This window comes from Kitasatospora sp. NPDC058492, from assembly GCF_042720685.1.
Classification (GTDB): Bacteria; Actinomycetota; Actinomycetes; order Streptomycetales; family Streptomycetaceae; genus Kitasatospora.
This window is the reverse complement of the sequence record NZ_JBHXMU010000002.1, coordinates 1-56,013: the sequence shown is the minus strand read 5'-3', so window position 1 is coordinate 56,013 and position 56,013 is coordinate 1. Positions and strand designations below refer to the sequence as shown.

At 74.6% G+C, this 56,013-nt stretch carries 51 protein-coding genes (1 of these 51 only partly in view); 23 read left to right on the top strand and 28 right to left on the bottom strand.

Features of this window, described 5'->3' with window-relative positions; genetic code table 11:
• Both ACFWPI_RS01830 and ACFWPI_RS01825 read left to right on the top strand, forming a co-directional pair.
• A protein-coding gene (locus ACFWPI_RS01830) for an NAD(P)/FAD-dependent oxidoreductase (protein WP_063350494.1) crosses the window boundary here: on the top strand, positions 1-1,093 show its 3' portion. Its footprint begins 275 nt before the window's first position; the window shows 1,093 of its 1,368 coding nt (coding positions 276-1,368); its start codon lies beyond the left edge, outside the window; the stop codon is at positions 1,091-1,093.
• Between the two features lie 123 nt (positions 1,094-1,216).
• Positions 1,217-2,434, top strand: coding sequence for a cytochrome P450 (locus tag ACFWPI_RS01825; protein ID WP_380375350.1), 1,218 nt, complete (start codon positions 1,217-1,219; stop codon positions 2,432-2,434).
• 69 nt (positions 2,435-2,503) lie between these two features.
• Here ACFWPI_RS01825 and ACFWPI_RS01820 read toward each other — a convergent pair whose 3' ends face one another.
• The 4 genes from ACFWPI_RS01820 to ACFWPI_RS01805 form a co-directional block, all read right to left on the bottom strand.
• Complete coding sequence (locus tag ACFWPI_RS01820; protein WP_380341972.1) at positions 2,504-4,387, bottom strand: CocE/NonD family hydrolase; 1,884 nt, start codon at positions 4,385-4,387, stop codon at positions 2,504-2,506.
• Positions 4,384-4,809, bottom strand: a complete 426-nt coding sequence (locus ACFWPI_RS01815) for a cupin domain-containing protein (RefSeq protein WP_380375348.1) — start codon at positions 4,807-4,809, stop codon at positions 4,384-4,386. Before ACFWPI_RS01815 ends, ACFWPI_RS01820 begins: the two co-directional genes overlap by 4 nt.
• A gap of 128 nt (positions 4,810-4,937) precedes the next feature.
• Positions 4,938-5,672: a Mut7-C RNAse domain-containing protein gene (locus tag ACFWPI_RS01810; protein WP_380375347.1), complete on the bottom strand. Its 735-nt coding sequence runs from the start codon at positions 5,670-5,672 to the stop codon at positions 4,938-4,940.
• Between the two features lie 46 nt (positions 5,673-5,718).
• Positions 5,719-7,107 (bottom strand): MFS transporter, encoded by a 1,389-nt coding sequence (locus ACFWPI_RS01805; RefSeq protein ID WP_380375345.1) that lies wholly within the window; start codon positions 7,105-7,107, stop codon positions 5,719-5,721.
• A gap of 328 nt (positions 7,108-7,435) precedes the next feature.
• Between ACFWPI_RS01805 and ACFWPI_RS01800 the strand changes: the two genes are divergently transcribed.
• Together ACFWPI_RS01800 and ACFWPI_RS01795 are read left to right on the top strand one after the other, a co-directional pair.
• Positions 7,436-9,799: a molybdopterin cofactor-binding domain-containing protein gene (locus ACFWPI_RS01800; RefSeq protein WP_380375343.1), complete on the top strand. Its 2,364-nt coding sequence runs from the start codon at positions 7,436-7,438 to the stop codon at positions 9,797-9,799.
• A gap of 29 nt (positions 9,800-9,828) precedes the next feature.
• The gene (locus tag ACFWPI_RS01795) at positions 9,829-10,293 is read left to right on the top strand and encodes a (2Fe-2S)-binding protein (protein WP_063350491.1); all 465 of its coding nucleotides are present in this window, start codon (positions 9,829-9,831) and stop codon (positions 10,291-10,293) included.
• A 53-nt stretch (positions 10,294-10,346) separates the two neighbouring features.
• Here the strand turns inward: ACFWPI_RS01795 and ACFWPI_RS01790 are convergent, their stop codons facing one another.
• The gene (locus tag ACFWPI_RS01790; RefSeq protein ID WP_380375341.1) at positions 10,347-10,739 is read right to left on the bottom strand and encodes a hypothetical protein; all 393 of its coding nucleotides are present in this window, start codon (positions 10,737-10,739) and stop codon (positions 10,347-10,349) included.
• Between the two features lie 264 nt (positions 10,740-11,003).
• Here ACFWPI_RS01790 and ACFWPI_RS01785 point away from each other — a divergent pair, with 264 nt between their 5' ends.
• The gene (locus tag ACFWPI_RS01785; RefSeq protein WP_380375339.1) at positions 11,004-12,290 is read left to right on the top strand and encodes a helix-turn-helix domain-containing protein; all 1,287 of its coding nucleotides are present in this window, start codon (positions 11,004-11,006) and stop codon (positions 12,288-12,290) included.
• A gap of 91 nt (positions 12,291-12,381) precedes the next feature.
• Entirely contained in the window at positions 12,382-13,530 is a 1,149-nt protein-coding gene (locus ACFWPI_RS01780) for an alpha/beta hydrolase (RefSeq protein ID WP_380375337.1), read from the top strand.
• Positions 13,531-13,558: 28 nt separating this feature from the next.
• Here the strand turns inward: ACFWPI_RS01780 and ACFWPI_RS01775 are convergent, their stop codons facing one another.
• The 10 genes from ACFWPI_RS01775 to ACFWPI_RS01730 all read right to left on the bottom strand — a co-directional run bounded on the left by ACFWPI_RS01775 (position 13,559) and on the right by ACFWPI_RS01730 (position 25,935).
• Positions 13,559-14,605 (bottom strand): hypothetical protein, encoded by a 1,047-nt coding sequence (locus ACFWPI_RS01775; protein WP_380375336.1) that lies wholly within the window; start codon positions 14,603-14,605, stop codon positions 13,559-13,561.
• Positions 14,602-15,540 carry an ABC transporter ATP-binding protein gene (locus ACFWPI_RS01770; RefSeq protein WP_380375334.1) on the bottom strand — a complete coding sequence of 313 codons (939 nt, stop codon included), beginning with the start codon at positions 15,538-15,540 and terminating at the stop codon, positions 14,602-14,604. Before ACFWPI_RS01770 ends, ACFWPI_RS01775 begins: the two co-directional genes overlap by 4 nt.
• Positions 15,541-15,571: 31 nt before the next feature.
• A complete protein-coding gene (locus tag ACFWPI_RS01765) occupies positions 15,572-15,979 on the bottom strand; it encodes a GntR family transcriptional regulator (protein ID WP_063350485.1) in 408 nt (135 codons plus the stop codon).
• Positions 15,980-16,075: 96 nt separating this feature from the next.
• Positions 16,076-17,458, bottom strand: a complete 1,383-nt coding sequence (locus ACFWPI_RS01760; protein ID WP_380375333.1) for a DUF2079 domain-containing protein — start codon at positions 17,456-17,458, stop codon at positions 16,076-16,078.
• A gap of 179 nt (positions 17,459-17,637) precedes the next feature.
• A complete protein-coding gene (locus tag ACFWPI_RS01755; protein ID WP_380375331.1) occupies positions 17,638-18,240 on the bottom strand; it encodes a TIGR03086 family metal-binding protein in 603 nt (200 codons plus the stop codon).
• 196 nt (positions 18,241-18,436) lie between these two features.
• Positions 18,437-19,192: an SDR family NAD(P)-dependent oxidoreductase gene (locus tag ACFWPI_RS01750; RefSeq protein ID WP_380375330.1), complete on the bottom strand. Its 756-nt coding sequence runs from the start codon at positions 19,190-19,192 to the stop codon at positions 18,437-18,439.
• A gap of 294 nt (positions 19,193-19,486) precedes the next feature.
• On the bottom strand, positions 19,487-20,257 hold the full coding sequence (locus ACFWPI_RS01745; RefSeq protein WP_380375328.1) for a transglycosylase family protein: 771 nt from the start codon (positions 20,255-20,257) through the stop codon (positions 19,487-19,489).
• A gap of 552 nt (positions 20,258-20,809) precedes the next feature.
• The gene (locus tag ACFWPI_RS01740; protein ID WP_380375327.1) at positions 20,810-21,478 is read right to left on the bottom strand and encodes a response regulator; all 669 of its coding nucleotides are present in this window, start codon (positions 21,476-21,478) and stop codon (positions 20,810-20,812) included.
• Between the two features lie 149 nt (positions 21,479-21,627).
• On the bottom strand, positions 21,628-23,277 hold the full coding sequence (locus tag ACFWPI_RS01735; protein WP_380375356.1) for a sensor histidine kinase: 1,650 nt from the start codon (positions 23,275-23,277) through the stop codon (positions 21,628-21,630).
• Positions 23,278-23,361: 84 nt separating this feature from the next.
• Positions 23,362-25,935, bottom strand: coding sequence for a SpoIIE family protein phosphatase (locus tag ACFWPI_RS01730; protein WP_380375325.1), 2,574 nt, complete (start codon positions 25,933-25,935; stop codon positions 23,362-23,364).
• Positions 25,936-26,028: 93 nt separating this feature from the next.
• Here ACFWPI_RS01730 and ACFWPI_RS01725 point away from each other — a divergent pair, with 93 nt between their 5' ends.
• Positions 26,029-26,358 carry a DUF4326 domain-containing protein gene (locus tag ACFWPI_RS01725; protein ID WP_380375323.1) on the top strand — a complete coding sequence of 110 codons (330 nt, stop codon included), beginning with the start codon at positions 26,029-26,031 and terminating at the stop codon, positions 26,356-26,358.
• Between the two features lie 12 nt (positions 26,359-26,370).
• Here the strand turns inward: ACFWPI_RS01725 and ACFWPI_RS01720 are convergent, their stop codons facing one another.
• A complete protein-coding gene (locus tag ACFWPI_RS01720; protein WP_363374503.1) occupies positions 26,371-26,937 on the bottom strand; it encodes a Uma2 family endonuclease in 567 nt (188 codons plus the stop codon).
• A gap of 150 nt (positions 26,938-27,087) precedes the next feature.
• Between ACFWPI_RS01720 and ACFWPI_RS01715 the strand changes: the two genes are divergently transcribed.
• Positions 27,088-28,386, top strand: coding sequence for a PQQ-binding-like beta-propeller repeat protein (locus ACFWPI_RS01715; RefSeq protein ID WP_380375321.1), 1,299 nt, complete (start codon positions 27,088-27,090; stop codon positions 28,384-28,386).
• A gap of 42 nt (positions 28,387-28,428) precedes the next feature.
• Positions 28,429-29,064 (top strand): uridine kinase, encoded by a 636-nt coding sequence (locus tag ACFWPI_RS01710; RefSeq protein WP_380375319.1) that lies wholly within the window; start codon positions 28,429-28,431, stop codon positions 29,062-29,064.
• On the opposite strand, the gene ACFWPI_RS01705 is transcribed toward ACFWPI_RS01710, so the two are convergent.
• The 5 genes from ACFWPI_RS01705 to ACFWPI_RS01685 form a co-directional block, all read right to left on the bottom strand.
• The gene (locus ACFWPI_RS01705) at positions 29,012-29,869 is read right to left on the bottom strand and encodes a DNA-formamidopyrimidine glycosylase family protein (RefSeq protein WP_380375318.1); all 858 of its coding nucleotides are present in this window, start codon (positions 29,867-29,869) and stop codon (positions 29,012-29,014) included. The two genes, ACFWPI_RS01710 and ACFWPI_RS01705, sit on opposite strands and share 53 nt — an antisense overlap.
• Before the next feature lie 42 nt (positions 29,870-29,911).
• Positions 29,912-30,367 carry a universal stress protein gene (locus ACFWPI_RS01700; protein ID WP_380375316.1) on the bottom strand — a complete coding sequence of 152 codons (456 nt, stop codon included), beginning with the start codon at positions 30,365-30,367 and terminating at the stop codon, positions 29,912-29,914.
• A gap of 221 nt (positions 30,368-30,588) precedes the next feature.
• Positions 30,589-31,605, bottom strand: coding sequence for a zinc metalloprotease (locus ACFWPI_RS01695; protein WP_380375315.1), 1,017 nt, complete (start codon positions 31,603-31,605; stop codon positions 30,589-30,591).
• A gap of 77 nt (positions 31,606-31,682) precedes the next feature.
• Positions 31,683-32,393, bottom strand: coding sequence for an AAA family ATPase (locus ACFWPI_RS01690; protein ID WP_063350472.1), 711 nt, complete (start codon positions 32,391-32,393; stop codon positions 31,683-31,685).
• A 77-nt stretch (positions 32,394-32,470) separates the two neighbouring features.
• Positions 32,471-33,397: an LLM class F420-dependent oxidoreductase gene (locus ACFWPI_RS01685; protein WP_063350471.1), complete on the bottom strand. Its 927-nt coding sequence runs from the start codon at positions 33,395-33,397 to the stop codon at positions 32,471-32,473.
• A 142-nt stretch (positions 33,398-33,539) separates the two neighbouring features.
• Between ACFWPI_RS01685 and ACFWPI_RS01680 the strand changes: the two genes are divergently transcribed.
• Positions 33,540-33,893 (top strand): DUF6401 family natural product biosynthesis protein, encoded by a 354-nt coding sequence (locus ACFWPI_RS01680; protein ID WP_063350470.1) that lies wholly within the window; start codon positions 33,540-33,542, stop codon positions 33,891-33,893.
• Positions 33,894-33,931: 38 nt separating this feature from the next.
• Here the strand turns inward: ACFWPI_RS01680 and ACFWPI_RS01675 are convergent, their stop codons facing one another.
• A complete protein-coding gene (locus tag ACFWPI_RS01675; protein WP_380375314.1) occupies positions 33,932-34,753 on the bottom strand; it encodes a hypothetical protein in 822 nt (273 codons plus the stop codon).
• Between the two features lie 200 nt (positions 34,754-34,953).
• On the opposite strand from ACFWPI_RS01675, the gene ACFWPI_RS01670 reads away from it, so the two are divergent.
• A complete protein-coding gene (locus ACFWPI_RS01670; protein WP_380375313.1) occupies positions 34,954-35,724 on the top strand; it encodes an alpha/beta hydrolase in 771 nt (256 codons plus the stop codon).
• 45 nt (positions 35,725-35,769) lie between these two features.
• On the opposite strand, the gene ACFWPI_RS01665 is transcribed toward ACFWPI_RS01670, so the two are convergent.
• Genes ACFWPI_RS01665 through ACFWPI_RS01655 form a run of 3 tightly spaced genes read right to left on the bottom strand, consistent with a single transcriptional unit; the run spans position 35,770 to position 38,016 of the window.
• A complete protein-coding gene (locus ACFWPI_RS01665) occupies positions 35,770-36,666 on the bottom strand; it encodes an ABC transporter permease (RefSeq protein WP_380375311.1) in 897 nt (298 codons plus the stop codon).
• A complete protein-coding gene (locus ACFWPI_RS01660; RefSeq protein ID WP_380375310.1) occupies positions 36,626-37,495 on the bottom strand; it encodes an ABC transporter ATP-binding protein in 870 nt (289 codons plus the stop codon). Before ACFWPI_RS01660 ends, ACFWPI_RS01665 begins: the two co-directional genes overlap by 41 nt.
• A complete protein-coding gene (locus ACFWPI_RS01655; protein WP_380375309.1) occupies positions 37,492-38,016 on the bottom strand; it encodes a MarR family winged helix-turn-helix transcriptional regulator in 525 nt (174 codons plus the stop codon). Before ACFWPI_RS01655 ends, ACFWPI_RS01660 begins: the two co-directional genes overlap by 4 nt.
• A gap of 145 nt (positions 38,017-38,161) precedes the next feature.
• Here ACFWPI_RS01655 and ACFWPI_RS01650 point away from each other — a divergent pair, with 145 nt between their 5' ends.
• Entirely contained in the window at positions 38,162-40,120 is a 1,959-nt protein-coding gene (locus ACFWPI_RS01650; RefSeq protein ID WP_380375308.1) for a glycoside hydrolase family 5 protein, read from the top strand.
• Positions 40,121-40,171: 51 nt separating this feature from the next.
• Here ACFWPI_RS01650 and ACFWPI_RS01645 read toward each other — a convergent pair whose 3' ends face one another.
• The gene (locus ACFWPI_RS01645; RefSeq protein WP_380375306.1) at positions 40,172-40,762 is read right to left on the bottom strand and encodes an isochorismatase family protein; all 591 of its coding nucleotides are present in this window, start codon (positions 40,760-40,762) and stop codon (positions 40,172-40,174) included.
• A 166-nt stretch (positions 40,763-40,928) separates the two neighbouring features.
• Between ACFWPI_RS01645 and ACFWPI_RS01640 the strand changes: the two genes are divergently transcribed.
• The gene (locus tag ACFWPI_RS01640) at positions 40,929-41,951 is read left to right on the top strand and encodes a GlxA family transcriptional regulator (protein WP_380375305.1); all 1,023 of its coding nucleotides are present in this window, start codon (positions 40,929-40,931) and stop codon (positions 41,949-41,951) included.
• Here the strand turns inward: ACFWPI_RS01640 and ACFWPI_RS01635 are convergent.
• Both ACFWPI_RS01635 and ACFWPI_RS01630 read right to left on the bottom strand, forming a co-directional pair.
• On the bottom strand, positions 41,929-43,431 hold the full coding sequence (locus ACFWPI_RS01635; protein ID WP_380375304.1) for a sensor histidine kinase: 1,503 nt from the start codon (positions 43,429-43,431) through the stop codon (positions 41,929-41,931). The two genes, ACFWPI_RS01640 and ACFWPI_RS01635, sit on opposite strands and share 23 nt — an antisense overlap.
• Positions 43,428-44,156, bottom strand: a complete 729-nt coding sequence (locus ACFWPI_RS01630) for a response regulator transcription factor (RefSeq protein WP_380375303.1) — start codon at positions 44,154-44,156, stop codon at positions 43,428-43,430. The genes ACFWPI_RS01635 and ACFWPI_RS01630 overlap by 4 nt, the downstream gene beginning before the upstream one ends.
• A 230-nt stretch (positions 44,157-44,386) precedes the next feature.
• Here ACFWPI_RS01630 and ACFWPI_RS01625 point away from each other — a divergent pair, with 230 nt between their 5' ends.
• The 10 genes from ACFWPI_RS01625 to ACFWPI_RS01580 all read left to right on the top strand — a co-directional run bounded on the left by ACFWPI_RS01625 (position 44,387) and on the right by ACFWPI_RS01580 (position 55,971).
• Positions 44,387-45,742, top strand: a complete 1,356-nt coding sequence (locus ACFWPI_RS01625; RefSeq protein ID WP_380375301.1) for a ferric reductase-like transmembrane domain-containing protein — start codon at positions 44,387-44,389, stop codon at positions 45,740-45,742.
• Positions 45,743-45,821: 79 nt separating this feature from the next.
• Positions 45,822-46,343 carry an FMN-binding protein gene (locus ACFWPI_RS01620; RefSeq protein ID WP_380375299.1) on the top strand — a complete coding sequence of 174 codons (522 nt, stop codon included), beginning with the start codon at positions 45,822-45,824 and terminating at the stop codon, positions 46,341-46,343.
• A gap of 30 nt (positions 46,344-46,373) precedes the next feature.
• The gene (locus ACFWPI_RS01615; protein ID WP_380375354.1) at positions 46,374-47,132 is read left to right on the top strand and encodes an FAD:protein FMN transferase; all 759 of its coding nucleotides are present in this window, start codon (positions 46,374-46,376) and stop codon (positions 47,130-47,132) included.
• Positions 47,133-47,327: 195 nt separating this feature from the next.
• On the top strand, positions 47,328-47,861 hold the full coding sequence (locus tag ACFWPI_RS01610) for an EF-hand domain-containing protein (protein ID WP_380375298.1): 534 nt from the start codon (positions 47,328-47,330) through the stop codon (positions 47,859-47,861).
• Between the two features lie 205 nt (positions 47,862-48,066).
• Complete coding sequence (locus ACFWPI_RS01605) at positions 48,067-48,954, top strand: SAM-dependent methyltransferase (RefSeq protein ID WP_380375297.1); 888 nt, start codon at positions 48,067-48,069, stop codon at positions 48,952-48,954.
• A 103-nt stretch (positions 48,955-49,057) separates the two neighbouring features.
• The gene (locus tag ACFWPI_RS01600) at positions 49,058-49,816 is read left to right on the top strand and encodes a DeoR/GlpR family DNA-binding transcription regulator (RefSeq protein WP_363374465.1); all 759 of its coding nucleotides are present in this window, start codon (positions 49,058-49,060) and stop codon (positions 49,814-49,816) included.
• 217 nt (positions 49,817-50,033) lie between these two features.
• Entirely contained in the window at positions 50,034-51,302 is a 1,269-nt protein-coding gene (locus ACFWPI_RS01595; protein WP_380375295.1) for an extracellular solute-binding protein, read from the top strand.
• Positions 51,303-51,341: 39 nt separating this feature from the next.
• Positions 51,342-52,271 carry a sugar ABC transporter permease gene (locus ACFWPI_RS01590; protein WP_363374460.1) on the top strand — a complete coding sequence of 310 codons (930 nt, stop codon included), beginning with the start codon at positions 51,342-51,344 and terminating at the stop codon, positions 52,269-52,271.
• 44 nt (positions 52,272-52,315) lie between these two features.
• Positions 52,316-53,164 carry a carbohydrate ABC transporter permease gene (locus ACFWPI_RS01585; RefSeq protein ID WP_380375353.1) on the top strand — a complete coding sequence of 283 codons (849 nt, stop codon included), beginning with the start codon at positions 52,316-52,318 and terminating at the stop codon, positions 53,162-53,164.
• Between the two features lie 146 nt (positions 53,165-53,310).
• Positions 53,311-55,971 (top strand): TIM-barrel domain-containing protein, encoded by a 2,661-nt coding sequence (locus ACFWPI_RS01580; protein WP_380375292.1) that lies wholly within the window; start codon positions 53,311-53,313, stop codon positions 55,969-55,971.
• The last annotated feature ends 42 nt before the right edge of the window (positions 55,972-56,013 follow it).

The window sequence follows — 56,013 nt, the reverse complement described above, 5'->3', positions numbered from 1 at the left end:
GGTCCTGCTCGCGAACGGCGAGCAGCTGCCCTTCGACCGGCTGCTGATCGCCACCGGCACCCGGGCCAGGCCCTGGCCGAAGGCCGAGCAGGCCGCACTCGACGGGGTGTTCACCCTGCGCACCGCCGAGGACGCGGCCGGCCTGGCCGAGCGGCTGGACGCCGGCCCGAAGCGGGTGCTGGTGATCGGCGCCGGGTTCACCGGCTCCGAGATCGCCTCCGCCTGCCGGGAGCGCGGCCTGGCGGTGACCGTCGCCGAGCGCGGCCCCGCCCCGCTGGTCGGGGCCCTCGGCGGGGCCTTCGGTGCCCTCGCGGCCAAGGTCCAGCTCGCCCACGGGGTCGACCTGCGCTGCGGGGTGACCGTCTCCGCGCTGACCGGCCGCGCCGGCCGGCTCACCGGCGCCGAGCTCTCCGACGGCAGCCGGATCGAGGCGGACGTCGCCGTGGTCGCCCTGGGCGCCGTCCGCAACACCGAATGGCTGGCCGAGTCGGGTCTCGCCGCCGGTCCGCGCGGGGTGGCCTGCGACGCGGGCTGCCGCGCCTTCAACATGTACGGGATCGTCACCGACGACGTCTTCGTCGCGGGCGACGTCGCCCGCTTCCCGCACCCCCTCTTCGAGTACCAGCTGCTCTCCCTCGAACACTGGGGCAACGCGGTCGCGCAGGCCGAGGTGGCGGCGCACAACATGGTCAGCCCGGGGCCGCAACGGCGGCCGCACCTGAGCGTGCCGTCCTTCTGGTCCAGCCAGTTCGGGCTCAACATCAAGTCCGTCGGCGTGCCCACCTTCTCCGACCACGTGGTCCTCGCCCAGGGCTCGGTCGAGGAGCGCCGGCTCGTCGCGGTCTACGGGTACCGGGGCCGGATCACGGCCGCCGTCAGCGTGAACCGGGCCAAGTGGCTGGAGCACTACCAGCGACTGATCGAGGCCGCCGCGCCGTTCCCGCCCGACTGGGACGGCGTCGAGCCGCCCGCCTCCCGCATCCCGGTCCCCTCCGACGTGCCCGACCCGAAGGTGCTCTCGCACGGCCCGACCGTCGCCCTCACCGGCCACCTGCCCGACCGGCGGCTGACCCTGCGGCGCTGGGGCGGCTGAGCCCACCCGCCACCGCTCGACGGGCGCACGCCCACCGGGCCCCGCCGCCCGTCGAGGACCACCACCACCGCCGCCGCCCGTCGAGGACCACCACCGCCGCCACCCCCCGAGGAGCCACCGCGCATGGCCGCCGCCGACACCCTGTTCCGCCGGATCACCGACTACGCCAACCGCGCCGACCCCTACCCCCTGTACGCCGAGCTCCGCGACCACGGCGTGGCCCGCCAGGACGACGGCAGCTACCTGGTCGGCACCTACCACGAGGTCGCCGCGCTGCTGCACGACCCGAGGATCAGCTCGGACCGCCGCAACCGCACCGTCCCGGACGAGCTGCAGGGCAGCGTCCCGGTCGCCTTCATCGGCCGGGACGACCCCGAGCACGAACGGCTGCGCACCATCGCCATGCGGCCCTTCGGCCCGCCCCACGCGCCCGACCGGGTCGACGCCATGCACGACGAGATCGCGCGGATCACCGGGGAACTGGTCGACGGCCTCCGGGGCCGCGACCGGATCGACCTGGTCGAGGACTTCGCCTACCCGCTGCCGGTCACCGTCATCTGCCGACTGCTCGGCGTGCCGCGCGAGGACGAGCCGCGGTTCCACGCCTGGTCCGAGACGCTGATCGCGGGCTTCGACCCCACTCCCGACAGCGATCCGTCCGAGCGCCAGCAGGCGGCCACGCAGGCCCGGATGGAGATGGGGCTGTACCTCGGCGAGCTCGCCGAGAGCCGCCGGGGCAAGCCGTCCGACGACCTGCTCTCCGCCTTCGTCAACGACCCCGGCCCGTCGGGCGGCTTCACCCAGACGGAACTGATGGCCACCGCGGTCCTGCTGCTCATCGCCGGGCACGAGACGACCGTCAACCTGATCACCAACGGCGCGCTCACCCTGCTGCGCCACCCCGAGAGCCTGGAACTGCTGCGCGACAAGCCGGAGTTGATGCCGCGCGCGGTGGAGGAGCTGCTGCGCTACGAACCCCCGGTCCAACTGTTGCCGCAGCGCACCGCGCTCACCGACATCGAGGTCGCCGGGGTCACCGTCCCCAAGGGCGCGCCGCTGATCCTGGTGCTCGCCGCCGCCAACCGGGACCCTCTCCGGTTCCAGGAGCCCGACCGCTTCGACCCGACCCGCCCGGACAACCAGCACCTCGGCTTCGGCAGCGGCGTGCACAGCTGCTTCGGCGCACCGCTCGCCAGGGTCGAGGCGCAGCTCGCGCTCACCGCGCTCATCCACCGCCTGGACGGCCCCCGGCTGCTCCAGGACCCGCCCGAGTACCGGCGCAGCCCCGTCCTGCGCGGGCCCCGGCACCTGCCGCTCGCGCTCTCCGGGGTCAGGGACTGAGCAGCCCGGGCCCGGGAGGCGGCGTCGGCCTCCCGGGCCCGGGCGCGTTCGGCGACGGCCGGACCGGGCCTACGGGGTGCTGCGCACCACCGGCAGCTCCAGGAAGGACGGGTCGGCTCCGCCGTGCCCGATCCGGTAGCTCGCCCGGCCGTCGGCCGGGAGCAGTTGGAAGGAGTCCGGGTTGGCGGCGGCGACGGTGAGCCGGATCCGCTCGCCGGCCCGGAAGAGCACCGCGACGGGTTGCAGGTCGATGGTGACCTGCCGGGCCCGGCCCTGCGGGAAGGGCGCCGCGTCGGTGGCCGCGTAGCTGCGGGGCGTGCGCAGCCGGCGCCAGTCGGGGTTGTCGTCCCGGTCGGCCACGGCCCGGTCGGCGAGGGCGAGTTGGCCCTCGGTCAGGTAGGTGACCCGGCCGTCGGGGGCGACGTCCTCCAGGTAGACGTGCAGGGCGCCCTGGGCGGTGCCGTCGAGGCCGGTGACGTCGAGCGTGACGCGGCCGTTGCCGGTCACCCGGGTGTCGCCGGTCAGCGGCGGGGTGGTGTAGCTGAGGAGTTTGGCGTCCACGGCGGCCCGGTCGGGGTAACTGACCTGGTTGCCGGTGAGGTTGGTGTTCCAGCGGTCCAGTGGGCCGGTGCCGGCGGTGGGGTCGAGGCGCAGCAGGTCGGCGCCGGGGCGGTCGTCCGGCTCGGGCCGCCGGCGGCTGAGCGTGGTGTCCTCGCCGAGGTAGAGCCGCTGCGGGCGGGTGCCGGGCAGCGGCCAGCGGGTGGTGGTGCGCCAGACGCCCTCGTTGAAGGTGTAGTAGTGCAGTTGCCGGGTGCCGTCGGGGCGGCCGTCGGCCCGTACGTAGCGGTCGAAGAAGTCGAACGTCCGCTGGGCGATCTGGGCGCGTTCCTGGTCGGTGAGGTGGCGGGCGGGCTGGAAGGGGTCGGCGAGGTAGCCCTGGCCGTGGCTCCACGGGCCGATCCAGGCGTCCTGGGTGTTGGAGAGGCCGGTGAACTGGGAGAGCACGCCGTTGGCGGTGCCCGCGTCGAGCCAGCCGGCGTCGGTGAGCACGGGGACGCCGCCGGCCTCGACGGCGTCGGCCTTCTCGCCGACGCTGCCGACCGTCCAGCTCTTCGGGCCGTCCTGGTAGTCGCGGTACACGCCGGCCTCGGCCATGTCGACCAGGTTGGCGTTGCCCGCGTGCTCGGCGCGCGCGGCGGCGAGCAGGGCCGGTCCGTCCGGGCCGTCGACCGGCCGGGGCACGGCGCCGGTCAGGCCGGTGGCCGCGCAGACCTGCCGGGTCTGCTCGTCGGTGTCGCAGGTGGTGCCGCCGGCCTGGTCGAGGATGCGTAGCAGCAGCGCGTACGGGGCGATCCGGGGCTCGATGAGCAGGCCGCCGGGGCGCACCAGGTCCTCGTACGGGTCGAAGTCGTAGGAGATCGGGGCGGCGGCGGTGATGTGGTGGTTGCCGAGGGCGGTGGCGAGCATCGCGGTGTCGCCGCCGTAGGAGACGCCGGTGGTGCCGACCCGGCCGTTGGACCAGGGCTGGGCGGCGATCCAGTCGCTGAGCGGGCCGCTGTCGGCGACGGTGTCGGCGCCGAGTTCGGAGCTCAGGGTGCCGAAGGAGGCGCCGGTGCCGCGCAGGTCGGCGACCACGTAGGCGTAGCCGTGGGCGTTCCAGCCGTCGGCGTCGCTGCTGCGGCCGCCGTTGCCGGGTGCGCCGGGGTAGACCCGGGCCCGCCAGTAGCGCTGGGTGACCAGGACGGTGGGCAGGTTCGCGCCGGCCGTGGTGCCCTCGGGCAGCCAGACGTCGACGGCGAGGCGGACGCCGTCGGGCATCGTGACGTAGCGCGACTGGAGGTGCGGCTCGGCGGCCGGGGCGGCCGCGGCGGGCGCCACTGCGATTCCGAGCACGGCCGCGGCCGCGACGAGCGCCGCCAGCGGGCGGCGCAGGATCCCCCCTGCCCGGCTCACCGGGAGGTCGCCTTCCAGGGGCCTTCCTCGGGCCTGGCCTCGGTGTCGGTGCCGGGCCAGGGCGGCATGGTGACGGCGGCGATCCGCAGCGGCCGGTCGGCGTCCTCGTCGGCCCGGAACTGGAACGCCGTGCCGAGCGGGATCGAGGCCGCCGTCCCGGGCACGAGCCGGACGGTCTCCTCCCGCCCGCCCTGGCGGCGCCACAGCTCCCCGGCGCCCTCGACGACCTGCCACAGCTCCTGCACGGTGGCGTGCGACACCGCGTGCGACACCTGCCCGGGGGCGAGCTCGAACACCGCGAGGCTCCCCTGTCCGTCCAGGACCAGCAGCGGGAACACCGCGGCCCCGTCCGGTGCGCGCACCACCTCGACGTCACCGACGTCCGCTGTCTGGAACGGTTGTTGCACTGGCTGACTGCTCATCCGACCCGGCCTCTCTCGCGTCACGGAGTACCTTGGTCTCGTCCCCCACCGCCGATGAGAACACGCCTCTGCGCCCGGCCGCCACCCTGAGATGTCCCGTAGTTCGCCGCGCCGGCCCCACGCCGGTCTCAGCCCTCGGCGGGCGTGCCGAACTCGCGGAGGGCGTCGGTGACGATCGCGTCCAGCCGGGCGTGGTGGGCGCCGCGCCAGTAGGCCTGGCCGCAGTCGACGCACTGGGCGAAGACGTCGTAGGAGCGCTCGGTGCCGTCCCGCAGCTGCTCGCGCACCGAGGTCTTGTCGGCCTCGCGCAGCGTGCCGTTGCAGGTGGTGCAGCGGCTCCACGGATCGAGCGGGGGCGCGAAGCGGGAGAGCACGTCGCGCAGCTGCTCGTTGGGGCGGTGGCTGTAGACGTAGGCGCCGGCCCACAGTTCGCGGCGGCGCAGCAGCCCCCGGTCGCGCGAGAGCAGGACGCGCTGCTCGGCGGCGGAGCGGGCGGCGAGCGCGGCGTCGCCGATGTCCGGGTTCTCGTAGGCGGCGTCGACGCCGAGCAGGCGCAGCCGGCGGGTGAGGGTGCCGAGGTGGACGTCCAGCAGGAAGCGCGGCGGGGCGGGCGAGGGCTGCGGCCGGTCCACGGCCCGGACGGTGACGTGTTCCTCGTCGAGCGGCACGTACGACCCGGGCACCGGCCGGCCGTCCACCAGCAGGGTGCCGACCTCGGTGAGCGGGACACCCAGGGACTCGACGACGTGGCCGAGCGTCGAGGTGCCGTCGGTGCGCAGCGCCGAGCGGCCGGCCCGCCGGGGCCCGGAGACGAAGAGGTGCAGCTCGGGGGCGAAGTCGAGCCAGATCTGGGGTCGGTCCACGCGGCCAGCATGCCAGCGGGCGGCGGCCCGGGCCACCGGTTTCCGGTCAGCCGTCGGAGCATTCTCGGGCGGGCTCGCGGTGGGGGCGGCGGGCGACTGGGGCGGGGCCTGGTGGGCGGGGCGGCGAGGAGGGCGCCGGGGCGGCGGGGAAGCCGGCGCGGGGGCCCGCTACGGGACCGCGACGACAGAGGCGACCGGCGTCGGGCGGCCCCGGTCGCGGTCCCGCTCGGCCCAGCGGACGACCGGCCCCATCGCGTACCCGGCCGCCAGGAAGAGGCCGCCCAGGACGAGCCAGCCCGCGAGCCCGCCGTCCAGCAGCAGGGTGGTCAGCAGCAGCGGCCCGAGGGTGCGGGCGACGGCCACGCCGGTGCCGAAGAAGCCCTGGTACTGGCCGATCCGCTCGGGCGGGGCGAGGTCGAAGCTGATCTGCCAGGAGCCCGCCGACTGCCGCATCTCGCCGATCACCTGGAGGACGGAGGCCGCCACCAGCAGCGCGGCGACCGCCCACACCGGGACGTCCAGGGCCGACAGGCCGAACACCCGCGCAGGAGGCGAGCAGCACCACCCCGGCCGAGCGGACGGCCCGCGCGGCCGGGCCCAGGCCGGTGACGCCGCGCGCCGCCCGGACCTGGAAGCCCAGCACGGCCAGGGTGTTGAGGACGAACAGGGCCGAGCCGAGCCAGCTGATCCCGGGCGCCCGGTCGGCGATCCAGAGCGGGATGACCAGGCTGAGCAGCGGCATCCGCAGCAGCAGCACGGTGTTGACCAGCGCGACGGCGGCGTACCGGCGGTCGCGCAGGACGGCCAGCCGGGGCCCGGCGGCCGACCGGGCCGGGGCGGGCGGGGCTTCGGGCAGCCGCAGCAGGATCAGCGCACCGGCCAGGAAGCCGAGCGCCGTCACCACGAAGGCGCAGAGGAACGCGGCCCGGGTGCCGACGGTGAGCGCGATGCCGCCGATGGCGGCGCCGACGGCCAGCCCCCCGTTGAGGGTCGACTGGAGGTGGGCGAGCAGCCCGGTGCGCTGGGCGGGCGGCACCAGGGTGGCGACCAGCGCCTGCCGGGCGGCGGTGAGCCCGGACTGCGTCGTGGCGTAGAGGCAGACCGCGACCAGGAACGGCCCGTAGGAGCGGATCACCAGGAAGGCGGCGACCACCACCGCCGTGGCCAGGGCGAGCGCCACGGCCGTCCGGCGCGGGCCGCGGCGGTCGGCGAGGGCGCCGAGCGGGACGCCCGCCAGCGAGCCGAGCGCCCAGGCCACGGCGAGGCCGGCGCCGAGGGCGGTCGCCGACATGCCGACGACGTGGGTGAAGTAGAGCGCGGAGCAGGTGTAGTAGGCGCCGTCGCCGACGGCGCTGGCCAACTGGGCTGCGGCGAGGGTCCGTTGGGGCCCTGCGGGCGGGATGAGGGCGGGCGCCGGGGCGCTGCTGGTCGACACGGGTCTCCTGGCTGGGGGCGGCGCGCGCGCCGGGTGTTCGCAACGGTTCGCGGCCCAGCCTAGGCAGGAGGCGGACCGGCGGTAAGGTCCAGTGATCACGGAACTCCTTGGTCCACTTCCGGGCCCCACCGCACCGGCGGGCGAGCCCTGAACCCCCGTACGACGGCGGCGAATCGCTCCTCCCGCGGGCCCGGAACCGGCCCCGGCCGTACCGCCGCCGCCCCCTCCGTACCCGCTCCGAATCCGCCTCGTCCAGCGGCCTTCGGGCATCACCGACCCCGCCGAAGGGCCAAGTTTTGCCGTATTGACCGGTCAGTAACGCCCTCCTATGCTCAACGGCATTCGCGATCCGGCACCGGGCCCGGCGCCGCCGTGCCCGCCCGATCCGCCGCCGTCATCGGCTCGAAGGGCTCTTCCCATCAGCACCTCCATCGCCCGCTCGGACGACACCGGCCACCCGGGCACCGCACGGGACGGCGCCGGCACCCGCCGCCGTCGGTTCCTCACCTACCTGCTGGCCGCCCCGACCCTCACCGTCGGCGCCCGGCTCGGCCTCGACGCCGCCGCGCCCGCCACCGCGCGGGCCGCCGTCCGTGCCGCCGCGGCCGCCCAGGACGCCGCCGCCCCCTCGCAGTTGATCGGCCTGCCCGGCATCCCGGACATCCTCGACCTCGGCGACGCGCTGATCATCGCCGGCCTGCCGACCTCGCACCTGCTCGTCCTGGAACTCACCGCCGCCGGGCGCGCCGTGCTGCACCTGCCCCGGCTGGAGGTCGGCCAGGGCCTCACCACGGCCATCGCGATGCTCGTCGCCGAGGAACTCGACGCCCGGATCGGCGACGTGGACGTGCCGCTCTCCGACGGCCGCCCCGAACTGCTCTTCAACCAGCTGACCGGCGCCTCCAACTCGGTGCGCTCGCTGTACGACCCGGTGCGCGCCGCGGCCGCCGCCGCCCGCGCCCGGCTGGTGACCGCCGCAGCGCGGCGCTGGAACGTTCCGGCAGACACCCTGCGCACCGCCGACTCCGCCGTCCTCGCCCCCGACGGCCGTCGCGCCGGCTACGGCGACCTCGCCGCCGAGGCCGCCGCCGTCGCCCTCCCCGCCGTGTCCAGCTCCCCCAAGAGCGCCGACCAGTTGCGCCTGGTCGGCCGGCCCACCGGCCGGATCGACGCCCGCGACATCGTCACCGGCCGCGCCAAGTACGCCGGGGACCTCGCGATCCCGGGCGCCGTCCCCACCGTGGTCGCCCGCCCGACCACCATCAACGGCACGCTCAGGACCCTGGACGCCTCCGCCGCCCGCGCCATGCCCGGCGTGCTCGGCGTGGTCCGGATCCCCAGCGGCGTCGCCGTCCTCGCCGAGACCTTCGACCAGGCGCTCAAGGCCCGCGACGCGCTGCGCACCTCCTGGAACCCGGGCCCGGTCGCCAACCTGTCCACCTCCGACATCCGCGGCCAACTGCGCGCCGCCCACGCGCCGTTCCTCATCCCCCCGCTGCTCACCCAGTACGTGGACGGCGAATTCGACTTCGCCTTCGTCAACCACGCGCCGATGGAGGTGCTGACCGCCGTCGCCGACGTGCGGCCGAACCGGGCCGAGCTGTGGTTCGCCGCGCAGGCGCCGATCGTCGCCCAGCAGGCCATCGCCGCCGAACTCGGCCTCCCGCAGAACGCCGTGACCGTCCACGTGGTGCGCGGCGGCGGCTCGTTCGGCCGGCGCCTGTTCTTCGACGCCGCCCTGGAGGCCGCCCAGATCTCCAAGGCCGCGGGCCGACCGGTCAAACTCATGTGGACGCGCAACGACGACATGCGCCACGGCCGGATGCGCCCGGCCAGCCACCACCGGATCCGGGCCACCTACGCGCTCGGCCAGGTGCTCAGCTACGAGCACCGCGCCGCCACCGTCAAGACCGACTTCCGGCACGGCCTCGGCGAGATGCTCACCGCCGCCGGCTTCAACCTCTCGCTCGCCGGGCTCAGCCTCGCCCAGGTCTTCTTCCTGCTCAGCGAGAAGAACCCGTACAACGTCGGCATCCCCACCCAGCTGCTCGCCGAAGTGCCGCTGGACATGCACACCGGCAGCTGGCGGTCGGTCTACTCCGGCACCGTCCGGGTCGCCGACGAGATCATGATGGACGAACTCGCCCGCCGGATGGGCCAGGACGCCGTCGCGTTCCGCCGCGCCCGACTGCGCAGCGCCGCCGGCCGGGCCGTCCTCGACACCGTCGCCAAGGCCGGCGGCTGGGGCCGCCCGATGCCCCCCGGCCACGCCCAGGGCATCGGCTACCACGACGAGAACAGCGGGTGCGCCGCCTACCTCGTCGAGCTGGACGCCACCGACCCGGCCGACCCCAGGGTCACCAAGGCCGTGATCGCCGCCGACGTCGGCCGGGTCATCAACCCCCGGGGCCTGGAGGCCCAACTGACCGGCGCCCTGATCGACGGCATCTCGGTCATCCTGCAAGCCGGCAACCACATCGACAACGGGGCCGTGCGCGAAGGCAGTTACGCCGACTTCCGGTACGCCCGGCAGCGGCACACCCCGCCGGTCGTCGAGATCCACCTCATGCCGCCGAGCGGAGCCCCCGGCGGCGCCGGCGAGTTGGGCGTCCCGGCGGCCTCCGCCGCGGTCGCCAACGCCTACGCGCGCGCGACCGGCACCAGCCCGCGCTCCTTCCCGATCAACTTCTGACTCCCCCAGCCAAGGAACTCCACCACCCCATGCCCACCCACACCTTCGTCCTCAACGGGCACCCCGTCACCGTCGAGGCCCCGGACGACATGCCGCTGCTCTGGGTGCTGCGCGACAAGCTCGGCGTCACCGGCCCCAAGTACGGCTGCGGGGTGGGCGTCTGCCGCGCCTGCACCAGCCACCTGGACGGCGAGGAGTTCCAGCCCTGCACCCGCTCCGTCAAGGACTGCGAGGGCCACCGCGTCACCACCATCGAGGGCCTGGCCGACGGCGACACCCTGCACCCCGTCCAGGAGGCCTGGCTCGGCTGCGACGTCGCCCAGTGCGGCTTCTGCCAGCCGGGCCAGATCATGACCGCCGTCGCCCTGCTGCGCCGCACCCCGAACCCGACCGACGCGGACATCGACCAGATCCAGAACATCTGCCGCTGCGGCAGCTACCCGCGCATCCGCGAGGCCATCAAGCAGGCGGCGGCCCGGCAGTCCTCCGGCTGACGGCACGCCACCCCGCCCGGGGCACGGGCGGGGTGGACGGGGTCAGCGGGTCGTCAGCACTCCCGCAGGCCGTTGTGGAAGTACCAGTTGCCGTCGGCGTACGCGCCGTAGACGTAGGACGTCGGGATGAAGTTGCCGTTCGTGCCGGCCACCTGGTACCAGACGTTGCCCTGGTTGTTGATGTCCTCGCCCCTGGTCCAGCACTGGATGTAGATCTCGTCCGACGACCACGAGTACGACCCCAGGTCGCCGACGGTCTTGGACGCCCAGGAGTACTGCTGCGAGTAGACGCCCACGCCGTGGCCGCTCGCGTGGTAGCGGAGCTGGTACCAGCCGTCGGCGAACGCGCTGCCCGCCGAGACGCCCACCGCGCCGGCGGCCACCGCCACCACGGCCGCCGCGGTCGCACCACGGCGGCCGATCTTCTTGAGGATGCCCTTGGTCATCTCAATTCCCCTTTTCGGTCGGACCGTTGCGCCGCCCCGATGGCCGCGGCGACTGGGACAGCTGACCCGACATCCCACGGTGTTCGGTACCGCCTGACGGAAACTGACAACAGCTGACACCGGCCGACGACCGCGCCGAACACCCCGTCCACCCAACCGGAGTCCGTCGATCACGTAACGCCGCGGTCACGCGTCACTATGATCCGTACGCGACAAGCAACACCGGTCGCCGTTGGATCTGACATCTGACAACAGGGGGACGCCATGGCGGAGCAGGAGTCGCAACCCGCGGAGAGAGACCCGGCGCCGAGCGCGGTGGAGGCCCTCGCCGCCGAGTTGCGCCGGTTGCGCCTGGAGGCGGGCCGGCCCTCGTTCCGCACGATGGCGAAGACCGCCGGCTCCATCTCCCACACCACGCTCTACGAGGCGGCCTCCGGCTCGCGCCTCCCGTCCTGGACCACCACCAGGGCCTACGTCCGGGCCTGCGGCGGCGACGAGGCCGAGTGGCACCGCCGGTGGACCTCCGCCGCCGACGAGGGGTCGGCCCCACCAGCCCTACCGGCCCTGCCTGCCCCGCCTGCCCCACCGGTCGAGCCCTCGGGGCCGCCGGTCGCCGCGAACACCACGGCCGACAGCACGGCCGACACCACGACCGTCACCAGGGCCGACAGCACGGCCGCCTCCGCCGCCGAGCCCCCGGCCGGACCTGGCCGCGGCCGCCGCCGGATCTGGACCCACGCGTTCTGCCTGCTCCTCGGCGCGGCGGTCGGCGTCGGCAGCACGCTCGCCGTGGTCGGCTTCCGCACGCCGGACGCCCCACCCCCGTCCGCGCACGGCTGCCCGTCCGGGGACACCGAGTCCGCACCCGCCGAGGCGGCCGCCCGCCCCGCGCCGGGCCCGCGGCCGGCGGCGGCGCGCACGGCCACCGACGACAGCGCACCGTCCTGGGCCTCCCGGGTCGCCTTCGACCAGCAGGCCGTCTCCAGTACCGAGGTCGTCCTTCCGGTGCTCTCCCCCGTCACCCCGGGTGACGCCCTGGTGGTCACGATGATGCTGACCAGCACCTGTCCCGGGGCGGTCACGGTCACCGACAGCCGGGGCGACCGCTTCCGGATCGTCGGGGACGTCACCGACTCGCTCCGGCACCGGGTGCTGCTCCTCGCGGCCTTCGGGGCGGCCGCGCTGACCGCGGAGGACTCGATCCGCGTCGCCCACCCGCGGGCGAGCAAGTACCACGTCGCCGTCGACGAGTTCCGCGGTGTCTCCGCCGTCCGGGCCGTCGGCCGCGCCTCCGGTGACGCCGGCGGGACGACCTTCTCCACCGCGGCCAACGCCGCCGCCTGCGCGCCGGGCGACCTCCTGGTGAGCACGGTCGGCAGCAACAGCGGCAGCGCCCCCGAATTCGGCACCAGCTGGACCAGCCTGCCCGCTCTGCGGCTCTCCTCCTACCGCCTCACCACCGCCCACCGGATCGCGACGGATCCGGACCACTGCGCCGCCACCGGACAGACCACCTCGCAGTGGGGCGCCGTCCTCGCCGTCCTGCGCTGAGCGTCCACGCCGCTCCACCACCCCTGGCCCGACCGGTCCAGACCATTTAGGCTGACCGCACCTCAACCACCCCGCCACCGAGGGATACTGGATGATCAGGCGCCGTTCACTGCTGGCACTCGCGGGCCTGGGCGGCGCCGCAGCCCTGCTGCCCGCCGGGCCCGCCCAGGCAGCTCAGGCCACCCGGCCGCGCACCATCGACCTGCCCGCCCCCACCACCGGCCGCCCGGTCGGCACGACCACCCTGCACCTGGTCGACCACGACCGCCCGGACCCGTTCGTGCCCGCCGCCGGCCCGCGCGAGCTGATGGTGCAGCTCTGGTACCCGGCCCGCGCCGCCGCCGGCCGCCCCCGCGCGCCGTACACCACGCCCCGGGTCGCCGCCGCCGTCGATCAGCGCCTGCCGCTGGATCCGGGCACCATCGCGGCCGTCCGCCCCACCGCCCGCGCCGACGCGCCCGCGCTCCCCGGCCCGCTCCCCCTGCTGCTGCTCGGCCACGGCCGCACCGGCCTGCGCAGCAACTGCACGGCGCTGGCCGAGGAGTTGGCCGCCCACGGCTACCTCGTCGCGTCGGTCGACCACACCTACGACGCCCTCGCCGTCGAGTTCCCGGACGGCCGGGTGGTGCGCACCGTGCTGGAGGACGAGCCGGCCGACTGGGAGGCCGCCGAGCGCCGCGAGATCGCGGCCCGGGTCGCCGACCTCCGCTTCGTCACGACCGAACTGACCGGTCGCCAGGACCGTTTCCGCGTCGACGGGGGCCGGATCGGCGTGCTCGGCCACTCGATGGGCGGCTCGGCGGCCGCCGAGGCGATGCGCCAGGACGAGCGGTTCCGGATCGGCCTCAACCTGGACGGCGGCCTGTTCGGCTCGCCCGTTCCGGACCTCGGTCTGGACCGGCCCTTCCTCCTGCTCACCTCGCTCGCCGACCACGAGACCTGGCAGCGTTGGCGCAGCCACCAGCACGCCTGGGGGCGGCAGTTGCGCACCCTCGGCGCCGGACACCTCAGCTTCACCGACCTGCCGCACGCCGCCCTCCCCGGCAATCTGCCGGGCCACCTCCCCGCCGGCACCTACGCCGCGCTGCTCGGCACCATCGCCCCGGCCCGGGCGACCGCGCTCACCCGCGCCTACACCCGGGCGTTCGCCGACCACTTCCTCCGCGGCCGCCCCGCGCCCCTCCTCGACGGCCCGTCACCGCGCTTCCCGGAGGTCGAACTCCGCTGGAGCCGCGACTGACGTCCGACCGGGGCCGCGTCCTCGGGCGTCAGGCCCGCCGGGTCGCCCGCAGCGAGTTGCCGTCCCGCCGCACCCGGAGGAAGAGCACCGCCAGCGCCACGACGGTGAGCGCCACCAGGATCCCGGTCTCGACGAGCTGGATCGGCACGAAGTGCCCGACGGGGTGGTACTCGATCCAGTTGCTCGTGGCGCCTTCGCAGCCCCTCGTCCGGTCGCCGTCCCAGCAGAACTGGTCCGAGGCCCACCGGCCGTCCTGGAGCACGACCCCGCGGTCGACCAGCCACGCGTTGGTGGGCTGCCCGAAGTAGACGCCGCGCGGGACCATCTCCTTGACCGACGGGTAGAAGGAGGCGCGGCCCCACCGGAGCAGGCCGTGGACGACCGCCAGCAGCACGCCGGTGACCAGGACCGAGGCCACCGTGCGGCGCAGCAGTTGCCCGACCAGCAGGCCCAGCGCCAGCGCGAACAGCGACCAGGCGACCGGCACCACCCCGAGGACGGGGTAGGTGAGGCCCTGGAACGGCGGATCGAAGGTGAACGGGCTGTGCGCGATGTCCGCGTTCCACACCCACGTCGCCAGGACGGCGAGCACCCCACCGGCGGCCAGCACCGCCACCCCGGGCAGGGCGATCCGCGCGGTGAGCCAGCGCAGCGGGCTGACGGACTGGGTCCAGGCGAGGCGGACGGTTCCGCGCTCGTACTCCTGGGCGAGCATCGGGGCGCCGAGGAACATGCCGATCAGCAGGGGGACGGCGACCAGGGCCGGCTGGAGCCACGTGGTGTACAGGTAGGCGCGGCGGGTGATGGGCGAGACCATGCCCTGGCAGCCGGCGTCGGACCAGCTGGCCCCGTCGGAGCACCCGGCCCGGCGCAGATCCGCCATCAGCGGCTGGACGGAGAAGTGCAGCCAGAGCAGGGTGGCCGACGCGGTGACGACCAGGGCGGCGATCGCCCACAGCGCGGTGCGGCTCTGGCGCCAGCTCAGCCAGAGCAGGCCGCCCGGGCGGGGCGCGGTCCGCGGCTCGCGCGGTGGCGCCGCGGTGGTGGCGCGGTCGGCCAGGACGTTGGTGCTCATGCGGCGATCCCGTTCTCGGTCGTCTGGGCCTGCGGGCCCGGTCCGGTGGCGGCCCGGGCGGTGCCGACCGGGGTCCGGAGGTAGCCGAGCAGCAGCTCCTCCAGGCTCGGCCGGCCGCTCTCCCACGGGCCGTCCACCGGATCGCCGGTGCGGACCAGCGCGTCGATCCGGCGGCCGGTGGAGCGCTGTTCGACCAGGGCGTCCTCGGGGAGCGCGCTGCCGGCCGGGCCGGTGAGCAGTTGGTGTCCGTCCAGCAGGTCCTCCACGTCGCCGCAGAGCCGGATCCGCCCGGACTGCACCAGCAGCAGGTAGTCGATGACGCCGTCCAGCTCGGGGATGATGTGCGAGGAGACCACGATGGTGGTGCCGCGCTCGGCGGCCTCGACCATCAGGGTGCCCATCAGCTGGTGCCGGGCGAGCGGGTCGAGGTCGGACATCGGCTCGTCGAGCAGCAGCAGGTCGGGGCGCTTGCCGAGGGCGAGCGCCAGGGCGACCCGGGTGCGCTGGCCGCCGGAGAGCGAGCCGATCTTCGCCCTCGTCCTCAACTCGCCCTGGTCGATCACCTGTTGGGCGAGGTCCTGGTCCCAGGACGGGTTCAGTTCCCGGCCGAGCCGCAGGGTCTCGGCCACCGTGAAGCCGGGGTAGAGCGGCTTGTCCTGGGCCACGTACGCGACCCGGGCGCGCAGGTCCTCGGTGGTGGCGGGCTCACCGAACACCCGCAGCTCACCCTCGGTGGGGGTGAGCAGCCGGGCGGCGATGCCCAGCAGGGTGCTCTTGCCCGCACCGTTGGGGCCGGCCACCCCGCAGATCCGCCCGGCCGGGACGGCGAACGTGCAGTCGCGCAGCGCCCAATCGCCCCGGTAGCGCTTGCCCAGGCCGTCGGCCGCGAGCGCCGCCGGGGCCCCCGGCGCCGCCGATGTCGGCGGTGTGTTCATCGGGTCGTTCACCCGGTCCCCCCACTGTCCTCTAACTCGGTGTTTCCGGGGAGACCCCGGTGTCGAATCGCTGCTCCAGGACGGAGGCCATCAGCGCGGCGATGTCCTCACGCTCCAGTCCGACCTCGCGGGCCCGGTCCACCCAGCCGACCAGGTCCGCGCGCAGCGGCCCGTCGGCGGCGGCCTCCGGCCGGGCGAGCGAGCGCCGGACGAAGGTGCCGAGCCCCGGCCGGGGCTCGACCAGGCCCTCGCGTTCCAGTTCGCGGTAGGCCTTCAGCACGGTGTTGGGGTTGATCGCGGTCAGCTCGACGACCTCCCGCGCGGTCGGCAGCTTGTCCCCGGGCTGGAGCAGCCCGAGCCGCAGGGCCTGCTTGGTCTGCTGAACGATCTGCTGGTAGGTGGAGACGCCGCTGCGCCGCTCGATGCGGTACTCGATCACACGCGATTCGACCTTTCACTAGTCCAATAGTGGAATAGTGACCCACTGCGGCGCCCGGGTCAAGCCAGGCCGGGGGGTGCCGGGCGATACGGACGATCAGGGCCGCTGCAGCAACAGGAGGGAGTCCTGGTCGGCGACCCGCCGGTAGCCGCGCCGCTCGTACTCGACCAGCATCCGGGCGGTGTCGGCGGTCGCGCACGGGGCCTGCACGCTCGGGTCCGTCCGGTCCACGACCACCCACTCGGGCCCCGGCCCGGTCGGCGCCTGGCAGACCAGGGTGACGGTGGCCCGGCCGGTCAGCTGCGCGGCGAGGCGGTTGGAGGCGGCGACGGTCGCGCCGTCGGGTATCGAGCCGAGCAGCGCCCGGGTGTACGCGAGCCGGGGCGGGGTGCGCCACGCCTCGGGCATCACCACCTCGTGCAGCGGATAGACCGGCACCGTCACGGCCGCCACCAGGGCGCTGACGGCGAGCGCGCGCCGCGCCCGGCGCGGGTCGGTGCGGGTGAGGGCGTCCACCAGGGCGGCGAGCACCAGCGGCATCAGCACCGCGCTGTAGTGGTAACTGACGCCCCAGTAGTGCGGGTTGGCCGAGAGCAGCCGCCAGCCCAGGGTGGGCACGCAGAGCAGGACCAGCGGCGAGCGCAGCCCGAGGAAGCCCGCGGTCGCGGCGAGCAGGAAGAGCAGCAGCCACTTGATCGGGGGCCAGCCGATCCGGGCCGCCAGCGACCAGGGCGAGGGCTGCCCGCCGCCGTCCAACTGCTGCCAGTAGTCGAACCCGCCGTGCGGGTTGAACGAGGGCAGCACCACCGTCACGGTGAGCACGGTGGCCGCGACCCCGACGCCCGCGAGCACGAGCCCCGGCAGCGGGCCGCGCCGGCCCCGGCGGGCCTGCCAGGCGATCAGCAGGCCGAAGGCGGCCACGGTCAGGCCGAGGTCCTCCTTGACCAGCAGCAGCGGCAGCGACCAGAGCGCCGCGGCCAGGTGGCGGCGCCGACCGAGCGCGGTGGCCGCGAAGGCCAACAACGGTACGGCGAAGGCGATTTCGTGGAAGTCGTCGCTGACGGCCCGGACGATCCCCCAGGACGCCCCGGTCACGCATCCGATCACCAGCGCGACCCGCGGCCCGCCCGCCTCGTACGCCCACCGGGTGAGCGGCACGACCGCCAGCGCCATCAGCAGCGCCTGGGCGACCAGCAGGGTGACGGCCCCCGGGAACAGCCGGTAGACCGGGGCGAGCACGGCGATCAGCGGGTGGAAGTGGTCCCCGAGCAGGTGGTAACCGGGCCCCTTGAGCGGCACGATCGGCGCCTGCCCGTGCGCGTACGCGCGGATGGCCTGCTCGAAGATGCCCAGGTCGTAGGCCTTGCTCAGGCCGCGCCGGTAGCGGTTGACGGCGACGCAGGTGTAGAGCGCGGCGAACCCCGCGGCCAGGCCCCAGGCCAGGGCGGCGGGTCGACGCGGCGGGCGGAACAGGCGCATCGGCAAAGTACCCTTTCACTATTCGATTAGTGGAAGGGTGGTGGAAGGGCGCACCGTCGTCAACCCCGGTCCGGCCGCGCCGACCGGGCCTCTGACCTGCCCGGATGCGGTCCGCTGGGCGGGTGAGGTGGAGCCAGTGGAGCCCGTGGAGCCTGCGGAGCCCGCCGGCTCAGGGGAACTCAGGGCCGCGCGGCCTCCGGGTCGCGGCCGAAGAAGCCGGCGAGCCGGTCGTACGGCGGGGCGTCCTCCGGCACGGCGACCTCGGGGCCGAAGGCGTGCTGCTCCTCCTCGGCACCGCGGTACCCGGGCGTGAGGGCGCCGCGGGCCCAGGCCAGGGCGGCGAGGGCCACCTCATGGTCCAGCCCCTCGGTGGACTGGTCGGTGGCATGAGCCAAGTCCCAGTCGTGGACGGCAAATTCGGCGATCTGCTGGTCCACCGGGAAACGGGCCGGCAGGGCGCCGACGCCGGGGACCTCCAACGTGCCGGTGAGGTCGCCCGCCGCCCGCCAGGCGTCGACCAGCTCCTCGGCGCCGGCCTCGAAGGCGTGCAGCCAGTCCTCCTCCACCCGCTCGAAGGGCTGCGACCAGTCCGGCTGCCCGCCCCCGGCCCGGACGGTGAACTGCCGCAGGTCGAACAGCAGATGGCTGACCAGGTCGCCGACGTCCCAGGAGCGGCAGGCCGTCGGGTGCCCGGCCAGCTCGACGCCGACGCCGTCGATCAGCCCGGCGGTCTGCGCGAGGGCCCGGGCGAGCAGGTCGATCGGGTCTTCCGCTGCGGTCATGGCACACCTCTCGGTCGGGAGCGCGTCGCCGGCGTGGCCGGGTGCGGTCGGGAGCACCGCTCGGACCGGGCGATCGTAAACGCGTCCGTCGACGACCGCCCGCCACGACACCGGCCCGGTGGTCGCACCACCGGGCCGGTCTCCGTACGACGACGTGCCGCGAGCCGTCAGGCTCCGAACCGTCAGACCCGAACCGTCAGGCCGCGAACCCGCCGTCCACCGCGAGTTCCGCGCCCGTGACGTACCGGCCGTCCTCGCCCGCCAGGTAGGCGACGGCGGCGGCGATGTCCGTGCCCGCGCCGAAGCGGCCGAGTGCGGTCAGGCCGCTCTGGAACTCGGCGGCCTCACCGTCCGCCGGGTTCATGTCGGTGTCGATCGGGCCGGGGTGGACCACGTTGGCGGTGATCCCGCGCGGGCCGAGCTCCCTGGCCAGCGCCTTGGTCAGGCCGATCATCGCCGCCTTGCTGAGCGAGTAGATGGTGGCGCCGGGGAAGGCGACCCGCTTGGCGATGCAGCTGCCGATGGTGACGATCCGCCCGCCGTCGGCCAGGTGCGCGGAGGCGGCCTGGGCGAACAGGAACGGCGCCCGGACGTTCACCTCCAGGACCCGGTCCACGTCGTCGAGCGCCAGGTCACCGATCGGGCCGAGGACACCGACGCCCGCGTTGTTCACCAGGACGTCCAGCCGCCCGAACCGCTCCGCGACCGCCGCGACCACGGCCTGCACCGCCTGCGGGTCGGCGCTGTCCGCGCGGACCGCCCAGCCGCGGCGCCCCATCGCGGTGATCTTCGCCGCGACCTCCTCGGCCCGCTCGGCCCCGCCCTGGTAGGTCAGGGCGACGTCGGCACCGTCCTCGGCCAGCCGCAGCGCGACCGCCGCCCCGATCCCCCGGCTGCCGCCGGTCACCAGGGCCACCTTGCCGTCGAGCTTCGCCGCACCGTTCATCGTCATATCTCCAGAACTCCTCATTCGGATGTGATCCGACTCGTTCCGATCAGAACCCCCGGTTCCGATCTCGGACATGACTCGATCCTGGGCCTCGGCGCCGGAAAGCTCCGGCGGTATTCAGACGTCGCGTTCAACCTTCAACTATCTCCCGAAGCGCCTGCGTGCACGCCCTCACGCCCGCTCGCACGCTCCCTCCCTCGCACCCGATCCCGGAAACGCGCCCGGCCTCGGAAACGCGCCGGACCGAGCGGCCGGGCCCGGGGTGGGGCGGCCGCTCGGCGCGGGTGCGAGGAGGTGTCAGACGGTCAGGGTCTGGCCCGGGAAGATGAGATCCGGGTCGCCGCCGATGGTGCGGGCGTTCTTGTCGTACAGGTTGCCGGTGTCGGTGCCGAACTTGGCCGCGATCCCGCTCAGCGTGTCACCGCTCCTGACGGTGTAGCCGCCACCGGAGGTGTTCTTCTCCGAGGACGGCGCCGACTGCGCCGGCTTGGCCGACTGCTGCGGCTTCGACGTCTCCTGCTGCTTCGGCGCCGGCTTGCTCTTCGGCGCCTGCTGGGCCTGCGGCGCCTGGGTCTTGGGCGTCTGAGCCTTGGGTGCCTGGGCCTTGGGCGCCGGCTTGGCGGCCGGCTTCGAGGGTGCGGTGTCGGTGGTGTCGACGGCGGCCGGGGCGCCGCCCTTGCTCAGGCCCGCCTTGGCCGAGCAGACCGGCCACGCGCCGGGCCCCTGCGAGGCGAGGACCTTCTCGGCGACCGTGATCTGCTGCGCCTTGCTCGCCTGGTGGGCCTGGGGGGCGTAGGCGGTGCCGCCGTACGCCCTCCAGGTGCTGGGGGTGAACTGCAGTCCGCCGGAGAAGCCGTTGCCGTTGCTGATGCTCCAGTTGCCGCCGCTCTCGCACTGGGCGACGGAGTCCCAGCTGGAGGTGGGCGCGGCGGAGGCCGAGGTGGCCGTGACGAGGCCGGCCACCGGCAGGGCCGCGACAGCGGCGCCCGCGACGACCGCCATCCGCACGCGGTTGCGCTTGGTGGCGGTGGTGTCGGTGGCAGCGGCGGTCTCGTGACGGGGAGTCATATAAGTCCTCTCGGCAAGCCCCGGGCGGGCAGGCGGAACCAGACCCATGACGGGCCGATAGTCACGCTCACCTCGCTCGACGGGCGGCCGGACACGTCTGGGACGCGCCGTGCCGCCCCGGCCACCTCCACTCGCCGACGACCTGTTCGAGCTGGTCGCGTCGGCGGGCACGGCCCTCGCGCCGGGGGTCAGGTCGGCGGGCCGTGCGTCGGGGTGAACCCGGGTGGTGCTCGTTGCACCGCCAATGAAGCTACGGGCCACCTCCGGGTGCAGCAAGCAATTCTTGGTCTCCGCAGGTCAGTTGACTGTTACCGGCGGTATTGATCAAGGTGCCGTGCCCAGTTCGACCGGGTTTGACCGCATTTTCAAGATCAACTGATCAACTTTCACGCCCCCCTTCACCTCTGTCCACCTGTGAGCCCGAGCACACCATCCACCCACCGCGACCACGAATTGACGCACCGTCACCAGCGAAGCCGGAGTTCCCCGTTCCGCCGGGCCATCAGGTGGCATCCGCCACACCCGACACGCTCCGCGACCGGTCGGACGCGCTCAGTCCCGGGCGCCGAGCTCCGCGTCCCGCGCCAACAGCGCCGCCTGCACCCGGTTCTCACAGCCCAACTTGGCCAGGATCCGGCTGACGTACGTCTTCACCGTCGCCTCGCTCATGTGGATCCGCGCCCCCGCGTCCGCGTTGGACAGCCCCTCGCCGAGCAGCGCCAGCACCTCCAGCTCGCGCGGCGTCAGCACCTCCAGCCGGCGCCGGGCCTCCGCGCCGCGGGCGGCCACCGAACCGCTGCGCCCGGAGGCCAGCGAGTCGACGATGTGCCGGGTGGCGGCCGGGGACAGGAAGGCGTAGCCGCCGGCCGCCGCGCGCACCGCCTGGATCAGCTCGTGCGGCGCCGTGTCCTTGAGCAGGAATCCGGCGCCGCCCTCGGTCACGGCGCGCAGGACGTTCTCGCGCTCCCCGAAGGTGGTGAGGATCAGCGCCCGCGCGCCGGGCGCGACCCTCGGCAGCTCCCCGAGCGCCGTCAGCCCGTCCATCACCGGCATCTGGATGTCCAGCAGCACCACGTCCACCCGGTGCGCCCGGGCCAGCTCCAGCGCCTCCCGCCCGTCGGCGGCCTCGGCGACCACCTCGATGTCGGCGGCAGAGCCCAGGATCATCCTGATCCCGGCGCGGATGAGCGGCTCGTCGTCGGCGACGAGGACTCGGATCACGGCTGGTCATTCCCCTCGAACGGTGCTGCGGCAGGAACACCATCCTCACATCCGGCCGAACGCCGCGTCCCACCCGGTCAGGACGGTCAGGACGGTCAGGGCAGTCAGAGCGGTCAGAGCGGTCAGAGCGGTCAGAGCGGTCACGGCGGTCAGGACTTCGTGAGGTAGTGCTCCTTCTCCACCAGCAGCCCGTCCTTGAAGCAGAACCGCATCACGTTGTCCTGGCCCCAGGCGTCGCTGAGGTCACCGGACAGGTACCAGCGGCAGTGCGCGCCCTCCGGGGGCTTGGGCCCGCTGCCCTGGTAGTCGTCGGTGAAGAAGGTGTTGCCCGGCGGCAGCCGGTGCAGCACGTCGGCCTCCGGCGTGCCGACCTCCAGCCCGTCGTACACCGACTTCGGCACCGTCGCGTCGCCGGTGCCCTGGACGAAGGCCACCACGCCCCAGATCAGCAGCCCCAGCACGGTCAGGCCGACCGCCCCCACCCCGACCGCGCAGCCGATCGCCGGACTGCGTCGCCCGTCCTCCGCCCCGACGACCGGCGGCAGGCCGTCCAGCACCCAGTCGTCGACCCCGGCGATCGCCGCGGCCCCGTCGCCCGCGCCCTCCGCCCCCTCGTACGGCAGCACGCCGGCCAGCCGGAACCCCTGATCCGGCGTCGGCCCGGCGTGCACCATGCCGCCGACCAGCCGGGCCCGCTCGCGCAGGCCGGTCAGCCCCTGGCCGCCGCTGACCGCCGGGCCCGCGCCGGCGCGCACGCCCACCGGCTCCGGCGTGCACGGATTGACCACCTCCACCACCAGCGCGTCCGGCTCGTACCGGAGCGCGACGGTGATCGGCGCGCCGGGGGCGTGCTTGTGCGCGTTGGTGAGCGCCTCCTGCACCATCCGGTACGCCGCGTGGTCCACCGCGGCGGCCAGCGGGCGCGGCTCGCCCTCCCGGGAGAAGGAGACCAGCGCCCCGGCCGCCCGAGAGGAGTCGACCAGCCCCTCGATCCCGTCCACCCCGCCCCGGGCCGGTGCCGCGGCCGTCGCCGGCCGCACCACCGTCGACTCGTCGTGCAGGACGCCGACCACCTCGCGCAGCTCGCGCATCGCCGCGACCGCCGCCTGCCGCAGCACCCCGACCGCCTCGCGCTGCCGGTCGTTGAGCGTACGGTCCACCTCCAGCGCGCCGGAGTGCACGGAGATCAGCGCGAGCTGGTGGCCCAGGCTGTCGTGCATGTCCTGGGCGATCCGGTGCCGCTCGCGCAGCCGGGCCTGGTGCACCACCATGACCCGCTCGCGCACCAGCTGGTCGTTGCGCTCGCGCAGCGCGTCCAGCAGGGCACGGCGCTGCGCCCGGTAGCGGCCCCACAGCGCGGGCAGCACGGCGACCAGCAGGAAGCCGCCGAGCGAGAGCCCGACGATCAGCTTGGGCGAGGCCGAGCCGGCGTCCTTCAGCACCCCGGTCACCATGAACAGCACCCAGCTCAGCACGAAGGTGCCGACCAGCGCGGTGACCCGGCGCAGCCTCGCCCCGGCCGACCAGCCCGCGCAGACCAGCAGCGGCATCGGGCCGACGGCCCAGCCGGCCGCGGCCGAGGTGAGCACCAGCACGGTCGCCGGGAAGGCCGGCCGCAGCACCCACAGCAGCGCGACCCCCAGCCCCACCAGGACCGGGTGGCCGACACCGGAGGCCACCTCCAGCAGGACCGCGACCCCGCCCATCAGCAGGGCCAGCGCACCCTGGCCCACCACCCGCCGGGGCGGCCAGGGCCCGGGAAACGCCGTCCGTACCGCCTTCTTCCAGGCCCGCGCCATCGCATCCACCCGTCGAGGCTATCGGGCCGCGCCACCCGTCCGCCGCCACCGTTCGTCGCCCCCGCCCCCGACGAAAGTCGCCGCTCACGGCGTTCGGGGCACCTCCGTGGGCACTCCCGTGGACAGGTCCGTGGGCACGTCCTCGTCGAAGGCCGTGAGCAGCAGCGCCACGTCGTCCACCCGGTGCGAGGAGCCGACCTCGCGCAGGATCCGTTCCGCCAGCAGCTCCAGGCCGTCCGGCCCCTGCTCCTCGCCGCGCCCGAGCGCGGCCCGCAACAGGTCCACCCCCTGGTCGATCGCCACCGCCGGATCCTCCACCAGCCCGTCCGTGTACAGCGCGACCACCGTGCCGGGCGCCAGGCGCAGCTCGCTGACCGGGTACTCGGCCAGGTCCTCCACGCCCAGCAGCGGCCCGCCCGGCACGTACAGCGCCTCGGCCCACCCGTCCGGGAAGCGCAGCACCGGCGGCAGGTGCCCGGCCCGGGCGATCCGGGCGCGGCCGTCGGCGGGGGTGAGGCGGACGAGGCAGCAGCTGGCGAGCAGTCCGGGGTCGAGGTCGAGGAGGAGCCGGTTGGTGCGGGCGAGCACCTGGTCGGGCGGGTCGCCACCGGTGGCGAAGGCGCGGACGGCGCTGCGCAGCTGGCCCATGGTGGCGGCCGCGCCGACGCTGTGGCCCTCGACGTCGCCGATCACCAGGGTGACGTCCCCGCCGGTGACGATCGCGTCGTACCAGTCGCCGCCGATCTCCATGCCCTGGGTACCGGGCAGGTAGCGGGCGGCGATCCGGATGCCGGGCACGTCCGGGAGGCGGTGCGGCAGCAGCGCCTGCTGGAGGCCGCGGGCCAGGGTGAACTCGGCGTCGTACAGCCGGGCCCGTTCCAGGGCCTGGGCGATGAAGCCGCCGAGGGCGGTGAGCAGGCCGCGGTCCTCGGCGGTGAACGGGCGCGGCCGGTCGAAGCCGAGGATGCAGCTGCCGACGGGGTGGCCGGAGGCGATCAGCGGCAGGAAGGCCCAGGCGCCCATCTCGTCGAGCGCGATGCCGGGGTAGGCGGCGGCGAGTTCGCGGACCGATTCGAAGAAGATCGGGGTGCCGGTGCTGAGCGTCTCCGCGCCGGGGATGCGGGCGGCGACGGGGGTGCCCTCGAAGCCGTCCAGGAAGCCGTCCGGGTAGCCGGTCTGCGAGATCAGGTGCAGGTGCTTGTCGCGCACCCCGTAGATGGCGAGCTCCTGGCCGCCGAAGGCCGGCAGGATCTCCTCGGCCACGGCCCGGCAGACCTCGCGCACGCTGACGGCCTCGGTGAGCGCGCTGGCGAGCTGGAGCAGGTGGTAGGTGCCGCCGATGCCGGCGGGGGCGTCGGTCCGGGTGGCGCCGCGGGCCGCGGGCGGCGGGGGCGCGGCCCGCGGTTCGGCCGCGCCCGGCGGGGCTTCGGCGGCCACCACCCGGCCGGTGACGCCGTGCGTGTCGGGGTAGAGCGAGAAGGCGAGCCAGCCGTCCGGCGGGCGGGCGGCCAGGAAGGCGGTGGGCTGCTGGGAGAGCAGGGCGGCCCGGTAGCGGTTCTCGAAGAAGGGGTCGGCGAGCCAGGGCAGCACGTCCCACAGGTGGTGGCCGACCAGGTCCTCGCGGCGAGCCTGGAGCAGTGGCTCGGTGGCGCGGTTGGCGTAGCCGACCCGGCCGTCCGGGTCGAGTGAGAAGACGCCCTCGCGCAGTCGCTCGACGGCGGCCGCGGCCGCGGTGAGGGTGCGGGCGTCCAGCACGGCGCCGACCAGATGGGTGCGGCCGTCCGCCGAGATCGCCGAGGGCACCCGCGCCCAGAGCTCCACCGGGTACGGGTGGCCGTCCGGCCCGAGCACCCGGACCCTGGCCGCCAGCACCTCGCCCAGGGCCAGGGCGGTCCGGGCGGCGGCCCGGAACTCGGGCAGGTCGCCGGGGGCGATCCGGCTGCCGAGGGCGGCCGCCGTGCCGTCGAACTCGTCGGGTGCGAGGCCGAAGATCGCGAGGAACTGCTCGTCGGCGGCCAGCGCCCCGGTGGCGACGTTCCAGTCGAACATCCCGACCCGGCAGGTCGGCGCGGACGGCGGCGGCAGCTCGACCACAGCCGCGTCGCCGCCCGGCTCCACGGGGTGCCCGGCCGCCGCCAGGCCCGCCAGCCCGGCGGCCAGCCGCCCGGCCACCTCCGCCAACCGCGGCTGGGCGTCCTCCGGGACGCCGTCGTCGGAGGCCGGCCAGAACACGCTGAGCACCCCGAACCGCTCCCCGCCGCCCGCCACCGGCACGCAGGCGGAGGCGAAGTCGTACGGCATGCCGACCGCGAGCTGCGGGAAGCGCCGCATGGTGTCCTCGGTGTCGGCGAGGGTGATGGTCCGCCCGGTGCGGAAGCTGACGGCGACGGGCAGCGGGCCGGCGGCGGCGATCCGCCGGAACGGGCTCATGATCGACAGCGGTACGCCCGCGATCGTGCAGAGCACCAGCGAGCGGCCGTCCCGCGAGCGCAGGTACACCATCGCCCCGTACGCCCCGGTGCCGCCGAGCGCCCGGCGGACGGCGCCCGCCAGCAGGTCGTCCCGCTCGGCCGCCGCCGGGGCGGCGTCAAGCTCCTGCGGCCGGTGCGGGCCGGGCGGCGCCGCCCGGTCACGGCCGCCCGCGTGCGGATGGCGCATGCTCTTTTGCTACGCCGGGCCCCGGGGCGTGTCAAGGCGAGCCCCCCGGGGCCCCGGATGCCCGTCGGCCCCGGTTGCGCCAGCATGGACGGCATGCCGACCACCTCCGGCCGCACCACCGTGGTCAACCTCAAGGGCCACCGCGACGACCCCTCCTGCGCCGACGTCGTCTACGTCGGCCGCGCCATGAACCGCGGCGGCTGGCACCTGTCCGAGTCCCCGCTGCACTGCCCCTACCGCCCCGGCCCCGGCCTCACCCGCGAGCAGATGGTCGCCGACTACCGCGCCTACCTCCTCGCCCGCCCCGACCTGCTCGCCCTCGTCCCGCCCCTGCGCGGCCACCGTCTCGGCTGCTGGTGCGCCCCGCTCCCCTGCCACGCCGACGTCCTCGCCGACCTCGCCGACCACCCCCCGCAGCACTGACGGGCGGGCGCCTCACAGCCCGGAGAGGTCGGCCTCCACCGCGTACGGCACCACGGCCTTGACCCGGCCGGTGAACAACTCGCCCGCCCGGTACGAACGGCTCGCCGCGTCCAGCACGTAGGTGTGGACGATCGGGACGCCGTCGGCGACCTGCTCGACCCGCCAGTAGAACGGGATGCCCGCCTTGGCGTACTGGTCCAGCTTGACCACCCGGTCGGTGGTCTCCGAACCCGGTGAGACGACCTCGACGAGCAGCAGCACGTCCGCGGGTCTGGTGGGCGACTCGTCGATCGTGTCCGCCCGGTAGACCACCACGTCCGGGCGGCGGTTGTTCAGCGGCACGTCCTGGAGCCTGACGTCGAAGTCCGTGTCGGCGTTCCACTCGGCGCCGCCGGCCGCGTCCAGGGCGTTCGCCAGGAACCGTGCGAGCCGGTTGTGCCGTTTGGAGGCGCTCGGGCTCACGGCCACCATCCCGTCGACGATCTCGATGCCCGCGCACTGCTCCACGGTCCAGGAGTCGTACTGCTCGCTGCTGATCTGCCGGTGCATCCACTCGGGTGCGATCATCTCGGCCGTCACGCCGTACCTCCCCCGGGGCTGCTGGGCGGGCCTGTGCTGTGCCTCAGCCTAGTACGCCCCGGGTCGGGGTTTCGGGTGGTTCGGGGGCTGTTCGATATCCTCCGGGCGAGTGGTGGCGCGTGGGGCGCCGCGGGGGAGGTGGGAGCCGGTATGCAGTCGCCGTCGTCCGAGGGGCCCGTGCGCGAGACGTCGTGGCAGTGGGACGGGGAGGCGGACGGCGCCGCGCGGGAGCCCGCGGACGTGGTCGGCGGGGGCGGGGACGGGCCGCGGCTGAGCCGGCGCGGGCTGCTGGCGGGGGCCGGGGCGCTGGCGGCGGGCGCGGCGGTGTGGGCGTTCAGCCGTTCGGGTGCGGACCAGCCGGCTCCGCCGCCGAGGCCGCAGCCGACCGCGTTGTCCGGGCCGACCCCGCTGTGGACGTACCGGGGGCCGGAGGCGATGACCCCGGAGCGGCTGACCGGCCCGCCGACCCGGCCGGTGTTCCTGTCCCGGGCCGGGCTCCAGGTCCTGGACCCGGCCACCGGCGAGGCGGCGCGGCTGCTCACCTTCGACCCGCCGCGCGGGACCTGGCCGAGCGACCTGGAGGTGCTGGGCAAGGTGGTGCTCGGGCCGGACCGGCTCTTCACCACCTCCCCGGGCCACCTGGACGCCCGCCACCTCGGCGACCCCGCCGCCGACTGGAGCCTGCCGCTGCCCGACGACCTGCAAGGCTCCGTCCAGCTGTCCGGCTTCGACGACGGCACCCTGTACGGCTACGTCTGGGACTGGTCGCGGGAGAGCTCGACGCCGAACGGCCGGCTCTTCGCCGTCCGGGTCGCGGACCGCTCGATGCTGTGGCACCTCCCCACCGACCGCAACGAGCAGCCGTTCACCCCGGTCACCGCGCCCGGCGGCCGCCTCCCGTGCCTGCGCAACCTGGGCAACGGCAGCGAGCTGGTGGTCCGGGACACCGCCGACGGCCGGGAGCTGTGGACGGCCCCCGGCGCCGGGGACCTGGGTTGGTGCGTCGGCGGCCCGGTGCACGTCTACGTCCCCGACGGGGCCGGCGGCGTCCGCGCGCTGCGCCCCGGCGGCGAGCCGGCCTGGACGGTCTCCCCCGGCCGGGGCGAGTCGTGGCGGGCGATGCCCGCGGTCTCCGACGGCCCGCGGGTCTACCTGGCCCGCGACAACGGCCTGGTCACCGGGCACGACGCGGTCACCGGCGCACTGCAGTGGTCCTACCGGCTGCCGTTCCTGCTGGACCGCCGCAGCCATCCGCTGGTGGCCGGCGGCACGCTGTTCGTCCCCGGACCGGCGACCGCCGGGGTGTGCGCGATCGACACCGCGAGCGGCACACCGCGCTGGACGTTCCTCGACTCGGGCCCCGGCAAGGACGTCTGGTCACTCGCCGTCGACGCGAACCACCTCTACGCCGGCCACGACGACGTCCTGCACGCCCTCCCGCTCACCTGACCGCCCGGCACCACAGCCACGACGGCACGACAGGATGGCCCGATGCAGGTACACCCGATCTCCCCCGACCGGCTGGCCGAAATGCTCGCCGACCGCATCGCCGCGCTGTCCGACCCCGGCGGCCGGTGGCTGCGGGTCGCGGTGGACGGCGCGCCCGCCGCCCGCCCCGACCTGCTCGCCGACGCCCTGGTGGAGCCGCTGCGGCTGCGCGGCCGCCCCGCGCTGCGGGTGTCGGCGGCGGGCTTCCTGCGCCCGGCCTCGATCCGGCTGGAGTACGGCCACCAGGACGCGGACGCCTTCCACGACCTCTGGCTGGACGACGGCGCCCTGCTGCGCGAGGTGCTGGACCCGCTGGAGCCCGGCGCCAGCGGCCGCGTCCTGCCCTCGCTGCGCGACCCGGCGACGGACCGCTCGACCCGCGCCCCGTACGCCGAACTGCCGCCCGGCGGCGTGCTGTTGCTGGACGGCGCGCTGCTGCTCGGCCGCTGGCTGCCGCTCGAGCTGGCCGTCCACCTCGCGCTCACCCCGACCGCCCTGGCCCGCCGCACGCCCGCCGACCAGCAGTGGACGCTGCCCGCCTTCGCCCGCTACGAGGCGGAGACCGGCCCGACCGAGGCCGCCGACGTCACCGTCCGGGTGGACGACCCTCGCCACCCGGCCCTGGTCGAGCGGACCTGACCCCCGTACCGGCCGGGGCCGGGCCGCGCTGGCAGTAGGGGCACCAGTACGCCACCCGGTCCTGCGGGGGCGCGCCCTGGCGGGCGGTCCGGACGAGGGTGCCGCAGCGCGGGCAGGGGCGGCCGGCCCGGCCGTAGACCCAGTGCTGGTGGCCGCGCCGGGTGTCGCCGGTGGTGACGTGGCCGGGGCGCAGCCGGTTGGCGTCGAGGAGCCCCCGGGCCCGCTCCACCAGCCGGTCGGGGCGCGGGAGTTGGCTCACCTCGGTCCACGGGGTGACGCCGGCCAGGTAACAGAGTTCGGCGGCGTAGACGTTGCCGATGCCGGCGAGGTTGCGCTGGTCGAGCAGCGCCTCGGCGAGCGGGCGGCCGGGGTGGGCGAGCAGTCGGCGGACGGCCTCCACCGGGTCCCAGTCGGGGCCGAGCAGGTCGGGGCCGAGGTGGCCGACGGCGCGTTGCTCGTCGGCGGTGCGCAGCAGGTCGACGACGGGCAGCCGGTAGCCGACGGCGGTGCCCCGCTCGGTGCCGAGGACGGCGCGGATCTGCCAGGCGGGGCCGCCGGACCAGCGCTCGCCGGGCCGGTAGACCTCCCAGCGGCCGTCCATCCGCAAATGGGTGTGCAGGGTGAGGCCGCCTTCGAGGCGGGTGAGCAGGTGCTTGCCGCGCGGGGCGACCTCCAGCACCCGGCGGCCGGCGAGTACGGCGGTGGCGTGCGCGGGCACCCGCAGGTCGGCGCTGGTCAGCACCTGCCCGGCGAGGGCCTCGTGCAGCCGGGCCGCCGCGCGGTAGACGGAGTCACCTTCTGGCATGTCTCCATCCTCCACCGCACGGCGGCCCGGCGGGGCGGCGCGCTACTCGCCCTCGGCCACCTGGCCCTCTCGGACGACGACGACCGGGCAGGGCGCGTGCTCGGTGAGGTGGCGGCTGACCGAACCGAGCAGCACGCCGGAGAAGCCGCCGAGGCCGCGGCTGCCGACGACGAGCAGCGCGGCGCCCCTGGCGGCCTCCAGCAGGGCCTGGGCGGCGTTGCCGGGCATCACGCTCTCGCTGATCCGCACGCCCGGGTCGTCGCCGACGACCCTGACGACGGTGTCGGAGAGGGTCTTGCCGGCCAGTTCCTCGGGGTTGAAGACCTCGGCGGACGGCACGCTCGGCGCGGCCCAGCCGTAGAACGCCGGGTACTCCCAGGCGGCGATCGCGGTGATGGTCCCGCCGACGGCCCGTGCGTAGTCGACCGCCCAGCGCAGCGCCTGCTCCGAGGCGGGCGAGCCGTCCACGCCGACGACGATCCGGGGGTTGGCACTCATGGCGTTACTCCTTGGCGCTCAGTTCCTGCTCGGTCCCGACACCCCGAACATAGATCAAATCGGGCGTGTGGTCGGTATTTGCCACGCCGTGATCGGCGTTTTGCCTTCAGATCGATGACACATGGCCTGGCCGATCTGTGGTTCTGCGGTTCTGTGGTTCTACGGTTCTGTGCTCCCGCGGTTCTGCGAGGATGCCCGGGTGTCGGACCAGCCCCGACGGCTCAACTCCGGTAAGCGGCCCAGGAGTCGGCCATCCGCTGGACCTGGCCGGGGGTGAACTGGCTCATGCAGGAGTCGTAGCTGTAGTCCATGAAGTTGTGGATCGGGTCCAGGCCGGGCCCGGTGCAGGTGTGGCGGCCCTCGGGGCAGCCGTAGGCGGGGGTGCGCTCGGGCGGGGTGTCGTCCACGTAGTCGCCCGGGGGCAGGCAGCCGCCCTGGAAGGTGTGGAAGAGGCCGAGCCAGTGGCCGATCTCGTGGGTGGCGCTGCTGCCCTCGTTGTAGTGGGCGGCGGCGCCGCCCGGCAGGGAGGCGTCGAGGACGACCACCCCGTCGTCGGCGGGGTTCGAGCGGTAGGCGCCCGGGAAGGTCGACCAACCGAGCAGGGACTGGCCGAGCTTGGCGGTGTAGAGGTTGAGGGTGCCCGCGTCGCCCTTGCGCAGCGCGTTCTTCATCCCCGTCTCGGTCCCGGAGCCGGGGGTCATGCCGTCGTACCAGGAGGCGTTGTCGGTGTAGTCGGTGCCGGCCAGCTCGAAGTGGAACGGGCTGGGGGTGTTGCCGTCGCCCTGGCCGCCGTAGGTCGCGTTGAGGTGGTCGATCTGGGCGGCGACGACGCCCCCGTCGAGCCGGCCGGCGTCACCGGCGTGGATCACGTGGACGAAGACCGGCACCGTCGTCGGGGCGCCGACCCGGGCGTGGGCGGAGGAGAGCTGGGCGAGCCGGTCGTCGAGGTCCGCCTGCATCGCCCGGGCCTCGGCGGCGGTGACGGCGTTCGGGTCCTGCCCGGCCTGACTGCCGGCCGGCTTGCGGGCGGCGGCATCGACGGCGACGGCATCGACGGCGGCGGCGTCGGCGTCGGCGTCGGACCCCGCACAGGCCGCGGTCACGGCGGCCGCGGCGGTCACGGCGGCGGAGTGCGGGGCCGGGGCGGCGAGCTGGCTGAGACCGGCGGCCGCGACCAGCACGGCGGCCCAGGGGAACAGACGGGGGGTACGCGAGCGCACCCGGGCAGTACGGCGCATCTGCGCTCCTGACAAGGGAGTTGGCGGATTGTCGGCCGCGCCCCGGGCCCGCCCGGCTCGGCGCGGACCCGCCGAGACTACGACGCGGCGAAGACGATCTCCCGCAGGGCGCGCGCGGCGGCCCGGTCGAGTACCACGGCCGACGCACAGCCCTCCGGCGCCCGTCCGGCCCCGGTGAGCCGGCGCCGCAGCCTGTCGACGGCGGCCCGGTGCCGGAGGAAGGCGTAGCGGGAGACGCTCTGCCCCCGGCTCTGCTGACCCTCCCGCGCCTCGGCCGGTTCGGCGTCCAGCAGCAGCAGGTGCACCCGGCGGCCCTGCCGGGCGGCGGTGCGGGTCAGCCAGAGCCGCACCCAGGACAGCGATCCGCAGTCGTGGACGGCGAGCGGCCCGCCGGCCAGCACCGCGCGCCGCAGCCGCCGGTAGTGCGCGATCCGCGCCAGCGGGCGGTAGAGGGCGTACGGGAGGCGGCCGGGCAGCCTGGCCGCGTACTCCTCGCGGACCAGCTGGGAGTCGACCAGCGGAGCGCGCACGCAGCGGCGCATCAGGGTGCTCTTGCCGCTGCCGGGCAGCCCGGAGACGACCAGCAGGTCGCCGGCGGGGTAGTGCAGCGCCACCGGAGCGGGGCCGGTCCGCAGGTCGTGCAGGCCGGGCTGCACCCGTAAGGCCTGCGGGGCGCCGGCGGGGCCCTGTCCAGGAGGCGACGGCACCCGGGGTGCCGCCGCCTCCGCCGTTCTCGTCCTGGTCACCGGTCCTCCCCGCGCCGTTCCCTCCCTTGGAGCATTACGCATTCCCAAGAGCGAGTAAAGAGCGGTGATCGCCGGGCCCGGCCGGCCGGTGCCGGATCAGGGCGTGCCGTGCGGGCGGGTCAGCCGAGCTGGGGGGCGACCCGGGAGGCGATGAGCTCCAGGTGGTCGAGGTCGTCCAGGTCCAGGATCTGCAGGTAGACCCGCTCGCTGCCGACGGCCGCGTACCGGCCGATCCTCTCCGCGACCTCGTCCGGGGTGCCGGCCAGGCCGTTGGCCTTCAGCTCGTCCACGTCCCGGCCGATCACGGCCGCCCGGCGGGCCACCTCGGCGTCGTCGCGGCCGACGCAGGCCACCAGGGCGTTGGAGTACACCAGGTCGCCGACCGAGCGCCCGGCCTGCTCGACGGCGGCCTTGACCCGGCCGAACTGGGCGGCGCTGTCCTCCACCGAGGCGAACGGCAGGTTGAACTCGTCGGCGAAGCGGGCGGCCAGCGCCGGGGTCCGCTTCGGGCCGAGGCCGCCGACCAGCACCGGGATCCGGTCCTGGGCCGGCTTGGGCAGGGCCGGCGAGCCGGTCAGCGTGTAGTACTCACCGGCGAAGTCGAAGGTGTCGCCGAGCTTGGTGTTCCACAGGCCGGTGATGATCGCCAGCTGCTCCTCCAGCCGCCCGAACTTCTCCTTCGGGAAGGGGATGCCGTAGGCGGCGTGCTCGGCCTCGTACCAGCCGGCGCCGAGGCCGAACTCGACCCGGCCGCCGCTCATCGCGTCCACCTGGGCGACCTGGATCGCGGTGACGCCGGGCAGGCGGAAGGTCGCGGCCGTCATCAGGGTGCCGAGGCGGATGGTGCGGGTGTCGCGGGCGAGGCCGGCCAGGGTGATCCAGGCGTCGGTCGGCCCGGGCAGGCCGTCGACGTCGCCCATCTTCAGGTAGTGGTCGGAGCGGAAGAAGGCACTGAAGACGCCCAGGTCCTCGGCGGCCCGGGCGACCGTCAGGAGGGTGTCGTAGCTCGCGCCCTGCTGCGGTTCGGTGAAGATGCGGAGATCCATGCGGACCATTCTGGTACAGACCACCCGTGGATCGGTGCAGAGAACCGGCCAAGCCGCCGAAGCTCCCGAAGGTGGCCAAGGTCTCAGCACGGAACCGTCACGAGCCGCCGGTCCGGCCGACCCGCTCGCCTACGGTGGACGGATGTTCGCCACCCCCGACGAGTCCTTCCGGCGCTCCCCCGACGATCCGGCCGGCTGCCCGCTGCCCGGCATCGTCGCCGCGTTCACGCCCCGGCTGTCCGAGTTCGCCTTCGAGCCCGGCTTCGTCGCGATGGTCGACCAGCACGTCGCGATGCTGCGCGAGCTGCTGTACGCGCAGGGGCCGGAGCTGGCGCCCCGGCCCCTGGACCGTGAGGAACTGTCGGACTACGCGCTCGGCTTCCTGGACGCGCTCACCGAGATCGGCTGGCGGGAACCGGTGGGGTACGACTACGCGGTGCACCGGCTGACCGCGATCTGCTGGCTGGTGCGCGAGCAGGGCCTGCTGCGGGCCTGAACCCGCTGCGGGTCGCCACGACCCAGGACACGCCCGCCCTAGCTCGGCTGGTCACCCGGGCGGCCCGGGTCGATGCCGGGCGGCGGCGGGGTGGTGCCCGGAGCGGCCTGGGTGGTCGGCCGGGCCGGCTGGTTGGCCAGCACGTCCGCCCGGCCCGCCTGGTAGGCGCTGCCGCGCAGTTTGGCGCTCTCCTGCTCGGCGTGGTCCAGCCAGCGCTCCCAGCGCTGGCGCATCGGCAGGATCAGGCCGCCGCCGACACCCACCACCAGCACACCGGCGATCGTGGCGAGCACCGCGATCAGCACCGGTCCGGTGATCGCGGTGGCGATCCCGGCCTGGCCGAGCGCCGCGATCACGCCCAGCGCGACGATGAACGCCCAGACGATCGTGGCGACCGTCCGGCCGTACGAGGCGCCGGCGAGCGCGTTGCGCACGATGTCGCGGACGCCGTTGGCGATGGCCATCGCGACCACCACGATCGCGACCGCCACGATGCCCCGGGGCAGCCAGGCGACGATGCTGTGGATCATCACGCTGATCGGGTTCGGGCCGAAGACGCCGAACGCCAGCTGCAGCACCATCAGCAGGATCGCGTAGTAGACGATCTTGCAGATGATGCCGGTCATGTCGTAGTTCGACCCGCTCAGGTGGCGGGCCATCCCGGCCCGCTCGGCGACCCGCTCCGAGCCGACCTTGCGCAGCACGCGGTCCAGGACCTTGGCGATCGCCTTCGCCACGATCCAGCCGATGACCAGGATCGCCAGGAAGGCGATGAACTGCGGGACGAATTTCGCGATCTTGGACCAGGCGTCGGTGAAACCCGATCCGAAGTCCACGGAGAGTGCGAGCTGCTGAGCCACGGAGTCCTCCACTCGGTGACACGGCGCCACGAGCGGCGCGTGCGGCCCCCCACCCTTCGTGGATAGCAGCACCCCGCCCGGCCCGCGCGCGCCTGGTCCCCGGGCTGCTCCCCCCGGGTGAAACGGGCCCGTAGACGCCCCGCGTAAAGTGATGTTCAAGGGCACGGGACGGGGGCGGGACGGGACAGGACGGTGCGGGTGTGAGCAGCGACAGGGTGGACGGCGGCACGACGACCGGCAGCACGGCCGGCAGCACCGCCGGGCACCCGGCACTGCGCTGGCGGGTGCGGCCCGAGGCGCCGCGCGCCGCCGTCCTGGTGCTGCACGGCGGCGAGGAGCACAACCTCGCCCGGCCCGGCCCGGTCAACCTGCCGCTGCTGCGGATGCACGGCTTCCTGCGCTCCCTCGCCAAGGACACCGCCGGCGCCGACGTGGCCGTCGGCACCGTCCGCTACCGCCACCGGGGCTGGAACGGGCAGCGCGCCGACGCCGCGCTGGACGCCCTCGCCGCCCTCGACGAGCTGGCCCGGGAACTGGGCGAGGTGCCGACCGTCCTGATCGGGCACTCGATGGGCGGGCGCGCGGCCCTGCGGGCCGGCGGCCACCCGGCCGTCACCGGCCTGGTCGCCCTCGCCCCCTGGTGCCCGGCCGAGGACCCGTGCGAGCAACTGGCCGGACGGGACGTGCTGCTGCTGCACGGCGACCGCGACAAGGTCACCCCGCCCGCCGAGACCCGGGCCTTCGCCGCCCGCAGCCGGGCCGCCGGCGCCCGCGTCTGCGGCTACACCGTCACCGGCAGCGGCCACGCCATGCTCCAGCGCATCCCCGACTGGCACCGGGCCACCACCCGCCTGGCCACCGCCCTGCTCGGCCTGCGCCCGCTCCCCGCCGAGACCGTCTCCGCCCTCGCCCTTCCGCCCGCCTCCCCCGAGGCCCTCACCCTCGCCCTGCCCCGCCAGCCGCGCGGCTGACCCCGCACGGGCCGGCGGCCGCGCGGCGGCGCAGCGGCGCGGGCGTCAGCGGGCCAGGCGGCCGAGGAGCGCGGAGGCCGCGGTGATGCCGAGCACGGTGGCCACGGTCAGGACGGCGAAGTCGAGCGGGAGGTGGGCGCGGGTGCCGATCAGCAGGCCGCGCAGGGCGTCGACCTGGTAGCTGAGCGGGTTGGCCCGGCTGACCACCTGGAGCCAGCCCGGCATCAGGTCCACCGGGTAGAGGGCGTTGGAGCCGAAGAAGAGCGGCATGGTGATCGCCTGGCCGATGCCCATCAGGCGGTCACGGGTGAGCACGATGCCGGCGATGGTCATCGAGAGGCAGGAGAAGAACGCCGAGCCGAGCAGCACGGCGACCACGACCCCGAGCAGCCGCAGCGGGTTCCAGGTCATCGCGACTCCGAGCAGGGCGGCGATCACCACCACGACGACGGCCTGGATCACCGCCTTCACCCCGGCGGCGAAGGCCTTGCCGGTCACCAGCGCCGCGCGCGGGGTGGGGGTGACCAGCAGCTTGGTGAGCACCCCGGAGTCCCGCTCCCAGATGATCATGATGCCGTAGAAGATCGCGATGAACATGGCGGACTGGGCGATGATCCCGGGGGCCAGGAAGTCCAGGTAGGGGATGCCGCCGGTGGGGATGGCCTTGAGCCGGGTGAAGGTCTCCCCGAAGATCAGCAGCCACAGCGCGGGCTGCACGGCCCGGGTGTAGAGCTCGGTGCGGTCGTGGCGCAGCTTCTGCAGCTCGACGGTGCACATCGCCAGCGTCCGGGCGGGCACCAGCCGCCAGCCGGTGCGGGCACGCGGGGGGACCAGCAGCAGTCCGAGGTCGGGCCGGGCGGCGGTCGCGGTCGCGGCGGCAGTGGCGGCGGGGCCCGGGGGCTCAGCCGACGCGGGAGGCGGTGCGGCGGGTACGGCGGACATCGCTGAACTCTCCTTCCGGGGCCTCGCCGGGGGCCAGCTCGCGGCCCGCGAAGTGGCGGAACACGTCGTCCAGACTGGGGTCGGCGAGCTGCGGATCCTGCGCGCGGACCACGGTCTTCAGCTCCTCGGTGGTGCCGAGCGCGCGGATCCGGCCGCGGTCCATCAGGGCGATCCGGTCGCAGTAGCGGTCGGCCTCGTCCATGTAGTGGGTGGTGACCAGCACCGTCATCCCGGTGGCCTGGCGGACCGCCTCGACGCACTCCCAGACGCCGGTGCGGGCGATCGGGTCCAGGCCGATGGTGGGCTCGTCCATCACCAGCAGGCGCGGGGCGCTGACCAGGGCCTGGGCGAGCTCCAGCCGGCGGACCATGCCGCCGGAGTAGGTGCCGGCCATCCGGTCGGCCGCCTCGGCGAGGCCGACGGCGGCCAGCGCCTGGGCGACCCGCTCGCGGCGCTCGCCGTGCGGCACGTCGAAGACGCGGGCGAACAGCGCGACGTTCTCCCGACCGGTCAGCCCGCCGTCCGCGGAGAGCTGCTGCGGCACGTAGCCGAGCAGCCGGCGGACGTCCATCCGCTGCCGGGCGGGGTCGTGGCCGAAGACCCGCACCATGCCGGCGCGGACCGGGAGCAGGGTGGTGATTGCCCGGATCGTGGTGGTCTTGCCCGCGCCGTTGGGACCGAGCAGGCCGAACACCTCGCCGGTGCGCACGGTCAGGTCGACACCGTCGACGGCCTTGGTGCTGCTGCCCTTCCCGCGCCCGTGGTGGAAGGTGTACTCCAGGCCGCGGCAGACGACCGCCTCGTCACCGCCGTTCTCCGGGAACGTCATCGCTCCTCCTCCCCCGGCTCGCCCGGTCGGGTGCGCAGGCCCGTCGCCACCTCGCGCAGCGCGGGCACCGCGGCGGCCAGGGCCGCCCGGGAGTCGGCGGGCAGCCCGGCCACCACCTCCCCCACCAGCGCGGCGCGCCGGGCCCGCCAGACCGCGAGGCGTTCGACGGCCTCGTCGGTGGCGTACAGCAGAGCCGCCCGGCGGTCGGCCGGGTCCACCTCGCGGCGCAGCAGCCGCAACGCGACCAGCTGGTTGACCAGGGTGGAGACCGAGTTTCCGGCGAGGCACAGCTCCTCGGCCGCGTCGGACACCCGCAGCCCGGGGGTGTCCATCACCAGGCGGAGCAGTTCGATCTGGGCCCCGCGCAGCCTCGGCTCGGTGAGTCCCTGCCGCAGCCGGCGGCGGACCAGGCGCTGGATGCCGACCAGCAGGGCGGAGAGTTCGTCGGCCACGTCGGGATCGGAGGTCGTCGGAAGGTCGACGGCCGGTGCGGGGGTGAGCGTTTCCGGTGTCGCACTCATACCTCCGATTTTAGCTCTCAGTGAGAGATATTCGTCCAGAGGGCGGACGGGGTGGACCGGAGGACTGCCGGGCGGGGCGTGGCTGTGCCAGGATCCCGGGTGACCGTGTACGGACACCCACCCACCCTCACCGCTGGGAACCCTCATGAGAAGACTCGCGCTCCGCGTGCTGTCCGCGGCAACGGCGCTGTCCGCGTTGCTCGTTGTGCCGGCGGCCACTGCCGCTACCGCCGCCCCGGTCATCGCCACCGAAAGCGCCACCACCGCCGCCCCGGTGCCGCTCAGCGGCGCGCAGTTGGCGGCCTCCTGGGCGGGGCCGCTCAGCACCCGGGGGCGGTACGTCGTCGACGCGTCGGGCGACCGGTTCAAGCTGAAGTCCGGCAACTGGTCCGGCGCGCAGGGCACGTGGCAGGGCAGCGGCTCGACCACCGATCCGGCGAACAACCAGGCCGGCCAGGTCTCGTACAACCTGCCGCTCGGCCTCGACCGGGCGCCGCTGTCCGAGATCACGGCGGGCTTCCACAGCCTCGGGCTCAACAGCGTCCGACTGCCGTTCGCGGACGCGATGATCCGGGACACCGCCGCCGTCCCGGACGCCGCCGTCGCCGCCAACCCCGGGCTGCGCGGCAGCACCCCGCTGCAGGTGTACGACGCGGTGGTGGCGGCGCTCACCGCCGACGGGTTCGCGGTGATCCTCAACAACCACACCACCGGGTACCGGTTCTGCTGCGGCCTGGACGGCAACGAGCGGTGGAACAGCGGCCAGTCCACCGAGACGTGGGAGCAGGACTGGCTGTTCATGGTGGACCGGTACCGGGCCAACAAGCGCGTGGTCGGCGCCGACCTGCGCAACGAGGTCCGCCGCGACACCTGGGACGACCCCAACTGGGGCCTGGGCGACGGCCACGACGCGTACGCCGCCTTCGAGGAGGCGGGCAACCGGATCCTCCAGGCCGACCCCGACCTGCTGATCATCATGGAGGGCATCAACTGGCAGGGCGTCCCGCTGGCGGGCCTGCCGCACGGCCGTCCGATGCTCAAGCCGGTGGCCACGCTCTCCCACACCCTGATCGACTCGGGCAAACTGGTCTACTCGGCGCACTTCTACGGGTACACCGGCTCGGCCAACACCGGCGCGGGCAGCGGTCCGGGCGCCACCGGCGATCCCCGCTACCAGGACTTGACGCCCAGTCAACTCGCTGCCGTGGTCGACGAGGAGGCGCTCTTCGTCACCCGCGCCGGGCAGCACTTCACCGCCCCGGTCTGGATCAGCGAGTTCGGCGCGGGCGGGCGGGGCCCGACCGACGCCAAGGAGCAGGCCTGGTTCGACCGCTTCACCGCGATCCTGGCCGAACACGACACCGACTTCGCCGTCTGGCCGCTGGTCGGGTGGCACAACGACGGTGTACCGCAGGACAGTTGGGCGCTCCTCCACTACGACCGGGCCGGCCGGCGGCTGAGCGTCGAGGACCCGGGCGACTGGCGCGCCGCGGACTGGAACCGGCTGGTCGCCGCCCCCGGGTACACCGGCCCGGTGCCGGCCGCCGCCCGCTGGAACCTGCTCGACCTCGACCACGCCGACCAGAACGCCTCCCGGCGGATGCTGGCCCTGCCCGACTGGAGCAGCGGCAACCGCAAGGGGAACTGCCCGGACGGCCAGCGCCTGATCGGCCTCGGCCGCGGTGACGGCCGCGGCCTGTGCACCGACGCCGGGCAGCCCGCCACCGGGCCGGACGCCTGGACGACCGTCACGGACGAGCGCTACGTCACCGGCGGCGACTGGGCGCCCGGCTACAACAAACTCCAGTGCCCGGACGGCCGGTTCGCGGTCGGCTACAGCGTCCGCGCCGACGCGATGGCCGCCCTGCTCTGCGCCCCGGCCGCGGCCGCGCCGCCCGCCGCGGCCGACCGGGTGCTCTGGTTCGACCACGGCGACAACCGGCCCCCGGCCGCCACCGGCGCCGACTCGGCGGCCAGCGACTGGGCGCCCGGGGCCTACAAGGGACAGTGCGCCTCGAACGAGTACGTCGCGGGGGTCGCCTTCACCTGGCGCTGGCTGCACGCCGGCGTCCCGGACGCGCTGCTCTGCCGTCCACTGGCCTGACACCGCCGCTGTGGGGGCCCGGCCGGCGGGCCGGGCCCCGACGGGAACGGTTCAGCTCAGCGCGGCCTGGGACTCCACGACCACGCCGTACAGGTCGCCGATCGTCGCCAGGGCGCTGCGGTGCAGCTGGGCGGCGGTCACCCGGGTGCCCGCCGAGGCGAGCGGGCGGGTCGCGCAGGCGTCGGCGACGACGGTCGGCCGGTTGCCGCGCAGGAAGGCGCCCGCGGTGGTGAAGGCCACGCACATGTGGGTCATGAAGCCGGCGACCACCACGTCCTGGTGGCCGGCCTCGTCGAGCAGGGTTCCCAGGCCGGTGCCGACGAAGGCGTCCGGGGCCTGCTTGACGACCACGGCCTCGCCCTCGACCGGCGCCACGGCGGGGTGGATCTGCCCGATCTCGGCACGGACGTCGTACGGGGTGCCCGCGCCGCCGTCGTTGATCACGTGGATGACCGTGGCGCCCGCCGCGCGCGCCCGGGCGAGCAGGGCAGCGGCCGCGTCGAGCGCCTCCCGCCAGCCCTCCAGCTCCATCACGCCGCGCACGTAGGTGTTCTGGTAGTCGATCAGGATCAGCGTGGACGCGGCGAGCGTGGCGGGCGTCTCGTCGAAGCCGTTCAGGGCGCGCAGGGTCGTCGTGGGCATGAGGGGACCACCTTCGGTTCGGTACACGGGTAAGGGCGGGCGGCGGCTGCGACGGCCGCGGCGGCCCGGCCCCTGGAACGCTACGACCGGCCACCGGATGTCGGCAATGCCGTCTAACCTGCAGATTCCGACATCGAGAGAGCACGAAGAGAGCGCAGGTGGGGCCGTGGGCGCCGTACAACGACTGATCGTCATCGTCCTGTTCGAGGGCGTCGACCTGCTCGACGTCACCGGACCGCCCGAGGTGTTCTCCCTCGTCCGGCGGGAGACCGACGACGCGACCGGCTACCGCGTCGTCCTCGCCGCCGCGACCACGGACCCGGTCACCACCGCCGCCGGCGTGCGGATCCTGCCCGACCTCACCTTCGACGAGGCCGCCGCGAGCGCCATCGACACCCTGCTGGTGCCCGGCGCCGTCGAGGTGGACGGCCCGCGCCTGGTCCACCCGCGCACCGACCCGGCCGTGGTCGACCGGGTGCGCACCCTCGCCGGGCGCTCGCGCCGCATCGCCTCGGTCTGCGTCGGCGCGCACCTGCTCGCCGCCGCCGGCCTCCTCGACGGCAAGCGCGCCACCACCCACTGGTCGACCGCCGCGCAACTGGCCGCCGAGTACCCGGAGATCGAGGTGGACGCCGACCCGATCTTCATCCGCGAGGGCGACGTCTGGACCGGCGCGGGCATCAGCGCCTGCCTCGACCTCTCCCTCGCCCTGGTCGCCGAGGACTTCGGCGAGGAGCTCGCGCTGAGGGTCGCCCGCCAGCTCGTGATGTACCTCAAACGCCCCAGCGGCCAGAGCCAGTTCAGCGTCCCGCTGGAACCCGTCTCCACCACCCGGCGGGTCGAGGAGCTGCGCCACCACGTCCTGCGCAACCTCACCGGCCGGCTCACCGTCCCCGACCTCGCCGCCCACGCCCACGTCAGCGAAAGGCAGTTGACCCGGATCTTCAAGACCGAACTGGGCACCACACCCAGCGCCTACATCGAGTCGGCCCGGGTCGAACTCGCCCGCCACCAGCTCGAATCCACCGATGCCACGCTCGAACGCGTCGCCGCCGACTGCGGGTTCGGCACCACCGACACCCTGGTCCGGGCCTTCCGCCGCCGGCTCGACACCACCCCGACCGAGTACCGCCACCGCTTCCGCACCACCAGTCCCGCGCCCCCGGTCAGAGCGGCAGCCGGACGGTGAACACGGTGCGCCCCGGCCGGCTCGCCGCGTCCACCGTGCCGCCGTGCGCCCGGACCACCGCCCGCACGATCGACAGGCCGAGCCCCGTCGACCCGGTCGAACGCGAGCGCGCGCGGTCCCCCCGGACGAACCGCTCGAACATCCGGCCCGCCAGCTCCGGCGCGATCCCCGGGCCGTCGTCGGCGACGGCCAGCCGCACCTCCGCCCCGGCCGGCTCCAGACTCAGCTCGACCTCGGTGCCGGGCGGGGTGTGGGTCCGGGCGTTCGCCAGCAGGTTGACCACCACCTGGCTGAGCCGGTCCGCGTCCCCGCGCACCAGCACCGGCTCCTCGGGCAGCGCCAGGCGCCAGCGGTGCCCGGGCCCGGCAGCCCGGGCGTCGGCCACCGCGTTCAGCGCGATCCGGGTCAGGTCGACCTCCGCGTCGGCCAGCGGCCGGCCCGCGTCCAGCCGGGCGAGCAGCAGCAGGTCCTCGACGATCGCGCCCATCCGCACCGCCTCCGCGTCGATCCGCTCCAGCGAGTGCCGGACCGGCCCGGGCACCGCGCCCGGGTGGCGCAGCGCGAGTTCGGCGTGGCCTCGGACCGCCGCCACGGGGGTACGCAGCTCGTGGCTGGCGTCGGCCGCGAACGCCCGCAACCGCTCCTCCACCGCGTGCCGGCGGGCCAGCGCGTCGCCCACGTGCCCGAGCATCCGGTTGAGCGCCGCGCCGACCCGGCCGACCTCCGTCCGCGGATCGTCGTCCGGGACGCGTTCGGCCAGCGTGACGGCGCCGCTGGCGAGCGGCAGCGCGGCGACCCGCTCGGCCGTGCCCACCACCCGCCGCAGCGGACGCAGCGACCAGCCGACCCAGACCGCCCCGGCCGCCCCCGCCCCGGCGACGGCGATCGCGAAGACGGTCAGCTCCAGGGTCGCCAGCCGGTCCACGGTGTCCTCGGCCGGGCGCAGCGGCAGTCCGCTGACCAGCACGTCGCCGTCCCGGCCGGCCACCGCGCGCACCCGGTAGTGGCCCTGCGCGCGGCCCAGGTCGACGGTGCGGGCCGGCCCGCCGACCGGCAGGGCGGCGAGGGCCCGCTGCTCGGCCGGCGAGAACACCAGCCGGTCGTCGGCGCTGGGGCCGTTGGCGTCGTCGGCGTCCCCGTCGACCACGCCCGCCGCGGTGACCCGGCCGTCCAGCAGCCGGGCGCCCAGGGTGCCGGGGGTCTGCGCCCGGGTGTCGGTGCCGCCGCCCTGGCCGGCGTGCTCCAGGCTGGCGGCGTAGCGCCCGCCGGCGTCGGCGAGCTGCTGGTCCAGGCGGTCCACCAGGAAGTGGCGCAGCGCCGCCGTGGTGGCGAGGCCGACCGCGGCGCAGGTCACCACCAGCAGCACCAGCAGGCCGGCGATCAGCCGGGCCCGCAGCGTCCGCGGCACCAGCCGGGCGGCTCGGCGGCGCGCCCTGGCGGCGCCCGTGACCAGGCCGTCCGTCGTGGGCCGGCCGGTCACGGGGCCGCCTTGATCAGGTACCCGGCGCCGCGCACCGTGTGGATCATCGGCGTCCGGCCCGCGTCCAGCTTCTTGCGCAGATAGCTGATGTACAGCTCGACGACGTGCGCCTGCCCGCCGAAGTCGTACGACCAGACGGCGTCCAGGATCTGCGCCTTGCTGAGCACCTGCCGCGGGTGGTGCATCAGGTGGGCGAGCAGCGCGTACTCGGTCGGGCTGAGGTCGACCACCTCGCCGGCCCGGGTGACCTCACGGGCCCGCTCGTCGAGGACGAGGTCGCCGAGCACCAGGGCGTGTGCGGGCGGCTGCCCCGCGACCCCCGGCGGGGCGGCCCGGCGCAGCAGCCCGCGCAGCCGGACCACCACCTCGGCCAGGCTGAACGGCTTGGTCACGTAGTCGTCGCCGCCCGCCGCGATGCCCGCGATCCGGTCCTCGACGGCGTCCCGGGCGGTGAGGAAGAGCACCCGCACCTCGGGCCGCTCGGCGTGGATGCGGCGCAGCACCTCCATGCCGTCGAGGTCGGGCAGCATCATGTCGAGCACGACGGCGTCCGGGCGCCAGTGCGCCGCCGCCCGGACGGCGGCCAGACCGGTGGTCTCGCCCCGTGCCTGCCAGCCCTCGTAGCGGACCGCGCCGCAGACCACCTCCACCAGGTCCGGTTCGTCGTCGACGACCAGGACCCGCCAGTCCTGCCGGTCGGCGCCCCGCTCGGCGGTGTCGTCCATGGTGCTCCCTGGGTGCAGGTGGTCGGCCGCCTTCATCCTGGCCCACCGCGATGAGAAAGCCCTGAGACCGGCAGTCGCCCGGGGAGCCCGCTCCACCCGCCCTGACCTGCGGCGAAACCGCCGGGGGCGACGGGGGCGGCGGCACCGGTTCAGAGCCGGCTCAGAGGTTCCGGTGCGATCGTGGTGCGCCCCGGCGGTGCTCGCCCGCCGGGCCCGAAGGAGGATCCCCGATGGCCACCGCCGCCCCGCCGAGACCCGCCGCCCGCACCCGCCGGGCGGCCCCGCGCCGCCCGGCCGCCGCCCGGCCGGACGCGGTGCTGGGCCTGATCGCCGCCGGGGCGCTCGGCGTCCTCGCGCTGTGGTGGTCCGACACCCCGGCGGTCGCCGGCGCGGCCGGCTGGCTGACCGGGGCAGGCCGGATCACCGGCCTGCTCGCCGGGTACACGGCGCCGGTGCTGCTCCTGCTGATGGCCCGGCTGCCGCCGGTGGAGCGCGGGGTCGGCGCCGACCGGCTGGCCCGCTGGCACGCGTTCGGCGGGCGCTGGCTGGTCGCCGTGGTGACGGTGCACGTGCTGTCGGTCGTCTGGGGGTACGCGCTGACGGACGGGCGCGGCCTGTTCGGCGAGGGCGTGGAGATCGTCCTCCACTACCCCGAGATGCTCAAGGCCGCGCTGGGCACCCTGCTGATGCTGGGCACCGGCGCCGTCTCCGCCCGGGCCGCCCGGCGCCGCCTCCCGTACGAGGCCTGGTACTACCTGCACCTGGCCACCTACCTCGCGGTGGCGCTCGCCTTCGGCCACCAGCTGGCCACCGGCGCCGACCTCGGCGACGGCCCGGCCCGCGCCGCCTGGTACGCGCTCTACCTCGGCACCGCCGCCCTGCTGGGCTGGTACCGGCTGGCCCGGCCCTGGCTGCTCGACCGCCGGCACCGGCTGCGGGTGGCGGAGGTCCGGCGGGAGGGGCCGGGCGTGGTGTCGCTGTTCCTGACCGGTCGGCGGCTGGACGAACTCCGGGCCGAGCCGGGCCAGTTCTTCCGCCTCCAGTTCCAGGCGCCCGGCCTGCGGTGGGCCGCCAACCCGTACTCGCTGTCCGCGCCGCCGCGCCCGGACTTCCTGCGCTTCACCGTCAAGGATCTCGGCGGGCACAGCGCCGCGGTGGCCGCGCTGCGCCCGGGTACCCCGGTGCGCGCCGAGGGCCCGTACGGGGCGTTCACCGGGCGGCTGCAACGGCGGCGCCGGGTGCTGCTGCTCGGGGCGGGGGTGGGGATCACCCCGCTGCGGGCGCTGTTCGAGACGCTGCCGGGCGAACTGACCCTGGTCCAGCGGGCCGGGCGCCCGGAGGACGTGCTGTTCCGGGCCGAGCTGGCGGAGGTGGCCCGGCGGCGGGGCGCCGCGGTGCACGAACTGGTCGGCCCGCGGGCGCGGATCGGCGACCTCGGCCGCGCGCTCGCCCGGCTCGTCCCCGACCTCGCCGAGCACGAGGTCTACCTGTGCGGGCCGGACGCGCTGGCCGAGGAGGCCGTCCGTTCGCTGCGGGCCGCCGGGGTGCGGGCGGGGCGCATCCACCGGGAGTCCTTCGACTTCTGAGCCCGCTCGCCGAGCCCGCCGGACCTGCTCAGCCCGTCCCACCACGCCACCTCCGCCACACCCCCGAGGAGCCCCGCCCATGCGCCGAGCCGTCGTCACCGGTGCCGCCACCGCGGCCGGAGTCGTCCTGCTGCTCTCCCTCAAACCGCACGGGGCCGCCGGGCCCGCGCCGGTGATCAGCTCCGGCGGCGCGGGCTCGTCCGGCGCCACGGGTTCGTCCGGCACCACGGGCTCGTCCGGCACCGCCGCCGGGGCCTCCGACGCCACCGCTGCGCCGTCGGGCTCCCCCAGCGCACCGGCCGCCGGTGCCGCCGGCGCCGGCGGCACCCGGAAGGTCACCGGCGACGCCGTGAACACCCGTTACGGCCCCGTCCAGGTCGAGGTCACCCTCGCCGGCAGCCGGATCACCGCCGTCGACGTCGTCAAGTACCCCACCGAGGACCGCCGGGACCGCGAGATCAACAGCTCCGCGCTGCCCCTGCTCAACCAGGAGGCGATCGCCGCACAGAGCGCCGGGATCGACGTGGTCAGCGGCGCGACCTTCACCAGCGACGGCTACGTCCGCTCCCTGCAGAGCGCGCTCGACCGCGCCGGGCGGTGAGGCGCGGTGCTCCGCCACGCCGAACCCGTCATGGGCACCGTCTTCTCGATCGCCGTCCGCGATCCCGGCCCGGACACGCCCGCCGCGCTCCGCCGGATCGCCGACCGGCTGCACCGGATCGACGCGGTGTTCTCGCCCTACCGGCCGGACAGCGACATCAGCCGCCTCGACCGGGGCGAACTCGCCCTCGCCGACTGCGATCCGCAGGTCCGCGTCGTCCTGGCGGCCTGCCGCGAGGTCGCCGCGCAGACCGACGGCTTCTTCACCGAGCGGCCCGGCGGCCGGCTCGACCCGAGCGGCTGGGTCAAGGGGTGGGCGGTCGAGGAGGCGGCCGGGCTGCTGGCCGCCGCCGGGGCCCGGCAGTACTGCGTCAGCGGCGGCGGGGACGTGCAGACCGCCGGCGGCCCGTGGCGGATCGGGGTCGCCCACCCGCTGCGGCCGGGCGCGCTGGCCGCCGTGCTGGGCGGCGACGGCCTCGCGGTGGCCACCTCCGGCACCGCCGAGCGCGGCGCGCACATCCTCGATCCGCACACCGGCCGGCCGGCGTCCGGCCTCGCCTCGCTGACCCTGGTCGGCGCCCCCGGCACCGGGATCGCCCGCACCGACGCCTGGGCCACCGCCGCCTTCGCGATGGGCCCCGACCGCGCGCTCGCCTGGGTCGCCCGGCAGCCCGGCGTCGAGGCCCTCGCCGTCCTGCCCGACGGGACCAAGCGCTGGACACCCGGCCTGCCCCGGCACCTCCCGCCCACCGGCCCCGCCGACTGGCGGCCGGCCGCCCCGGCGGCCTGAGCAGGGCCGTTTGCGCGCCAACTGGCTTTCGAACGCTGATAGTTCACTCCATCAGGTGAAGAACTCGATCATGACTCATCCGCCCCGACCCGGGTGGCCGATAGTGGGGAGACCGATCGGACGCACACCATCCGGTCCCACCGGAACGCGTGGACCCACGGACACGCGTGAACCCACGGAAAGAGGTAGCGACACATGCCCACCGAGGCCACCCGGCGGATCGACCTCGTCTTCTCCCTGTTCGACGCCAACCGCAACGGCGTCGTCGAGGTCGACGACTTCAACCTGATGACGGCCCGCGTGGTCGCGGCCGCCGCCGATTCGGACGAGGCCGCGAAGGCCGCGATCCGCGCCGCCTTCCGGCGCTACTGGACCACCCTGGTCAGCGAGTTGGACACCAACGGCGACGGCGTGATCAGCCGCGAGGAGTTCGGCGGCTTCGTCCTCTCGCCCGAGCGCTTCGGCCCCGCCGCCGGCGAGTTCGCCGACGCCCTGTCCGCGCTCGGCGACCCGGACGGCGACGGCCTGATCGAGCGCCCGCTGTTCGTGGCGCTGATGACCGCGATCGGCTTCGAGCACGCCAACATCCACGCCCTCTTCGACGCCTTCGGCCCCACCCCCGAGGACCGCATCACGGTGGCCGTCTGGGCCGCCGGGATCCGCGACTACTACGCCCCGGACAAGGCCGGCATCCCCGGCGACCTGCTGGTGGGCCAACCGGCCGCCTGATCTCCCCGGGGCACGCCCCCCGGATCGGCTGAGCGACGGCGCCGCCGCCCCGCGCCTGCCCGGCGGCGCCGTCCCGCGCTCCACGCACCGGGCCCACGGCGCCCGCGCCACCACCCACGACCGGTCCGCCGTCCAGCCTGTCCGGCCGATCCTGCCGGACAGGACCTGGTCGCGGCTTCCCGAAGTCCGAACACCAGGAGGGACCATGGCCACCGCCGCCCGCCCCCGTGCCGGCGTCGACGAGGGCGTCGGACCGACCGCCCTGATGGTCGCCGCCGCCCGCGCGATCGAGACCCACCGCCCCGACGCCCTCGCCCGGGACGCCCACGCCGAGCACTTCGTCCGCGCCGCCCGGTCCTCCGCGCACTGGCCGGTCCACCCCCGGGACGTCCCGGACGGCGAGGCCGATCCGCTCTGGGGTCGGCTCGGCCGCTACTTCGCCCTGCGGACAAGGGCGTTGGACGACCAGCTGCTGTGGTCCGCCCACCTGGGCGTCCGCCAGGTGGTCCTGCTCGGCGCCGGCCTGGACACCCGGGCCTTCCGGCTCGACTGGCCCGCCGACCTCGCCGTCTTCGAGGTCGACCGGCCCGAGGTCCTCGCGTTCAAGCAGCGCGTCCTCGACCGGCTCGACGCCCGGTCGGCGGCGCGCCGCGTGCCGGTGGCCGCCGACCTGCGCGGCGACTGGGCCGACGCCCTCACCGCGGCCGGCTTCCAGCCCGCCGAGCCGACCGCCTGGCTCGCCGAGGGCCTGCTGCCCTATCTGCCCGCCGCCGCCGAACAGCGGCTCGCGGCCGCCGTCGACCGACTCGGCGCCGCCGGCAGCACCTTGGCGTACGAGGCCAGGCTCGGACCGGAGTCCGCGGCGGTCCGCGACAACCCCGTCTACACGACCGCCCGCGAGCGGCTCGGCGTCGACCTGCTCGCCCTGTTCGACGCCGGGCCGCGCCCCGACACCACCGCCGATCTCACCGCGCGCGGCTGGTCCACCACCGTCCACACCCCGTTCGACTTCACCCGCCACTACGGCCGCGGCCCCCGGCCCGAACCCCACGACGCCTTCGCCGCCGACCGCTGGGTCTTCGCCACCCGGTGACGCCCCCGCTCCGGGCCGCCCGGAGCGGCTTGCGCGGTTCTGCGCACAGTCCGCCGCCCCACGGGCCCGGCGTGATCCAACGGACACGCCCTAGACTTCGGCCATGCTCAAAGCCGACCGTACCGCCCGGATCCTCGCCCACATCACCGAGGCGGGCAGCGCCGATGTGCACGAGCTGGCCGGTCTCCTCCAGGTGTCACCGGCCACCGTCCGCCGGGACCTCCAGGAACTGCACGAGCAGGGCCTGCTGCACCGCACCCGTGGCGGGGCGGTCACCGGTGCCGTCAACCTCGAACTGCCGCTGCGCCACAAGCACGGGACGCGGCAGGCCGAGAAGCGGCGGATAGCGCTGGCGGCCGACCGGCTGGTGCCGGACGGCGCCGTGGTGGGCCTGACGGGCGGCACGACGACGAGCGAGCTGGCCCGGGTGCTGGCCGAGCGCGGCGGGATCACCATCGTGACCAACGCGGTCAACATCGCGGCGGACCTCATCGTCCGGCCGGACGTCCGCCTGGTGGTGGTCGGCGGCCTGGCCCGGACCACGAGTTACGAGCTGGTGGGGCCGGCCGCCGACCGGATGCTCGCCCAGTACCACCTGGACCTCGCGTTCATCGGGGTGGACGGCCTGACGGCGCAGGAGGGCTGCACCACGCACGACGAGATGGAGGCCCAGACCGACCGCGCGTTCCTGCACGCCAGCGCGCGGTCGGTGGTCCTGGCGGACAGCACCAAGATCGGCCGGGTGACCTTCGCCAAGATCTGCCCGCTCGCCGAGGTGCACGACCTCGTCACCGACGACGAGGCCACCGCCGCGCAGGAGAAGGCGATCGCCGCCTGCGGGGTCCGGGTCGCACGCGTCTGACCTGTTCACACGGGGTGCCCGGCCGGGGAGAACCGGCCGGGCTCTCTGCCGCACCGTCAGTTGTCATGCAACGGTCCGATAACGACATCCGGGCGACACCTCGACCCCGCCGGTCCGCCTCGTGAATACTGCCCGACGCCACGCTCTTTCGAATCTGCTCAGAACCAGCGCTCTTCAAGCAACTAGGATCAAGCGGCGTACGAAGGCGGTAACTGCGGTGAACACACGTGTACGTGCCCTCTGGGCGGTCTGTGCCGTCGGCGCGCTCGCCCTCACGGCGTGCGGCGGCAGCAGTGGCGGGTCCTCCCCGAACGGCGCCGTGACGCTCAAACTCGTCGCCGCCGACTACGGCGAGAAGGAGTCCAACAGCTCCAAGGCCTACTGGAACGGCGTCGCCACCGCGTTCACCGCGGCCAACCCCGGCATCAAGGTCGACGTCCAGGTGATGAACTGGAACGACATCGACAAGCAGGTCAAGACGATGATCCAGAGCGGCAACGTCCCCGACGTCCTGCAGACCGGGGGCTACGCCGACAAGGTCGCCGACGACCTCCTCTACAAGGCCGAGGACGTCCTGTCCGCCGGCACCCGGGCCGACCTGATCCCGAGCTTCGCCGACGCCGGCCGGGTCGACGGCGTGCAGTACGGCATCCCGTTCGTCTCCTCCGCCCGCGCCCTCTTCTACAACAAGGCCGTCTTCCAGCAGGCCGGCATCACCCAGCCGCCCACCACCTGGGACGAGGTGCGCAAGGACGCCGAACTGATCAAGGCCAAGGCGCCCGGGGTCACCCCCTACGCACTGCCGCTCGGCCCGGAGGAGGCCCAGGGCGAGAGCATGATCTGGGAGCTCGGCAACGGCGGCGGCCCCACCGCCAAGGACGGCACGTACGCCATCGACAGCCAGGCCAACGTCGACACCTTCCGCTGGCTCAAGACCAACCTCGTCGACACCGGCCTGACCTACGCCAACCCGGCCACCACCGACCGCAAGACCGCCTTCGCCGACTTCGCCGCGGGCAAGGCCGCCATGGCCGACGGCCACCCCTCGCTGATCCAGATGTCCAAGGACGGCAAGGTCGACTACGGCGTCGCGCCCGTCCCCGGCAGGACGGGCCCGCTCGCCTCCACCCTCGGCGTCGCGGACTGGACGATGGCCTTCAAGAAGAACGGCCACCGCGACCAGATCAGGAAGTTCCTCGACTTCGCGTACTCCAAGGACAACACGCTCGCCTTCGACGAGACCTACAACCTGATGCCGGTCACCCAGGGCACCCTGCGCGAGATGACCGCCAGCGGCAAGCACAAGGACCTCGAACCGTTCTTCGCCCTCCTGCCGAACGCCGCCTTCTACCCGCTCGGCAACACCACCTGGGACGCGGTCTCGGCCGAGCTCAAGAAGAACATCGGCACCGCCGTCGCCGGCGACCCGGCCAAGGTGCTCGGCGACCTGCAGAAGAAGGCCCGGGACGCCGTCGCGAACAAGTAGGGCACGCCCTGGCCCGCGCCCCGTCCGAAAGGCACCGCCGTGTCCCTCGACTCCCCCACCCCCCAGGCCTCCGGGCCCGGCCGGCCCGCCCGGACGGGCTCCGGCCCCGGCCGGCTCGGACCGCTGCCGTGGATCGCCCCGGCCGTCCTGCTGATCCTGGCCGTCGTCCTGTGGCCCGTCTACGAGATGGTCCGCACCTCGTTCCTGCGCATCAGCACCAGCGGATTCGTCCGCGGCTCCGCCGGGCTGGACAAGTACCGCAAGCTCTTCGGCGAGGCCGACCTCGGCCGGGTGCTGCTCTCGACGGTGGTCTGGACGGTGGCCGTCGTCGGCCTGACGATGGCGCTCTCGCTCGGCCTGGCCCAGCTGTTCAACCAGCGCTTCCCCGGGCGCAGGTTCGCCCGCTGGGCCCTGATCGCCCCCTGGGCCGCGTCCGTCCTGATGACCGCCATCGGCTTCCGGTGGATGCTCGACCGGACGGCCGGCGTGCTCAACACCGCGCTGACCGACCTCGGCCTGGTCGACGGCCCCCGGGACTGGCTCGGCGACCCGTCGACCGCCTGGCCCTGGATGGTCCTCGTCGCCGTCTTCGTCTCGCTGCCGTTCACCACCTACACCCTGCTCGCCGGCCTGCAGACCGTCCCCGGCGAGCTGTACGAGGCGGCCCGGGTGGACGGCGCCTCCCCGTGGCAGGCCTACCGGAGGATCACCCTGCCGCTGCTGCGCCCGGCCTTCCTGGTCGGCCTCGTGATCAATCTGATCAACGTCTTCAACTCCTTCCCCGTCATCTGGGGCATGACCCAGGGCGGCCCCGGCAGCGCCACGGCCACCAGCACGGTGTTCATGTACCAGCTGAAGAACACCGACATCGGCGAGTCCGCGGCCATGTCGGTGGTCAACTTCGCCCTGGTGGTGCTGATGGTGCTCGTCTTCCTCAAGGTCGGCCGCTGGAACGGGGAGGAGCGTTGACGGCCCGCCCGCCCACGCGCCGGCCACGCCCGCCCGCGCGCCGGATCCGGCCGCAGACCGAGCCGCGGATCCGGGCTCGGATACGGCCGCGCACCCTGGTCATGGCGGCGGCCGCCTGGCTGCTGGCGGCGGTCTTCCTGCTCCCGTACCTGGAGATGGCCGTCACCGCGCTGCGCCCCGCCGACGAGCTGCGCGACGCGGGCTACCTGCCGCACCACCCCGCCTGGTCCAACTTCGTCGACGTCTGGCGCGAGTCGACGCTCGGCGCCAACCTCAAGGTCACCCTGCTGGTCGCCGGCGGCTCCACCGTGCTGGCGCTGCTGGTCGCGCTGCCCGCCGCGTACTGCACCGCGCGGTTCAGGTACCGGGGCCGCAAGCTCTTCCTGCTGCTCGTCCTGGTCACCCAGATGTTCCAGCCGACCTCGCTGCTGGTGGGCCTCTACCGCGAGTTCTACCAGCTGGACATGCTCAACTCGGTCTGGACGCTGATCCTCTGCAACGCCGCCTTCAACCTGGCCTTCGCCGTCTGGATCCTCACCGCCTACATCGGCTCGATCCCGGTCGAGTTGGAGGAGGCCGCGCTGCTCGACGGCCTCGGCCGGCTCGGGGCGCTGCGCCGGGTGGTGCTGCCGCTGGCCATGCCCGGCGTGGTCACCGCGGTGATCTTCACCTTCATCTCCGCCTGGAACGAGTTCGTGATGGGCCTGACCCTGTCGACGGCCCCGGAGAGCCAGCCGCTGACCGTCGGCATCAACGGCTTCATCGGCAACTACACCGTGGAGTGGAACTACCTGTTCGCCGGATCGGTGGTCGCGATCGTGCCGGTCGTGGTGCTGTTCGCCGTCATCGAGCGCCACGTGGTCTCCGGCCTGACCGCCGGATCGGTGAAGTAGCCCCGGCCGTCCGGGGTGTCGAGAACGGCGACTCTGCCATTGACATGGACCGGCCATAACTGTGAATGTTGCTTGTATTCCCCCATGTTCAAGCAGCTTCGCGCAGTAAGTGAACATCTCTTGCTCATCCGACGGGAGAACACACCGTGCGCTTGGTACGACCTCGCCTCCGCCGGGCCGCCCTCACCGTGGCCCTCACCAGCATCGCCGCCATCGCCGGGCCCGCCCTGCCGGCCCGCGCCGCCACCCCCGGCTCCGCCGTCCTCGACGGCAGCCACCAGAGCACCACCTGGCAGAGCCCCACGTACGCCAAGGGCACCCTCGGCGGCGCCGCCTCCTGCCCGTCCGCCGCCCAGGACCCGGACGGCACCGTCTGCGGCCGCTTCGACCTGACCGTCGACGCGCCCGCCGGCTACTGGGACGACAACCCCGAGGGCGGCGTCCCGCTCTCGATCCAGTGGCAGAACCCCACCGACGACTTCGACCTCTACATCTACGACGCCAACGGCAAGGAGGTCGCCGAGAGCGCGGGCACCGCCAACCCCGAGGCGACCGTCATCCCGAAGGCCTCGGGCACCTACCACGTCCTGGTCGTCCCCTACGACGTGCACGGCGGCTCCTTCACCGGCCGCGCCTACCTGCCGCAGACCGCCGACGCGGGAAACCTCACCTCCTTCTCCGGCGGCCAGGGCAGCTACGACATCGCCGCCGGCACCCTCAAGGCCAAGGTCGACTTCCTCGCCGACGACCAGCTGCGGCTGCGCGCCGCCCCGGACGGCGTGCTCACCGACCCGGCCGGCAGCACCATCATCCGCAAGCAGCCCGAACTCCAGCGCGGCACCTCGTCGTTCGACGCCGGCGACTACTACGGCATCCGCTCCAAGGACCAGGTGCTGCGGGTCTACAAGCACCCCCTGAGGTTCGGCCTGTACAAGGCCGACAACCGCACCGCCGTCTGGCAGGAGGACGCCCCGCTGCGCTGGTCCACCAGCGGGCTGCGGCAGAGCCTGGTCCGCGGCGCCGACGAGCAGTTCTTCGGCGGCGGCGAGCAGAACGGCTCCTTCTCCCACCGGGACAAGACCGTCCACGTCGCCAACAGCACCAACTGGAACGAGGGCGGCTACAACAACTCGCAGCCGTTCTACATCTCCACCGCCGGCTACGGCGTCTTCCGCAACACCTTCGCCCCGGGCAGCTACGACTTCGGCTCGCCCGTGCGCACCGGACAGCAGGAACGGCGCCTGGACGCCTACTACTTCACCGGTGACGTCAAGTCGGTGATCGGCAAGTACACCGCCCTGGTCGGCAAGCCCTTCATGCCGCCCGTCTACGGCCTGGAGCCCGGCGACTCCGACTGCTACCTGCACAACGCCAACCGCGGCGAACGCCACACCACCGACGCGCTCAAGGTCGCCGACGGCTACGTGCAGAACCAGATGCCGCTCGGCTGGATGCTCGTCAACGACGGCTACGGCTGCGGCTACGAGAACCTCGCCCAGACCGGCGAGGGCCTGCGCAAGAACCACGCCCAGCTCGGACTCTGGACCCAGAACGGCCTGCCCGACCAGGCCGCCGAGGTCAAGGCCGGCGCCCTGGTGCGCAAGCTCGACGTCGCCTGGGTCGGCAACGGCTACGACTTCGCGCTGAACGCCTGCGACCAGGCCAAGGCCGGCATCGAGGACGGCAGCGACGCCCGCGGCTTCGTCTGGCTGCCCGTCTCCTGGGCCGGCGCCCAGCGCTGCGGCGTCCTGTGGAGCGGCGACCAGAGCCTGTCCTGGGACTACATCCGCTGGCAGATCCCCACCTACGCCGGCGCCACCATGTCCGGCATCGCCTACAACACCGGCGACGTCGGCTCCATCTACCGGCGCGACCCGAAGATGTACACCCGCGACCTCCAGTGGAAGTCCTTCCTCCCGGCCATCATGACCATGGACGGCTGGGCCAAGGACATGGCCGGCAAGGAGCAGCGCGACCAGCAGCCCTGGCTGGACGGCGAGCCGTACACCTCGATCAACCGCAAGTACCTCCAGCTGAAGGAGCGGCTGCTGCCGTACATGTACACGCTGTCGGCGGAGGCCACCAGGACGGGCATCGGCGCGGTGCGCCCGCTCGCCCTGGAGTACCCGGACGACCCGGCGGCCCTCGGCCCGAACGCCAAGTACGAGTTCCTGGCCGGGCCGGACTTCCTCGTCGCACCGGTCTACTCCGACACCTCGGTGCGCGACGGCATCTACCTGCCCAAGGGCACCTGGACCGACTACTGGACCGGGCGCACCTACCAGGGCCCCACCACGATCAACGGCTACTCCGCGCCGCTGGACACCCTGCCGCTGTTCGTCAAGGGCGGCTCGATCGTGCCGATGTGGCCCGAGGGCACGCTGTCCTGGGAGAACCGGGACCGCACCCGGCTCGACTACGACCTCTACCCGCAGGGCGACTCCTCCTACACCCTGTACGAGGACGACGGCGTCACCCGCGGCTTCGCCGCCGGCGCCTCGGCCACCCAGCGGGTGGACGTCCGCGCCCACGGGCCGGTCACCGTCGTCAAGGTCGGTGCCAGCGTGGGGAGTTACACCGGCAAGCCGACCGAGCGGGGGTACCGCTTCACCGTGCACGGCAAGCCCGCCCCGCGCCTGGTCGTCACGCAGGGCGGACCGCTGCCCCGGCTGGACTCGGCGGCGGCGCTCGACTCGGCCGCCTCGGGCTGGTACCACGACGCCGCGACCGGGGTCACGCAGGTCAAAACGCCTGCCGTCTCCACCGACCACGGCTTCTCCGTCGAACTGATCCACGGCGGCCGCTGACCGGCCGGAGCGCCGCAGGGCCCCCTCGCAGCGGTTCGCGAG

Excerpts from the sequence above, each read along its gene's own strand:
- ACFWPI_RS01825 (WP_380375350.1), top strand. The coding sequence starts at position 1,217 with ATGGCCGCCGCCGACACCCTGTTCCGCCGGATCACCGACTACGCCAAC.
- ACFWPI_RS01815 (WP_380375348.1), bottom strand. The coding sequence starts at position 4,809 with ATGAGCAGTCAGCCAGTGCAACAACCGTTCCAGACAGCGGACGTCGGT.
- ACFWPI_RS01800 (WP_380375343.1), top strand. The coding sequence starts at position 7,436 with ATGCTCAACGGCATTCGCGATCCGGCACCGGGCCCGGCGCCGCCGTGC.
- ACFWPI_RS01795 (WP_063350491.1), top strand. The coding sequence starts at position 9,829 with ATGCCCACCCACACCTTCGTCCTCAACGGGCACCCCGTCACCGTCGAG.
- ACFWPI_RS01790 (WP_380375341.1), bottom strand. The coding sequence starts at position 10,739 with ATGACCAAGGGCATCCTCAAGAAGATCGGCCGCCGTGGTGCGACCGCG.
- ACFWPI_RS01785 (WP_380375339.1), top strand. The coding sequence starts at position 11,004 with ATGGCGGAGCAGGAGTCGCAACCCGCGGAGAGAGACCCGGCGCCGAGC.
- ACFWPI_RS01780 (WP_380375337.1), top strand. The coding sequence starts at position 12,382 with ATGATCAGGCGCCGTTCACTGCTGGCACTCGCGGGCCTGGGCGGCGCC.
- ACFWPI_RS01775 (WP_380375336.1), bottom strand. The coding sequence starts at position 14,605 with ATGAGCACCAACGTCCTGGCCGACCGCGCCACCACCGCGGCGCCACCG.
- ACFWPI_RS01770 (WP_380375334.1), bottom strand. The coding sequence starts at position 15,540 with ATGAACACACCGCCGACATCGGCGGCGCCGGGGGCCCCGGCGGCGCTC.
- ACFWPI_RS01760 (WP_380375333.1), bottom strand. The coding sequence starts at position 17,458 with ATGCGCCTGTTCCGCCCGCCGCGTCGACCCGCCGCCCTGGCCTGGGGC.
- ACFWPI_RS01755 (WP_380375331.1), bottom strand. The coding sequence starts at position 18,240 with ATGACCGCAGCGGAAGACCCGATCGACCTGCTCGCCCGGGCCCTCGCG.
- ACFWPI_RS01750 (WP_380375330.1), bottom strand. The coding sequence starts at position 19,192 with ATGACGATGAACGGTGCGGCGAAGCTCGACGGCAAGGTGGCCCTGGTG.
- ACFWPI_RS01745 (WP_380375328.1), bottom strand. The coding sequence starts at position 20,257 with ATGACTCCCCGTCACGAGACCGCCGCTGCCACCGACACCACCGCCACC.
- ACFWPI_RS01735 (WP_380375356.1), bottom strand. The coding sequence starts at position 23,277 with ATGGCGCGGGCCTGGAAGAAGGCGGTACGGACGGCGTTTCCCGGGCCC.
- ACFWPI_RS01730 (WP_380375325.1), bottom strand. The coding sequence starts at position 25,935 with ATGCGCCATCCGCACGCGGGCGGCCGTGACCGGGCGGCGCCGCCCGGC.
- ACFWPI_RS01725 (WP_380375323.1), top strand. The coding sequence starts at position 26,029 with ATGCCGACCACCTCCGGCCGCACCACCGTGGTCAACCTCAAGGGCCAC.
- ACFWPI_RS01715 (WP_380375321.1), top strand. The coding sequence starts at position 27,088 with ATGCAGTCGCCGTCGTCCGAGGGGCCCGTGCGCGAGACGTCGTGGCAG.
- ACFWPI_RS01710 (WP_380375319.1), top strand. The coding sequence starts at position 28,429 with ATGCAGGTACACCCGATCTCCCCCGACCGGCTGGCCGAAATGCTCGCC.
- ACFWPI_RS01705 (WP_380375318.1), bottom strand. The coding sequence starts at position 29,869 with ATGCCAGAAGGTGACTCCGTCTACCGCGCGGCGGCCCGGCTGCACGAG.
- ACFWPI_RS01700 (WP_380375316.1), bottom strand. The coding sequence starts at position 30,367 with ATGAGTGCCAACCCCCGGATCGTCGTCGGCGTGGACGGCTCGCCCGCC.
- ACFWPI_RS01695 (WP_380375315.1), bottom strand. The coding sequence starts at position 31,605 with ATGCGCCGTACTGCCCGGGTGCGCTCGCGTACCCCCCGTCTGTTCCCC.
- ACFWPI_RS01690 (WP_063350472.1), bottom strand. The coding sequence starts at position 32,393 with ATGCGTAATGCTCCAAGGGAGGGAACGGCGCGGGGAGGACCGGTGACC.
- ACFWPI_RS01685 (WP_063350471.1), bottom strand. The coding sequence starts at position 33,397 with ATGGATCTCCGCATCTTCACCGAACCGCAGCAGGGCGCGAGCTACGAC.
- ACFWPI_RS01680 (WP_063350470.1), top strand. The coding sequence starts at position 33,540 with ATGTTCGCCACCCCCGACGAGTCCTTCCGGCGCTCCCCCGACGATCCG.
- ACFWPI_RS01665 (WP_380375311.1), bottom strand. The coding sequence starts at position 36,666 with ATGTCCGCCGTACCCGCCGCACCGCCTCCCGCGTCGGCTGAGCCCCCG.
- ACFWPI_RS01660 (WP_380375310.1), bottom strand. The coding sequence starts at position 37,495 with ATGACGTTCCCGGAGAACGGCGGTGACGAGGCGGTCGTCTGCCGCGGC.
- ACFWPI_RS01655 (WP_380375309.1), bottom strand. The coding sequence starts at position 38,016 with ATGAGTGCGACACCGGAAACGCTCACCCCCGCACCGGCCGTCGACCTT.
- ACFWPI_RS01650 (WP_380375308.1), top strand. The coding sequence starts at position 38,162 with ATGAGAAGACTCGCGCTCCGCGTGCTGTCCGCGGCAACGGCGCTGTCC.
- ACFWPI_RS01645 (WP_380375306.1), bottom strand. The coding sequence starts at position 40,762 with ATGCCCACGACGACCCTGCGCGCCCTGAACGGCTTCGACGAGACGCCC.
- ACFWPI_RS01630 (WP_380375303.1), bottom strand. The coding sequence starts at position 44,156 with ATGGACGACACCGCCGAGCGGGGCGCCGACCGGCAGGACTGGCGGGTC.
- ACFWPI_RS01625 (WP_380375301.1), top strand. The coding sequence starts at position 44,387 with ATGGCCACCGCCGCCCCGCCGAGACCCGCCGCCCGCACCCGCCGGGCG.
- ACFWPI_RS01620 (WP_380375299.1), top strand. The coding sequence starts at position 45,822 with ATGCGCCGAGCCGTCGTCACCGGTGCCGCCACCGCGGCCGGAGTCGTC.
- ACFWPI_RS01615 (WP_380375354.1), top strand. The coding sequence starts at position 46,374 with ATGGGCACCGTCTTCTCGATCGCCGTCCGCGATCCCGGCCCGGACACG.
- ACFWPI_RS01610 (WP_380375298.1), top strand. The coding sequence starts at position 47,328 with ATGCCCACCGAGGCCACCCGGCGGATCGACCTCGTCTTCTCCCTGTTC.
- ACFWPI_RS01605 (WP_380375297.1), top strand. The coding sequence starts at position 48,067 with ATGGCCACCGCCGCCCGCCCCCGTGCCGGCGTCGACGAGGGCGTCGGA.
- ACFWPI_RS01600 (WP_363374465.1), top strand. The coding sequence starts at position 49,058 with ATGCTCAAAGCCGACCGTACCGCCCGGATCCTCGCCCACATCACCGAG.